Source organism: Paeniglutamicibacter antarcticus, assembly GCF_039544305.1.
Classification (GTDB): domain Bacteria; phylum Actinomycetota; class Actinomycetes; order Actinomycetales; family Micrococcaceae; genus Paeniglutamicibacter; species Paeniglutamicibacter antarcticus_C.
On the sequence record NZ_BAABLK010000023.1, the window covers coordinates 57,672 to 115,342 of the forward strand.

The 57,671-nt window shown below is 64.4% G+C and carries 47 protein-coding genes and 1 pseudogene (1 of these 48 only partly in view); 7 read left to right on the plus strand and 41 right to left on the minus strand.

The annotated features are described in order from the left end of the window. Positions 1–28: 28 nt before the first annotated feature. The 7 genes from pyrF to pyrR are packed head-to-tail and all read right to left on the minus strand — an operon-like array spanning position 29 to position 8,913. Positions 29–880: an orotidine-5'-phosphate decarboxylase gene (pyrF, locus tag ABEA12_RS06900; protein WP_210100831.1), complete on the minus strand. Its 852-nt coding sequence runs from the start codon at positions 878–880 to the stop codon at positions 29–31. Continuing rightward, a complete protein-coding gene (carB, locus tag ABEA12_RS06905; RefSeq protein ID WP_210100832.1) occupies positions 873–4,220 on the minus strand; it encodes a carbamoyl-phosphate synthase large subunit in 3,348 nt (1,115 codons plus the stop codon). The genes pyrF and carB overlap by 8 nt, the downstream gene beginning before the upstream one ends. Then, positions 4,220–5,416 carry a glutamine-hydrolyzing carbamoyl-phosphate synthase small subunit gene (gene carA / locus ABEA12_RS06910; protein ID WP_210100833.1) on the minus strand — a complete coding sequence of 399 codons (1,197 nt, stop codon included), beginning with the start codon at positions 5,414–5,416 and terminating at the stop codon, positions 4,220–4,222. Before carA ends, carB begins: the two co-directional genes overlap by 1 nt. Beyond that, positions 5,413–5,970 carry a PH-like domain-containing protein gene (locus ABEA12_RS06915; RefSeq protein WP_210100834.1) on the minus strand — a complete coding sequence of 186 codons (558 nt, stop codon included), beginning with the start codon at positions 5,968–5,970 and terminating at the stop codon, positions 5,413–5,415. The genes carA and ABEA12_RS06915 overlap by 4 nt, the downstream gene beginning before the upstream one ends. After that, on the minus strand, positions 5,971–7,302 hold the full coding sequence (locus ABEA12_RS06920) for a dihydroorotase (RefSeq protein ID WP_210100835.1): 1,332 nt from the start codon (positions 7,300–7,302) through the stop codon (positions 5,971–5,973). 19 nt (positions 7,303–7,321) lie between these two features. After that, positions 7,322–8,326, minus strand: a complete 1,005-nt coding sequence (locus ABEA12_RS06925) for an aspartate carbamoyltransferase catalytic subunit (RefSeq protein ID WP_210100836.1) — start codon at positions 8,324–8,326, stop codon at positions 7,322–7,324. Next, positions 8,323–8,913, minus strand: a complete 591-nt coding sequence (pyrR, locus tag ABEA12_RS06930) for a bifunctional pyr operon transcriptional regulator/uracil phosphoribosyltransferase PyrR (protein WP_210100837.1) — start codon at positions 8,911–8,913, stop codon at positions 8,323–8,325. Before pyrR ends, ABEA12_RS06925 begins: the two co-directional genes overlap by 4 nt. Before the next feature lie 94 nt (positions 8,914–9,007). On the opposite strand from pyrR, the gene ABEA12_RS06935 reads away from it, so the two are divergent. Beyond that, positions 9,008–10,168, plus strand: a complete 1,161-nt coding sequence (locus ABEA12_RS06935; protein ID WP_210100838.1) for a PrsW family intramembrane metalloprotease — start codon at positions 9,008–9,010, stop codon at positions 10,166–10,168. A 124-nt stretch (positions 10,169–10,292) separates the two neighbouring features. On the opposite strand, the gene ABEA12_RS06940 is transcribed toward ABEA12_RS06935, so the two are convergent. The 17 genes from ABEA12_RS06940 to ABEA12_RS07020 all read right to left on the minus strand — a co-directional run bounded on the left by ABEA12_RS06940 (position 10,293) and on the right by ABEA12_RS07020 (position 28,661). Further along, positions 10,293–10,445: an MFS transporter small subunit gene (locus tag ABEA12_RS06940; protein ID WP_210100839.1), complete on the minus strand. Its 153-nt coding sequence runs from the start codon at positions 10,443–10,445 to the stop codon at positions 10,293–10,295. Beyond that, positions 10,446–11,840 carry an OFA family MFS transporter gene (locus tag ABEA12_RS06945; RefSeq protein WP_210100840.1) on the minus strand — a complete coding sequence of 465 codons (1,395 nt, stop codon included), beginning with the start codon at positions 11,838–11,840 and terminating at the stop codon, positions 10,446–10,448. Between the two features lie 270 nt (positions 11,841–12,110). Beyond that, positions 12,111–12,521 (minus strand): transcription antitermination factor NusB, encoded by a 411-nt coding sequence (nusB, locus tag ABEA12_RS06950; protein ID WP_210100841.1) that lies wholly within the window; start codon positions 12,519–12,521, stop codon positions 12,111–12,113. Continuing rightward, a complete protein-coding gene (gene efp, locus ABEA12_RS06955) occupies positions 12,521–13,081 on the minus strand; it encodes an elongation factor P (protein WP_210100842.1) in 561 nt (186 codons plus the stop codon). The genes nusB and efp overlap by 1 nt, the downstream gene beginning before the upstream one ends. A 209-nt stretch (positions 13,082–13,290) precedes the next feature. Continuing rightward, the gene (locus ABEA12_RS06960; protein ID WP_210100843.1) at positions 13,291–13,908 is read right to left on the minus strand and encodes a hypothetical protein; all 618 of its coding nucleotides are present in this window, start codon (positions 13,906–13,908) and stop codon (positions 13,291–13,293) included. Then, positions 13,905–14,996 carry a 3-dehydroquinate synthase gene (aroB, locus tag ABEA12_RS06965; RefSeq protein WP_210100844.1) on the minus strand — a complete coding sequence of 364 codons (1,092 nt, stop codon included), beginning with the start codon at positions 14,994–14,996 and terminating at the stop codon, positions 13,905–13,907. The genes ABEA12_RS06960 and aroB overlap by 4 nt, the downstream gene beginning before the upstream one ends. A 203-nt stretch (positions 14,997–15,199) precedes the next feature. Further along, entirely contained in the window at positions 15,200–15,712 is a 513-nt protein-coding gene (locus tag ABEA12_RS06970) for a shikimate kinase (RefSeq protein ID WP_210100845.1), read from the minus strand. After that, positions 15,709–16,911 carry a chorismate synthase gene (aroC, locus tag ABEA12_RS06975; protein ID WP_210100846.1) on the minus strand — a complete coding sequence of 401 codons (1,203 nt, stop codon included), beginning with the start codon at positions 16,909–16,911 and terminating at the stop codon, positions 15,709–15,711. Before aroC ends, ABEA12_RS06970 begins: the two co-directional genes overlap by 4 nt. Positions 16,912–16,943: 32 nt before the next feature. After that, the gene (locus ABEA12_RS06980; RefSeq protein ID WP_210100847.1) at positions 16,944–17,879 is read right to left on the minus strand and encodes a shikimate dehydrogenase family protein; all 936 of its coding nucleotides are present in this window, start codon (positions 17,877–17,879) and stop codon (positions 16,944–16,946) included. Further along, positions 17,876–19,873, minus strand: coding sequence for an endolytic transglycosylase MltG (mltG, locus tag ABEA12_RS06985; protein WP_210100848.1), 1,998 nt, complete (start codon positions 19,871–19,873; stop codon positions 17,876–17,878). The genes ABEA12_RS06980 and mltG overlap by 4 nt, the downstream gene beginning before the upstream one ends. Before the next feature lie 172 nt (positions 19,874–20,045). Then, positions 20,046–20,534 (minus strand): Holliday junction resolvase RuvX, encoded by a 489-nt coding sequence (gene ruvX, locus ABEA12_RS06990; protein ID WP_345467183.1) that lies wholly within the window; start codon positions 20,532–20,534, stop codon positions 20,046–20,048. A gap of 41 nt (positions 20,535–20,575) precedes the next feature. Next, the gene (gene alaS, locus ABEA12_RS06995; protein ID WP_210100849.1) at positions 20,576–23,257 is read right to left on the minus strand and encodes an alanine--tRNA ligase; all 2,682 of its coding nucleotides are present in this window, start codon (positions 23,255–23,257) and stop codon (positions 20,576–20,578) included. A gap of 108 nt (positions 23,258–23,365) precedes the next feature. Continuing rightward, positions 23,366–23,599, minus strand: coding sequence for a hypothetical protein (locus ABEA12_RS07000; RefSeq protein WP_210100850.1), 234 nt, complete (start codon positions 23,597–23,599; stop codon positions 23,366–23,368). Between the two features lie 136 nt (positions 23,600–23,735). Continuing rightward, positions 23,736–24,107 (minus strand): DUF948 domain-containing protein, encoded by a 372-nt coding sequence (locus ABEA12_RS07005; protein WP_210102559.1) that lies wholly within the window; start codon positions 24,105–24,107, stop codon positions 23,736–23,738. 158 nt (positions 24,108–24,265) lie between these two features. Next, positions 24,266–24,892: a 30S ribosomal protein S4 gene (rpsD, locus tag ABEA12_RS07010; protein ID WP_210100851.1), complete on the minus strand. Its 627-nt coding sequence runs from the start codon at positions 24,890–24,892 to the stop codon at positions 24,266–24,268. Positions 24,893–25,133: 241 nt separating this feature from the next. After that, positions 25,134–26,702 (minus strand): replication-associated recombination protein A, encoded by a 1,569-nt coding sequence (locus tag ABEA12_RS07015; RefSeq protein WP_345467189.1) that lies wholly within the window; start codon positions 26,700–26,702, stop codon positions 25,134–25,136. A gap of 210 nt (positions 26,703–26,912) precedes the next feature. Continuing rightward, positions 26,913–28,661 (minus strand): HNH endonuclease signature motif containing protein, encoded by a 1,749-nt coding sequence (locus ABEA12_RS07020; RefSeq protein WP_210100852.1) that lies wholly within the window; start codon positions 28,659–28,661, stop codon positions 26,913–26,915. Positions 28,662–28,851: 190 nt separating this feature from the next. Here ABEA12_RS07020 and dtd point away from each other — a divergent pair, with 190 nt between their 5' ends. Further along, complete coding sequence (gene dtd / locus ABEA12_RS07025; RefSeq protein ID WP_210100853.1) at positions 28,852–29,292, plus strand: D-aminoacyl-tRNA deacylase; 441 nt, start codon at positions 28,852–28,854, stop codon at positions 29,290–29,292. A gap of 56 nt (positions 29,293–29,348) precedes the next feature. Here dtd and ABEA12_RS07030 read toward each other — a convergent pair whose 3' ends face one another. The 4 genes from ABEA12_RS07030 to hisS form a co-directional block, all read right to left on the minus strand. Continuing rightward, positions 29,349–30,467, minus strand: a complete 1,119-nt coding sequence (locus ABEA12_RS07030) for a hypothetical protein (RefSeq protein ID WP_210100854.1) — start codon at positions 30,465–30,467, stop codon at positions 29,349–29,351. A gap of 55 nt (positions 30,468–30,522) precedes the next feature. After that, the gene (locus tag ABEA12_RS07035) at positions 30,523–30,849 is read right to left on the minus strand and encodes a PadR family transcriptional regulator (protein WP_210100855.1); all 327 of its coding nucleotides are present in this window, start codon (positions 30,847–30,849) and stop codon (positions 30,523–30,525) included. A gap of 451 nt (positions 30,850–31,300) precedes the next feature. After that, the gene (gene aspS / locus ABEA12_RS07040) at positions 31,301–33,103 is read right to left on the minus strand and encodes an aspartate--tRNA ligase (protein WP_210100856.1); all 1,803 of its coding nucleotides are present in this window, start codon (positions 33,101–33,103) and stop codon (positions 31,301–31,303) included. Between the two features lie 192 nt (positions 33,104–33,295). Beyond that, positions 33,296–34,633, minus strand: a complete 1,338-nt coding sequence (gene hisS / locus ABEA12_RS07045) for a histidine--tRNA ligase (protein WP_210100857.1) — start codon at positions 34,631–34,633, stop codon at positions 33,296–33,298. Between the two features lie 271 nt (positions 34,634–34,904). Between hisS and ABEA12_RS07050 the strand changes: the two genes are divergently transcribed. Both ABEA12_RS07050 and ABEA12_RS07055 read left to right on the plus strand, forming a co-directional pair. Beyond that, positions 34,905–36,608, plus strand: coding sequence for a DUF349 domain-containing protein (locus ABEA12_RS07050; RefSeq protein WP_345467196.1), 1,704 nt, complete (start codon positions 34,905–34,907; stop codon positions 36,606–36,608). Between the two features lie 174 nt (positions 36,609–36,782). Further along, on the plus strand, positions 36,783–37,445 hold the full coding sequence (locus ABEA12_RS07055; protein ID WP_210100858.1) for a type IV toxin-antitoxin system AbiEi family antitoxin: 663 nt from the start codon (positions 36,783–36,785) through the stop codon (positions 37,443–37,445). Between the two features lie 325 nt (positions 37,446–37,770). Here ABEA12_RS07055 and ABEA12_RS07060 read toward each other — a convergent pair whose 3' ends face one another. Then, positions 37,771–39,732 carry a serine/threonine-protein kinase gene (locus ABEA12_RS07060; protein WP_210100859.1) on the minus strand — a complete coding sequence of 654 codons (1,962 nt, stop codon included), beginning with the start codon at positions 39,730–39,732 and terminating at the stop codon, positions 37,771–37,773. 608 nt (positions 39,733–40,340) lie between these two features. Continuing rightward, positions 40,341–40,967, minus strand: a pseudogene (locus ABEA12_RS07065) (HD domain-containing protein); the annotation flags it as partial. Here ABEA12_RS07065 and ABEA12_RS07070 point away from each other — a divergent pair. Continuing rightward, entirely contained in the window at positions 40,967–42,307 is a 1,341-nt protein-coding gene (locus ABEA12_RS07070; RefSeq protein WP_345467201.1) for an MFS transporter, read from the plus strand. The pseudogene ABEA12_RS07065 and the gene ABEA12_RS07070 sit on opposite strands and share 1 nt — an antisense overlap. Before the next feature lie 320 nt (positions 42,308–42,627). Here the strand turns inward: ABEA12_RS07070 and ABEA12_RS07075 are convergent, their stop codons facing one another. The 10 genes from ABEA12_RS07075 to ABEA12_RS07120 all read right to left on the minus strand — a co-directional run bounded on the left by ABEA12_RS07075 (position 42,628) and on the right by ABEA12_RS07120 (position 53,994). Next, positions 42,628–44,919: a RelA/SpoT family protein gene (locus ABEA12_RS07075; RefSeq protein WP_210100860.1), complete on the minus strand. Its 2,292-nt coding sequence runs from the start codon at positions 44,917–44,919 to the stop codon at positions 42,628–42,630. 238 nt (positions 44,920–45,157) lie between these two features. After that, a complete protein-coding gene (gene secF, locus ABEA12_RS07080) occupies positions 45,158–46,141 on the minus strand; it encodes a protein translocase subunit SecF (RefSeq protein ID WP_210100861.1) in 984 nt (327 codons plus the stop codon). After that, complete coding sequence (gene secD, locus ABEA12_RS07085; RefSeq protein ID WP_210100862.1) at positions 46,134–47,867, minus strand: protein translocase subunit SecD; 1,734 nt, start codon at positions 47,865–47,867, stop codon at positions 46,134–46,136. The genes secF and secD overlap by 8 nt, the downstream gene beginning before the upstream one ends. Positions 47,868–48,083: 216 nt before the next feature. Continuing rightward, the gene (gene yajC, locus ABEA12_RS07090) at positions 48,084–48,524 is read right to left on the minus strand and encodes a preprotein translocase subunit YajC (protein WP_345467206.1); all 441 of its coding nucleotides are present in this window, start codon (positions 48,522–48,524) and stop codon (positions 48,084–48,086) included. Positions 48,525–48,714: 190 nt separating this feature from the next. Continuing rightward, complete coding sequence (ruvB, locus tag ABEA12_RS07095; protein WP_210100863.1) at positions 48,715–49,773, minus strand: Holliday junction branch migration DNA helicase RuvB; 1,059 nt, start codon at positions 49,771–49,773, stop codon at positions 48,715–48,717. A 9-nt stretch (positions 49,774–49,782) separates the two neighbouring features. Next, positions 49,783–50,400: a Holliday junction branch migration protein RuvA gene (gene ruvA / locus ABEA12_RS07100; protein WP_210100864.1), complete on the minus strand. Its 618-nt coding sequence runs from the start codon at positions 50,398–50,400 to the stop codon at positions 49,783–49,785. A gap of 149 nt (positions 50,401–50,549) precedes the next feature. Then, positions 50,550–51,158, minus strand: a complete 609-nt coding sequence (ruvC, locus tag ABEA12_RS07105) for a crossover junction endodeoxyribonuclease RuvC (protein WP_210100865.1) — start codon at positions 51,156–51,158, stop codon at positions 50,550–50,552. Between the two features lie 9 nt (positions 51,159–51,167). Next, on the minus strand, positions 51,168–51,923 hold the full coding sequence (locus ABEA12_RS07110) for a YebC/PmpR family DNA-binding transcriptional regulator (protein ID WP_210100866.1): 756 nt from the start codon (positions 51,921–51,923) through the stop codon (positions 51,168–51,170). A 2-nt stretch (positions 51,924–51,925) separates the two neighbouring features. Next, on the minus strand, positions 51,926–52,597 hold the full coding sequence (pdxT, locus tag ABEA12_RS07115; protein ID WP_210100867.1) for a pyridoxal 5'-phosphate synthase glutaminase subunit PdxT: 672 nt from the start codon (positions 52,595–52,597) through the stop codon (positions 51,926–51,928). Between the two features lie 137 nt (positions 52,598–52,734). Beyond that, positions 52,735–53,994 carry a CapA family protein gene (locus ABEA12_RS07120; protein ID WP_345467217.1) on the minus strand — a complete coding sequence of 420 codons (1,260 nt, stop codon included), beginning with the start codon at positions 53,992–53,994 and terminating at the stop codon, positions 52,735–52,737. 79 nt (positions 53,995–54,073) lie between these two features. Here ABEA12_RS07120 and ABEA12_RS07125 point away from each other — a divergent pair, with 79 nt between their 5' ends. Beyond that, the gene (locus ABEA12_RS07125; protein ID WP_210100868.1) at positions 54,074–56,089 is read left to right on the plus strand and encodes a M3 family metallopeptidase; all 2,016 of its coding nucleotides are present in this window, start codon (positions 54,074–54,076) and stop codon (positions 56,087–56,089) included. A 2-nt stretch (positions 56,090–56,091) separates the two neighbouring features. Continuing rightward, entirely contained in the window at positions 56,092–56,847 is a 756-nt protein-coding gene (locus ABEA12_RS07130; protein WP_210100869.1) for a GNAT family N-acetyltransferase, read from the plus strand. A gap of 323 nt (positions 56,848–57,170) precedes the next feature. On the opposite strand, the gene ABEA12_RS07135 is transcribed toward ABEA12_RS07130, so the two are convergent. Further along, positions 57,171–57,671 carry the 3' portion of an NADPH-dependent F420 reductase gene (locus ABEA12_RS07135; RefSeq protein ID WP_210100870.1) on the minus strand. It continues 108 nt past the right edge of the window, so 501 of the gene's 609 nt are visible here — the last part of the coding sequence; the start codon falls outside the window, past its right edge; its stop codon occupies positions 57,171–57,173.

Genomic DNA, 57,671 nt, shown 5'->3' on the forward strand with positions numbered 1-57,671 from the left:
ACGGAATCCGGGCCCATCTGCCCCGGACCTAGAGCAGCGAGTCCCTGGTTGCCGAGGCCGCGGCTCGCAGTGCGCCCGCGTCCGGCCCGGCCTTGAGGATCTCGCGGCTGGAGGTGCCAAGGACCTGCGGCCAGAACGCTCCGAAGGATGCCTTCATGTGCGCCCCCGTCGCGCCCTGGGCGCCGAGGCCCGGTGCCAGGATGGGCGCCGCGGAGGCCACCAGGTCGATGCCCAACTCCGCCAGCGCATCGCCCACGGTCGCCCCGATGACCAGGCCGGTGGAACCGAACGGGCGTTCGTCCTGGTTTTCGTTGGCCACGGCATCGATGATGCCCTTGGCCACCGAGGTGGCGCCGCCGACATGCTGGACGGATTTGCCCTCGGGGTTGGACGTCAGCCCCAGCACGAAGACCCCGCGGCCGGTGGCCGCGGCAAGGTCCAGTGCCGGGCGCAGCGATTCGAAGCCTAGGTAGGGGCTCAGCGTCACCGCGTCGGCGGCAAGCGTACTGCCCTCCGCCAGCCAAGCATCGGCATAGGCGGCCATCGTGGAACCGATGTCCCCGCGCTTGGCGTCGGCGATGGAAAGCACGTGCCCGGCGGCGCACAGCGCCAGGGTTTCCTCAAGGACCGCCAGTCCCCGGGAGCCGTGGCGCTCATACAGGGCGACTTGCGGCTTGAGTGCCGCGACGTGCCCGGCCAGGGCCTCAACGACACCCAGGGAGAAGCGGCGCAACCCCGTGATGCTGTCCTCGAGACCCCAGGCCTGAAGCAGCCCGGGGTGCGGATCGATGCCTACGCACAGCGGACCGTGCTGCGCCATGGCCGCGGCCAGGCGCTGCCCGAAGGGTCGGCGCTTGGGGCTTGCGCCGGCGCTAGGCATTGGCTTTTCCGCTCGCGGCCTGAGCCGCACGTGCCGCGTCGGCCTCGGCGATGCCTGCTGCCTTCAAGGTCTTGGCGTGCTCCTGCAAGGAAGTGACCGACCACTCGAAGTGGCGCATCGCGTCGATTGCCTGGATGGCGGCACCGAACTCGGCGACCGTGGTGATGATCGGGGTGCCCACCGAGACCGCGGCGGCACGGATTTCGTAGCCGTCCCCGCGCGATTCGCCGCCCGAGGGGGTGTTCAGGATCAGCGAGATCTCTCCCTCGGTGATCATCTGCGCGATGTTCGGTTCCCCGTCAACCTCGCCCTCGTGGACCTTGCGGACCACGGTGGAGGGGATGCCGTTTCGGCGCAGCACCTCGGCGGTGCCGCCGGTGGAAACGATCTCGAAGCCGATGTCCGCCAGGTGCTTGACCGGGATCACGATCGAGCGCTTGTCGCGGTTGGCCACCGAGACGAAGACCTTTCCGGAAGTGGGCAGCGGGGAGTTGGCGGCGGCCTGGGACTTCGCGAAGGCGGTGTCGAAGTATTTGTCGATGCCCATCACCTCGCCGGTGGAACGCATTTCCGGGCCCAGCAGCGAGTCCACGACCTTGCCCTCCGGGGTGCGGAAGCGGGCGAAGGGAAGCACTGCCTCCTTCACCGATACCGGAGCGCCGTCGGGCAGATTCGCTCCGTCGCCGGATTCTGGCAGGATGTGGTGCACCGAGCGCAGGTGAGCGATGGAGACACCGACGCCGATCAGCGCAGCGGCCTTCGCCAGCTGCACGCCCGTGGCCTTGGAGGTGAAGGGCACGGTGCGCGAGGCACGCGGGTTCGCCTCGATCACGTAAAGCACGTCGGAGGCCAGGGCAAACTGGATGTTGATCAGTCCGCGCACCCCCACCCCTGAGGCGATGGCGCGGGTCGCTTCGACCACGCGGTCCCGCACGTCCTTGCCCAGGGTGATCGGGGGAAGCACGCAGGCCGAGTCCCCGGAGTGGATCCCGGCTTCCTCGATGTGTTCCATGATGCCGCCGACGTAGAGGTCGGTGCCGTCGAACAAGGCGTCGACGTCGATCTCGATGGCGTCCTCGAGGAACCGGTCAACCAGCACGGGGTGCTCAATGGTGATCTCGGTGGCGTTTTCGATGTAACGGGCGAGGTTCGCCTCGTCGTAGACGATCTCCATGCCGCGGCCACCCAAAACGTAGGAGGGGCGGACCAACACCGGGTAGCCAATCTCGTCGGCGATGCGCTTGGCGTCCTCGAAGGACACCGCAGTGCCGTTCTTCGGGGCGATGAGCCCGCCGGCATCCAGGACCTGCTGGAAGGCGCCGCGGTGCTCGGCCAAATCGATGGCTTCCGGGGAGGTGCCCAGGATCGGGACCCCGGCATCGGCAAGTTCCTGCGCGAGCTTCAGCGGGGTCTGCCCGCCGAGCTGGACGAACACGCCCAGCACGCCCCCGGTGACTTCCTCGGCGTGGATGACCTCCAGCACGTCCTCGAGCGTGAGCGGCTCGAAGTACAGGCGTGTGGAAACGTCGTAGTCGGTGGAGACGGTCTCCGGGTTGCAGTTCACCATCACCGTCTCGTAGCCGGCGGCCCGCAGCGCCATGGTGGCGTGCACGCAGGAGTAGTCGAATTCGATGCCCTGGCCGATGCGGTTGGGGCCCGAGCCCAAGATGATCACGCTCGGCTTTTCATGCAGCGCGACCTCCGTCTCCTGGTCGTAGGTCGAGTAGTGGTACGGGGTGAAGGCCTCGAACTCGGCGGCGCAGGTGTCAACGGTCTTGAACACCGGGCGGATGCCCAGTGCGTGGCGGATCCCGCGGACCACGGCCTCGGACTTGTGGGTCAGCTTGGCGATCTGCCCGTCGGAGAAGCCGTGGCGCTTGGCCTCCCTGAGCACCTCTTCGTTCAAATCCGGGTTGGCGCGGATCATCGCAGCGGTCTCGTTGATCAGGCAGAGCTGGTCAAGGTACCAGGGGTCGATCGCGGTCTTTTCGAAGACCCGCTCGATGGTTGCTCCGCCCAGCAAGGCGCGCTGGACGTTGGAGAGCCTAGCAGTGGAACCCTTGACCGAGGCCTCGAGCAGCTCTTCGACCTCGAAGTCCATCGGTGCGTTGAATTCGAGCTCGGAACCCTTTTGCTCCAGGGAGCGCAGGGCCTTTTGCAGCGCCTCGGTGAAGTTGCGCCCGATGCTCATGGCCTCGCCGACCGACTTCATGGTGGTGGTCAGCGTGGCGTCGGCGGCCGGGAACTTCTCGAAGGCGAAACGAGGGACCTTCACCACGACGTAGTCTAGGGCCGGCTCGAAAGCCGCGGGGGTCTTCAGGGTGATGTCGTTGGGGATCTCATCCAGGGTGTAGCCCAGCGAGAGCTTGGTGGCGATCTTGGCGATGGCGAAGCCGGTCGCCTTGGAGGCCAGCGCACTGGAACGCGAGACGCGCGGGTTCATCTCTATGACCACTACGCGCCCGGTGCCCGGCTCGATGGCGAATTGGATGTTGCAGCCCCCGGTCTCCACCCCGACCTCGCGGATCACGGCGATGGAGATGTCGCGCAGCTTCTGGTACTCGCGATCCGTCAGGGTCATGGCCGGGGCCACGGTGATCGAGTCCCCGGTGTGCACCCCTACCGGGTCGAAGTTCTCGATGGAGCAAATGACCACGACGTTGTCGTTCTTGTCGCGCATCATTTCCAGCTCGTATTCCTTCCAGCCAAGGATCGACTCCTCCAGGAGCACCTCGGTGGTCGGGGAGTACTGCAGGCCGGCCCCGGCGATGCGGCGCAGGTCGGTGGCGTCGTACGCCATGCCCGAGCCCAGTCCGCCCATGGTGAAGGAGGGGCGGACCACCACGGGATAGTTCAGGATCTCCACGGCGGCGAAGGCTTGCTCCATGGTGTGCACGATAACCGAGTTGGCGGATTCGGCGCCGCAGCGCTCCACCACGCCCTTGAACTTCTCGCGGTCCTCGCCGAGTTCGATGGCCGCGATGTTCGCACCGATCAGCTCGACGTTGTACTTTTCAAGCACCCCGGCCTTGTCCAGGGCGATCGCGGTGTTCAGTGCCGTCTGCCCACCCAGGGTCGGCAGGATCGCATCGGGGCGTTCCTTGGCGATGATCTTTTCCACGACCTCCGGGGTGATCGGCTCGACGTAGGTCGCGTCGGCGAACTCCGGGTCGGTCATGATGGTGGCGGGGTTGGAGTTGACAAGGATGACCCGCAGGCCCTCCTCGCGCAGCACGCGCAACGCCTGCGTGCCGGAGTAGTCGAACTCCGCTGCCTGGCCGATGACGATCGGGCCGGAGCCGATGACCAGGACCGACTTGAGGTCTTCGCGCTTAGGCATTACTTCTCTCCCTGGGTGGAATCTTCGGTGGCGGGCGTGTTCTTGGCCGCGCGCATGTTGGTGATGAACCTGTCGAACAGGTGCGAGGCGTCGTGCGGTCCGGAGGCCGCCTCCGGGTGGTACTGCACGGAGAACGCCGGAATGTCCAGGCAGTGCAAGCCCTCGACGACGTCGTCATTGAGCGAGATGTGCGAGACCTCGACGCGTCCGTAGCGCTCCAGCGGCGCGTTTGCCGCGCCGGCCCGGGGTGCGTCGACGGCGAACCCGTGGTTCTGGCTGGTGATTTCCACCTTGCCCGTTGCCTTCTCCAGCACGGGCTGGTTGATCCCGCGGTGCCCGAAGCGCAACTTGTAGGTGCCGTATCCCAGTGCACGGCCCAGGATCTGGTTGCCGAAGCAGATGCCGAAGTACGGGATGCGCGCATCGAGCACCGCGCGGACCAACTCCACCTGCACGTTGGCGGTTGCTGGGTCCCCGGGGCCGTTGGAGAAGAAGACGCCGGCGGCGCCGGTTGCCACAACGTCCTTGAAGGTCGCGTTGTGTGGCAGCACGTGCACGCGCACCCCGCGCTCGGCGAAGCGGTGAGGGGTCATCGACTTCATGCCCAGGTCGATCGCCGCGACGCTGAGCTCGACCTCACCGGTGAAGCCATGGTCGGCGGGCTCCACGACGTAGGCCTCTGCCACGGAGACCAGCTCGGAGAGGTTTGCGCCTTCCATCGAGGGCTGTGCGTTCACGGTCTTGATCAGTGTCTCGAGGCTTGCTGTGGCGGCCACCCCGGAGAAGATCCCGGATTTCATCGCCCCGCGTTCGCGCAGGTGACGGGTCAGTGCACGGGTGTCAACCTGGCAGATCCCCACGATGTCCCCGTTGATGAGTTCCTCGTCCAAGGTGCGCGTCGCGCGCCAGTTCGAGGGGATGCGTGCGGCTTCGCGGACCACGTAGCCGGCTGCCCAGATGCGGTTTGACTCGGCATCCTCGTCGTTGACCCCGGTGTTGCCGATGTGCGGGAAGGTCTGCACGATGATCTGGCCGGCATAGGAAGGGTCGGTGAGGGTCTCCTGGTAGCCGGACATGCCGGTGGAGAAGACCGCTTCACCCAATGCGGTGCCGATGGCCCCGTAGCTGCGGCCGCGGAAAACCCGTCCGTCTTCGAGCACCAAGAGGGCTTGCTCGGTTCCCTGTACTGCTGTCACTGGTTTTCCTTCTTTTCGGCGGGTGGATCGTTTTCGTTTGTTCCGGGGACCAGCAGCGCGTTGATGGCCGTGATGATCTCCGGGAGTTCTTGGTGGTAGCGCGGGCGGAACCCGGTGTCCACGGCCATGGTTCCCAGCATCCAGGAAATGACCAGCAGGCCGTCCTTCTCAACGAACTTCCCGGCCATGCCGCTGGTTCGAGAAACGGAAACCAGGTCGGCGGCGGGGATGAACAGATCCGGTGCGCCGTGGCGCCCGAACAGCACACCGGCGCCGTGGACCTCAAGCTCGGCGTTGGTGCGGATGCCCAGGCGGTGGGCGGCGATGCGGTCCAGCCAGTCCCCCGCGGTGGTGGTGCACACGTACACGCCCTCGGAAGGCACCCCGATGGGCGCGCCCAGGACCGGCTGGCCATGTTCGTCGGCCGGGACCGGCACCGGGGCGGGCACCTCGGATTGGCGGCGAAGCCGGTTGCGCCAGCCCAGCAGGATCAGAGCGATCACTGCCGCGATGACGGCAAGGGTAATCAGTACGGCGCCGGTGTATTCGCCCATCTAGAGCGCCCCGGTGATCCGCGGGGTGTTCAGTGCTCCATCGAGCACCGTGGGGTGCCCGTGGAAGAACACGGTGGTGACCGCCCCGGGCAGTTCCAATCCCTTGAAGGGAGAGTTCCGGCCCTTGGTGGCCATCGCGTACGGGTCCACCACCCAGCGGGCGGCGGCATCCACCAGGGTGATGTTTGCCGGTTCTCCCACAGCCAGCGGGCGGCCCTGGTCGGTGACCCGGCCGATCTGCGCCGGGGTGGTGGACAGGACACGGGCGACATCGGCCCAGGAGATCATCCCGGTGGCGATCATGGTGTGCTGGATCACCGAGAGCGCTGTTTCCAGCCCGGTCATGCCCATGGCGGCAGCCGCCCACTCGCATTCCTTGTCCTCGGAGGGGTGCGGGGCGTGGTCGGTGCCCACGATGTCGATGGTGCCATCGGCCAATCCAGCGCGCAAAGCCATCACGTCGGCCTGCCGGCGCAGCGGCGGGTTGACCTTGAAGACCGGGTCGTAGCTGGAGACCAGGTCCTCGGTGAGCAGCAGGTGGTGCGGGGTTGCCTCGGCGGTGACGTTGACCCCGCGGGATTTGGCCCAGCGGATGATTTCCACGGATCCCGCGGTGGAGACGTGGCAGACGTGTAGGCGGGAGCCGACGTGCTCTGCCAGCAGTACGTCGCGGGCGATGATCGATTCCTCTGCCACGGCCGGCCAGCCGGCCAGGCCGAGCACCGCGGAGACCTCGCCCTCGTTCATCTGGGCGCCCTCGGTGAGGCGCGGTTCCTGGGCATGCTGGGCGATGACGCCGTCGAATGCCTTCACGTATTCCAGTGCACGGCGCATGATCAGCGGGTCAAAGACGCAGATGCCGTCATCGGAAAAGACGCGGACCTCGGCACGCGAATCGGCCATTGCCCCGATCTCGGCCAGCTGCGTCCCGGCGAGGGAGACGGTGACGGCCCCGACGGGGCGCACATCGACCCAGCCGGAGCGCTTGCCCAGTGACCAGACCTGCTCGACGACCCCGGCGGTGTCCGCCACGGGGTTGGAGTTGGCCATCGCGTGGACACAAGTGAAGCCGCCAAGGGCCGCGGCCCGGGTGCCGGTTTCCACGGTCTCGGCGTCCTCGCGACCCGGTTCGCGCAGGTGGGTGTGCAAGTCGACCAGCCCGGGAAGGGCGATCTGGCCGTCGGCCTCGATGATGGTGGCGTTCGCGGCCGACTCGTGGCTGGTTGCCTCTGCGCCCAGGGCCAGGATGGTGCCATCGGCAATGAGGATGTCGGTTGCCGTTTCGCCCAGCGGCTTGGCGCCGCGGATCAGGTAGGTGGTGTTGGTGCTCATGGAATTGACTCCCGTTTCTTTACAGGCCGGCCCGGCGCGAGGCATCCGGTGTTTGGGGACGCTGTTGGTTCCCCGACAGCAAGAGATAGAGCACGGCCATGCGCACCGCCACGCCGTTGGCCACCTGGGCCAGCACGGTGGAGCGGGGCGAGTCGGCGGCCGCGGAGGAAATTTCCAGGCCCCGGTTCATCGGGCCCGGGTGCATGATGATGGTTTCGCCCGAGTCACGGGCATCGAGTGCCGCAAGCCGTGCGTCATCGAATCCCCAGAGCCGGGAGTACTCCCGGGTGTTGGGGAAGAAGGACTCGTGCATCCGCTCGCCCTGGACGCGCAGCATCATCACCGCGTCGAGACCGGTGGCCAAGGTGGCGTCCAGGTCGTAGCTGATAGTGGCAGGCCATGAGGCCGCGCCGTGGGGCAGCAGCGTGGGCGGGGCCACCATCGTGACCTTGGCGCCCAGGGTGCGCAGCAACCAGAGGTTGGATCGGGCGACCCTCGAGTGCAGGATGTCCCCCACGATGGCCACTTTCATGCCCGCCAAATCAGAACCCAGGGAGGTGTGCCCGTGCAGCTTGGACCAGTGCGCGCGCAGCGTAAACGCATCGAGCAGCGCCTGGGTGGGGTGCTCGTGGGTGCCGTCCCCGGCGTTGATGACCGGGGCGTCGATCCAGTCAGTGGCTGCAAGTCGTGCCGGGGCACCGGAGGCACCGTGCCTGATGACCACCGCGTCGGCCCCGATGGCCTGCAGGGTCTGGGCGGTGTCCTTGAGCGATTCGCCCTTGGAGACCGAGGATCCTTTGGCGGAGAAGTTGATCACGTCCGCGCTCAGGCGCTTGGCTGCGGCCTCGAAAGAGATCCGGGTGCGGGTGGAGTCCTCGAAGAAGAGGTTAACCACGGTGCGACCGCGCAGAGCAGGGAGCTTCTTGACCTCGCGGGTGCCCACGGCGGCCATTTCCTCGGCGATGTCCAGGATCCGGATCGCGTCGGCGCGAGAGAGATCGAGGGTGGAGAGCAGGTGTTTCATGCGCGGGCCTCGATGAGAACTTCATTCTCGTTTGCCCCGTCGACCTCGGCCAGGTGCACGCGCACCTTTTCAGTCGTGGCGGTGGGCAGGTTCTTGCCGACGTGGTCGGCGCGGATGGGTAGTTCGCGGTGGCCACGGTCAACCAGCACCGCCAGGCGAACGATGCGCGGGCGGCCAAAGTCGGCCAGGGCGTCCAGGGCGGCTCGGATGGTGCGCCCCGAGTAGAGCACGTCATCGACAAGCACCACTACCTTGTCGTCGATGCCGCCGGCGGGCAACAGGGTGGGTACCGGGGTGCGTGTGGTGGAGCGGCGCAGGTCATCGCGATACATGGTGATATCGAGCTGGCCGGTGATCGATGCCGGGTCAAGCCCCGGCTCGGTGGCTGCGATGCGTCGGGCCAGGCGCTGGGCCAAGGGGAAGCCGCGTGAGGGGATACCCAGCAGGACCAGGTCCTTGGTTCCCTTGTTCGCTTCGATGATTTCGTGGGCAATGCGGGTGAGCGCCCTATCGATGTCATCGCTGGAGAGGACTGTTCGGGCACTGACGGGCGCGGTGGCACGGGCTTGGTTGGGCTCGTTGCTCATGTGCGGCCTCCTTCCCCGCCTCACTGGACGGAATTTAAAGGTTGCTTGCTTCATCAAAATTAGCACAGCGCCGACCCCACGTAGGATTTGAGACATGCGCGTTACCTCACATGCCCCGCAACCTTCCCCGCACACGGCATTGGCCGACCCGTGGGCCGGCCCCGCTGCACCCGCCGGCACCGGCGGCGCCCTGTCATGGTCCCTTGTCGCCGCCACCGCGGTGTTGCTCGGTGTCGCCTGGTTCCTTTCCTCGGTCTTTGGCACCGGCACAGTCCTGTGGCTTGGTGCCCTGGCCATGGTCCCCTTGGGCTTGTGCCTGCTGGGGTTGCGCTGGGTGGATAGGTGGGACCCGGAACCGCGCGCCGTGTTGATGCTGGGACTGCTGTGGGGCGCCGGCGCCTCGGTTGCCGCGACACTGCTCTTCGGGGATGCGTTCACCGAGCTGTTCTTCGACCCCGCCGGGGCCGTGGACATGGACATGTTCGGGGCGGTGGTGCAGGCCCCGGTCCTCGAGGAGCTGGCCAAGGGAGCCGGTGTGCTGCTGATCTTCTGGATCAACAGGGCCCATTTCGACGGTCCGCTGGACGGGATCGTCTATGGCGGCATCGTCGGTGCCGGGTTCGCGTTCACCGAGAACATCCTGTACTTCGGGGCCAGCCAGATGGATCCGGCAGGTCCGGGCGAGCTGGCCTTCGTGTTCGTGCTGCGCGGCCTCTTCTCCCCTTTCGCTCACGTGCTGTTCACCGCCTGGACCGGCTATGCGCTGGGGCTTTGCGCCGCGCGCGGGCGGCGGGGCCGATGGCCCTTGTATCTGGGGCTCGGGCTGATGCCGGCGATGGCCGGGCACTTTTTGTGGAACGGCGGGGTGGGGATCTTCTTCGATGATTACCTGGTTTTCTACTTCGTGCTGCAGGTCCCGCTGTTCATCGCCTCCGTCATTGTAGTGGTGATGCTCCAGCGCGCCGAGCAGCGGCTCACCGCGCAGCGCCTTGACGAGTACCGGGCAAGCGGCTGGTTCACGGCGGCCGAGGTGGCCATGCTGGCCACCGGCGCCGGCCGGCGCAAGGCCAAGGCCTGGGCGGCCGCCAACGGCCGCAGCCGGCAGATGAAGCAGTTCACGGTAACCGCAATGCGCCTGGCCGCGGTGCGCCAGCGGATCGCCACGGGCCATCCAACCGGTGCCGACTACGCTCGGGAGCTTGCACTGCTGCACCACGGGCACCACCAGCGGGCGCAAATGCTTGCCGGCACGTGATCCCCGCCCCTAGGAATCCGGAAGCCTGCCTGACACGCGAAAAAGGGGGAGATCCCTGCCGCACGCGCCTTGCGCAGCAGCGTAAAAGGACCTCCCCCGTTCGTGGCGGTGGCGTTGTTGGCTCCTAGTTGAAGAGCTGGCCGACGCGCGAGAGCGTGGTGATGACCCCGTAGATCAGGGGCAACCCGACAAGCAGCCACCCGAAAACAAGGCGGCCTATGGCCGGATTCACTTCGACATCAAGGTCACTGTCGGCAAACTGCTGGTCCTGGTTCATTTAGGATCCTTTCGTCGCGGAAGCAAGTTCTTCCTCCGGCTCGTGGTATTTCGCGTCCACGGGCTTGATCAACGTGCTGGCGATGAAGCCGATGACCAGCAGCACCACCATGGTCAGCAGCACCGGCAGGTAGTTGTGCGCGTTCATCGTCCCGGGCTTGCCCTGCATGTCAAGGAGTCCGTTGACGATCAGCGGGCCGGCAATGCCGGCCGCCGACCACGCGGTGAGCAGGCGTCCGTGGATCGCCCCGACCTGGAAAGTCCCGAAGAGGTCCTTCAGGTAGGCAGGCGCGGTGGCGAAGGCTCCGCCGTAGAAGCTGATGATCACCACGGCCATGGCCACGAACAACAGCATCGAGCTGCCACCGAAGAAGGCAAGCACCGCGTAGAACACCGCGCCGATACCCAGGTACATCATGTAGATTCCCTTGCGCCCGATTACATCCGAGGTGCTTGACCAGATGAAGCGCCCCGCCATGTTACCAATGGAAAGCATGCCCACGAAGCCTGCTGCGACCGCCGCATTGACCGCGGAGTTCCCGTCTGCTCCGCGGAAGAAGTCCTGGATCATCGGGGAGGCTTGCTCGAGGATGCCGATTCCGGCGGTGACGTTCAGGAAGAGCACGATCCACACAAGCCAGAAGCTCTTGGTCTTGATGGCGTTTGCCGCCGAGACGTTCGCCGTGGTGACCATCGCGGAGGTCCTGGTCTTGGCCGGATCGAAGCCGCGTGGCTTCCATCCCGGTGCCGGAACGCGGATGTTGGCCACCCCGTACATCATCACCGCGAAGTAGAGCAGGCCCAGTGTCAAGAACAGTTTGCCGACCGAGGAACCCGAAGCGATCCAGTCCGCCCCGTCGATGGCCGGGTTGAACCCGTCGAAGAACTTCAGCAGTGCGGTGGACATCGGCGAGGCAACCAGTGCCCCACCGCCAAAGCCCATGATCGCCAGGCCTGTGGCCATGCCGGGGCGGTCAGGGAACCACTTCATCAGCGTGGATACCGGTGAGATGTAGCCGATACCCAGCCCGATACCGCCGATGAACCCGTAGCCCAGGTAGACCAGCCACAGCTGGCCGGTGAAGATGCCGGCGGCGCCGACCAGGAAGCCGACGCCCCAGAAGGACGCGGCAACAAACATGGACTTCCGCGGCCCGCTGCGCTCCACCCAGGTGCCCATGAAGGCCGCGGAAAGTCCGAGCATCACGATCGCGATGGAGAAGATCACCCCGATGGCCGTCTGGGTGACCTCGAAGTGCCCGATGAGGGCGGATTTGTACACGCTGGTCGCGTATGCCTGGCCGATGCACAGGTGCACTGCCAGTGCCGCCGGGGGAATGAGCCAGCGATTGAAGCCCGGAGGGGCCAGGGAGCGGGAGCGGTCGAGCCAATTCAATGGTTTCTCCTTGGGATGAAGGTGCACAGGGATGGTTCCTGGGGACCGGTCACCGCAGTTGCCATGCACCAAACCCCTAGCCCACAGTGTGGCATGTTTCACAGGCTTCGGCTCTTCACCGCGCCGGTGGTCTTCAGGCAGTGCCCAGCGATGAGAAGCGGGCGTCGACCCGCGCATCCATCCGGCACAGGACCCGAACCCCGTTAACGCAGCGCGGCCGCCGGCAAGGGGGGCCCGGCGGCCGGCGGAAAGAAGGTGCGAGGTACTCGGCTAGGCCAGCAGCGTCGGCTTCATCTGTTGGATGCGTCCGAGCAGCCCGTTGACGAATTCCGGGGACTCGTCGGTGGAGAGCTCGCGGACCAGCAGCACGGCCTCGGAGACGGCAACGCCGTCGGGGACATCATCGTTGAAGAGCAGCTCCCAGGTGCCGATGCGCAGCGCGGTGCGATCCACCGTGGGCATGCGCTCCAGCGTCCAGCCCTTGGAGTAGGAGGAGAGGATCTCATCGATCCGGTCCAGTTCATCCATGACGCCTTCGATGATGGTCACGGTGTACTCGTTGATGGTGATGTCCGTCGCCTCGCGGCGCAAACGCATGGCTGCCAGGGGCGAGACATCGCGTTGTTCGGCTTCAAAAAGGATGTCCAGTGCCCGGCGACGGGCCTTGGCGCGTGCGCTCACTAGGAGACACGCCCCAGGTAATCGCCGGTGCGGGTGTCGACCTTGACCTTGGTGTTCTGCTCAACGAACAGCGGCACCTGGATTTCCTTGCCGGTTTCCAGGGTGGCTGGCTTGGTGCCGGCGGAGGAGCGGTCGCCTTGCAGGCCCGGTTCGGTGTAGGTGATTTCAAGGGTCACTGACGGGGGCAGCTCGACGTACAGCGGGGAACCCTCGTGCATGGCGATGGTGACGTTCTGGTTTTCGAGCATGAAACCGGCGGTGTCCCCCACCACGGTGCCTGCGACGGTGAGCTGGTCGTAGTCCGAGAGGTCCATGAACACGAAGTCTTCGCCGTCCTGGTAGAGGTACTGGTAGTCGCGGCGGTCAACGGTTGCTGTCTCGATCTTTGCCCCGGCGTTGTAGGTCCTTTCCAGCACGCGGCCGGTCAGGACGTTGCGCATCTTGGTGCGCACGAATGCGCCGCCCTTGCCCGGCTTGACGTGCTGGAAATCGATGATGCTCCAGAGCTGGCCCTCGATCTTGAGGACTTGTCCGTTCTTGATGTCGGTGGTTGATGCCACGATCTACTCTTCTTCCGTATGCGCCGGGGGCTCGCCGGGCGCAAATGCCGATGGCGGGCGGGGCTCGCCATACTGGCGGACTCCCTCAGGCGTGTTGTCAAAAATCCAAGATTAAGTTTAGCGCACCTTGGCCCGGCCCGCGGGGTTACCCGTTGGTGATCTGCCGGACCTCGGTGCCCGGGGCCCGGTCGGAGCCGGTGCCCAAGGCGCTATCGTGCCGCATCGGCCCCGGGGATCTGCCCGGCGTGTTCCCCGGTGTGCTGGGCGGGGATCCGCGCGGTGACCGCTTCAAGGCAGGCACGCGAGGACTCTATCAGGTGCGTGTCCGCCCCTTCGGCGGTGCGCAGGTCAAGGGCCTTGCCGAAGCGGTTGGCCCCGGCGAGCAGGTCTCCGCTTTCCACGTAGGCGAACCCCAGGTGCTGCTGCAGGATCGATTCGTGTTCGGTGCCCTTGAACTCGGTCAACAAGGCCCGCAGGCGCTTGGTGGCCCGCGCGAAGTCGCCGCCGGCGCGTGTCAGCGAGGTGTCAAGCACGCGCATCACGAAGTTCTGCGGGTCGTTGAGCCGGGTTTCTGCCACCAGTTCGCTGGCGGCACGCAGGTCACCCTTGGCCAGCAACACGATGACCTGGGAGCTGGCGGAACCGGATTGCAGCGTTTTTTCCGCAAGGGCCGCATCGGAAACCTCGTGGCGCATCGTCATCAGGTTCAGCAGGATCCCCGGCACGCCCGACTCGATGTTCTGCCGCGGGGAACTGTCCAGGCCCGCTGCCGGTACCTGCAGCAATTCTTGGGTGTGGGTCTTCGCGCTATCCGGAACGGCGATCATGCTGAAATCTCCTGGTAGGCGGCGAACAAGAGCGAAGTGTCGGGGACATCGAGCATGCGTGGTCGGCCAACGTCCTCGAGCACCACGAATCGAAGCAGGTCCCCGCGGGCCTTCTTGTCCCGGCGCATCCCGTCGAGCAGTGCCTGCCAGCGGTCCCCGCGGTAGGTGGTGGGCAGTCCCAGGGACCCGAGGATCGCCAGGTGGCGATCGGCTACGGCGTCGGAGGTGCGCCCGACGCTGCGGCCCAGTTCCGCGGCAAATGCCATCCCGATGGAGACCGCGGCGCCGTGGCGCATCGAGTAGCGTTCGGCCAGCTCGATGGAGTGGGCCAGGGTGTGCCCGTAGTTCAGGAACTCGCGGTCCCCTGCTTCACGCAGGTCAGCCGAGACGATCTTTGCCTTCACCGCGATGGCTCGTTCCACGAGCTCGCGCAGTCGGGCCGAGGACGCGTCGGTGGCATCGGCGGGGTCCTCCTCGATGAGTTCCAGGATCCGCTCGTCGGCGATGAAACCGCATTTAACGACCTCGGCCATACCGGTGACCAGCTCGTTCTTTGGCAGCGTCGCCAGGGTGTCAAGGTCAACGAGCACGCCCGCCGGAGGGTGGAAGGCACCGACGAGGTTCTTGCCCTCGGCGGTATTGATTCCCGTCTTGCCGCCAACTGCGGCATCGACCATGCCCAGCAGTGAGGTCGGCAGGTGCACGATCTTGGTCCCGCGCAACCAGGTGGCAGCGACGAATCCGGCAAGGTCGGTCACAGCTCCGCCCCCGACCGCGACGATGGCGTCCGAGCGGGTGAAGTCGTTCTTGCCCAGCACCTGCCAGCAGAAGGAAGCGACCTCGATGTGCTTGCCCTCCTCGGCGTCGGGGATCTCGGCGCTCAGTGCCGAGTACCCGGCGGCTTCGAGGTCTTCCTTGACGATGTCACCGGTGGTGCGCAGGGCCCGCGGATGGACCACGAGGACTTTTTTCACGCGCTCGCCCAGCAGTGCCGGAAGTCGACCCAACAGGCCGTTGCCGACGACCACCTCGTAGTTATCGGCCGGGGCCGCTCCGGTGACGTGGATCGTCGTGGGTTCGGGGTTCATCGTTGGATCCTCCAAAAGTGCTGCCTGTCGCGACGAACGGGTTCAGGCCTCGTGGGCGGTGCGCGCGGGAGCTAAGGTGTTTGTGCGTCGTCCGATTTTGCTTGGTTGGCCTGTGGCCGTTCCCAAGGAACATGGTTCTCGGTGCGCTTGGATGCGAGGGTGATTGGGTTAAGCCTACGTGTTTAGTCCACCAAGAGGGGGCTTCAGTGTCCGGCATCACGGTAGGCGGTGAGGATCAAGCAGGCGACCTGGCCCACGCCAAGCCCCCGGGTGTCGATGGTCAGGTGCGCGCTGCCCTCGTAAAGCTCCTTGCGCCTGTCGAATATCCGGCTCCAGGATTGAAGCGGGTCAGCCCCCAGCAGCGGCCGGTTCCTGTCGGCGCCGATGCGCGGGGCGACCGTGCGGGCGTCGGTGAGCAGGTACACGCAAAAGCCATCGGCCAGCAGTTCCCTGTTTCCCGGCGCGAGCACCGCTCCTCCCCCTGTGGACACCACCGTCTGGGCGCTGCGGTCCATGGCCAGCGCCAGCGCCTCGGACTCGAAGCGGCGGAAGCCCTCTTCCCCGTGAACGGCGAAAATCGAGGCGATCGGGCCGTGGGCGGCCACGACCAGGGCGTCGGTGTCGATGAGTTCGGCGTCCAGCATCGGGGCCAGCAGCGCGCCGACGGCGGATTTGCCGCTGGCCATCGGACCGATCAGGACGATCGGGGTGCTCATGGGTGGCGGACGGAACCGAGGTTCGAGGGGATCGCGTCGAGGTAGCCGGACAGGTTGCGCTTGACCTCGGTGAGCGAGTCGCCGCCGAACTTTTCCAGCATCGCCTGGGCCAGCACGAGGGCGACCATGGCCTCGGCGACGACGCCGGCTGCAGGAACGGCGCAGACATCGGAGCGCTGGTGGTGAGCGGTGGTCTCTTCTCCGGTGGCGGTGTCGATGGTCTTCAGCGCGCGTGGCACCGTGGCAATCGGTTTCATTGCCGCACGCACGCGCAACACGTCCCCGATGGACATACCGCCCTCGATGCCGCCGGCCTTGTTCCCGGAGCGCTCGATGGTTCCGTCCTCGCCGCGCAGGATCTCGTCGTGGGCCGCGGAGCCGCGCCGGGTCGCGGTGAGGAAGCCGTCGCCGACCTCCACGCCCTTGATGGCCTGGATACCCATCAGCGCACCGGCAAGGCGCGCATCAAGGCGCCGGTCCCAGTGCACGTAGGAGCCAAGCCCGGGGGGAAGGTTGTAGGCAAGGACCTCGACGACGCCGCCGAGGGTTTCGCCCTCCTTGTGGGCTGCGTCGACCTCGGAGACCATGGCCGCGGAGGTGTCGGCGTCGAAGCAACGCAACGGATCGGCGTCAAGTGCGATCACATCGCTGGCCCGTGGCAGTGCGGCATCCTCCGGGGAGGAGACGGTGCCCACGGCAACGGTGTGGGAGACCAGCTCGATCCCCAGCTGGGCCAGGAAGTTCGAGGCAACGGAGCCCAGGGCGACGCGGGCCGCGGTTTCGCGGGCCGAGGCGCGCTCAAGCACCGGACGGGCATCGTCGAAACCGTATTTCTGCATTCCGGTGAAATCGGCATGGCCGGGACGCGGACGGGTCAGCGGCGCATTACGGGCCATCGAGGCAAGTTCCTCGGGGTCGATGGCGTCGGGGTTCATGACCTTTTCCCACTTGGGCCATTCGGTGTTGCCGACCTCGATGGCCACCGGCCCGCCCTGGGTCACCCCGTGGCGGACTCCGCCGGAGAAGGACACCGCATCCTGCTCGAACTTCATCCGCGCACCCCGGCCATAGCCCAGGCGGCGACGCGCCAGGGCATCACGCACATCCTGTGAAGAGATGGCAATGCCCGCGGGCATTCCCTCGATAATTCCAACCAATGCGGGGCCGTGTGATTCGCCCGCCGTCAACCAACGCAACATGTTCTCCATCCTGCCATGTAGTTGTCCTGTGATCAGGGCCGAGGCAGCCCTACTGCGTCGCACATCACATTTGTGACGTGGCCCCAGTCCGCATCTTGGACTCCGCTGAACAACTTGACCTGCTCAACGCCCTGGTGGACAAGCATCGCCAACCCGGAGACCACGACGCCGCCGGCGAGTTCCCAGGCCGTCGCGAGGGCCGATGGCCATGGGTCGTAAGCGACATCCAGCAGCACCGCTCCCGGGGCCAAGACCGCCGATGCCGTGCGGGCATCGGGAGCCAGGCCGAGAGAGGCAAGCAAGCCATCGGCGGCGTGTGCCGGAAGCGTTGATATGACTAACTCATAGCCGGGCAGGTGCTCCCGGGCACCGGCGGTCTCCACGATCCGGCACTCCAGCCCGAGAGTTTGTGCCAGGGCCAGGGCGGCGCCGGCACGTTGCGGGTTGCGCACGAGTAGGTCCACGTGGGTGAACCCCAGCATCTTGCAGGCTTCGAGCGCGGCAAGGGCGGTGTTTCCCGAGCCCAGGATCCCGGCTCGGTGCACGCGGCCCGCGGCCCGTGCGCCCGGGGGCGCAGCGGGATCATTCCGTGCTGGCAAAAGAGCGCCAACGGCACGCACGATCCCCTCGACGTCGGTGTTGTGCCCCAGAAGGCGCACGGCCCCCTCGAGGTGCTCGACCACCACGGTGTTCAGCGCGCCCAGGCGCAGTACGCGCCCGGAAAGCTCATCGAGGTGCCCAATCAGCGCGGCCTTCAGCGGCATCGTGACCGAGACCCCCACCCAACCGGGCTCGGTGCGCAAACGGGCCGCGAAGGACGCCGCTGCTTCGGGCAGCATGTCGATGGCCGTGTACTCGATGTCCACGCCCAACGCACGGTAGGCGGTGGAATGCAGCAGCGGGGACCGCGAATGGGCGATCGGGTGGCCCAGCACCGCAGCGCGGAGCCGGGCCCCAGGGGTACTCACTTGCACACATCCGTGTTCGCGGCGCACCAGCTGCGGAATTCGTCCTGGTACACGCGGTGCTCTGAGTAGGACTTGGCGAACTTGGTTTCACCGGTGTTGGTGTTCACCGTGACCCAGTAGTAGTAATCGTTCGGGGTCGGGTTGGCCGCCGCCTTGATCGCCGAGTTTCCCGGGGAACCGATCGGGGTCGGTGGCAGGCCTTTGCGCACGTAGGTGTTGTACTTGTTCCCGGGATCCTTCTTTTCGGCGGCGCTGAACTGCAGCGAGTAGCGGTCAAGTCCGTAGATCACCGCGGAGTCGACCTGCAGCAGCCCGCTGGTTTCCTTGTTGTCAGGGTGCAGCCGGTTTTCCAGTGCCCCTGCCACAGTGCCGTAGTCATCCTTGCGGGCCTCGGCCTGCAGGATCGAAGCGACCTTCAGCACGTGGTATTGCTTGACCGGGTCAATGATTCCGGCGTCATTCAGCGTCTTGGTCGTCGCATCGACCATGGTGCGCAACACCGTCTCGGCATCGGCGTCCAGCGGGAAGCGGTACTCCCCCGGATGCAGGTAGCCTTCCAGGTTCGGGGCCTTGGAAGTGACGCCCAGTGCGGCAGGATCATCTGCCAGGGCAGCAATTTCTTTCATGGGCAGGCCCGTGGATTCGGAGATCTGCTCAAGCACCTTGGACATGCGGGTGTTTTCCTTGATGGCAACATAGGAAACCTTCGCTGCTTCCTCGCCGATCAGGATTGATGCCGCATCCAAGGCAGGCATCTCCATGCGCAGGTCGTAGGTCCCGGGGTGGATTACGCGGTTCTCGGTTTCCACCAGCTGGACGGCCTCGAGGAAGAGCTTGTCGCTGGCGACGATGTCGCGGTTCACCAATTCGCGCCCGATTTGCTTCGGGCCCCAACCGGATTCGACCTCGAAGGAGACGGTTTCCCCGCCGGGTGCCGGGAAGTCCTGGGGACTGAGGCGGTCAAGAAGTCCCTGCAGGAAGAGCACAACACCGAAGATCACGGCGCTGAAGCCCAGCAGGACAACCAGCAGCACCCAGTTCCTCCTTCGGCGCCGGGCCTTGCGTTTTTCGGGGTCTATCGTCGGCGTGGCCAGGAAAAGGTTTTCACGTTCCGCTTGTTCGGCGTAGGCATCGGGTTCAACGCCGTCGCGGTCGTAGCCGTGGGGGTCCTGGTATCCGTCTTCGGGGACTCCCCCGCCGTGCGCGACAGCTTCGTCAGTGCCCGGCGCACTGGCGTGGTTCGTGTATTCGTGGCCGTCGAACCATTCATCGGGCCCCGTCTGTCCGGGTGCGGGGCCCGATTGCGGGGAACTGGAACCGGGATCCATGGGCTGGCTTCCGGAACCCGGGAGCAGCGAGGCAGCGACGATGGGCATCGCGTCGGTGGCGGCATCGGCGGGAGAGGATGCCGGTGGGTTGCCGCTGGCCTCGGGCTGCGCGTGATCGCCTGACGCGGGACGCTGCATGGAGGAAGGCGTTGCCGTTGGATTCCCTTGATGCGCGGCAATCGGTGCGTTCGCGGGTTCGGCGCTGGTTTCCTTGATCACGTCCTCGGGCCGTTCCTCCACGAGGGTCGATGAGTTCACGGCGGAATTGGCTACCTCCGGGGAACTGGAACGACGCGTTGCGGAGTTGGCACGCAGTGTCTGCCTGATGCGTTCGGAGGCGGTCCGCTGGGCCTCGATGGCTTCGGTCCGTGCCCGGAGTGCGCCTTGTGTGCGTGCCTGGTGTGCGGCGCGAAGGGCCTCGGAGCGTTCCCCGGCTGGTTTGCCTGCCTTTTCCGCCTTGGGCTCCTGAACAGGATCGCCATGGTTCCCGGTTTCCGACGAGTGGCTTGTACCAGGGTCTACCTGGTTTGGGGTCGGCTCCGGGGTTGCTGCCGTCTGCTGCGCGAGCTGTTGAAGTTCAGCTTGCTCACGGGCGGCACGAGCGGCGCGCCGCGGCGAAAGCGCGGGTTCGCCATGCCTGGAATCGTTGGACGATTCATTTGTCATGCGGTTCTCTCCCTTGCCCGCAGGCAGCATAATTGCCGGGGGACGACGCAGGCCAGCCCCTTCGACCGAATGAGATGTGATGCGATCGTAGCCTAAAGAGGGGTCGGCGGGCAGCCCCTCGGGCTCGGATCCGCCTGCCGGCTCGTTGTCACCGCAGGGCGGACGCGACGGATCAGCTGCCATCGCCGGGCCCAAGATATTCCCGCGCTGCCGGCTCTCCGGGCTCGTGTTGTCCGTTCCTGCGCATTTCAAGCACCTGCTGGAGGATCGCGACGGCAGCCGCCTGGTCGACGACCGCGCGATGCTTGCGCCCATCGAGTCCGGCCTCGTGCAGCGAGCGGTGCGCGCTGACGGTTGTCAATCGCTCATCGACAAGCCTGACCTCGGCCACCACGCAGGCACGCTCCAGAGCATGGAGCAGCTCCCGTGCATAGTCTCGGGCCATGGTGGTGGACGCGGTTTCACCGCCGGACATCGCGCGCGGCAGTCCCACGTAGATCTCCCGGGCCTCACGTTCGGCAGCCAGCTTGACCAGCACGGCAATGTCGCTGGATTTCTTGGCATCGCGCTTGAGGGTCTTGACCGGTGTGGCCAACAACCCCTCGCGGTCGCTAGCCGCGACGCCGACGCGGGCCATGCCCACGTCGACACCGAGCAGCACCCCGTGGGGCGGGGCCGCAGCTCCGGCTTCGGGCGCCGGTGCTATGACAGTTCCTGGATCGAGCGGACCATGGCGTCCAGGGCCTCGGCTATCTTGCTGGCGTCCTGGCCTCCGCCCTGTGCGACGTCGTCCTTGCCGCCGCCGCCGCCGCCAAGGATCTTTGCCGCGGTGCGAACCAGCGCACCGGCCTTGGCTCCCTTGGAACGGGCTTCCTCATTGGTGGCGACCAGTACCAGCGGGCGGTCGTTGGCCACACCGGCCAGTGCAACGGTCGAAGCCCCTGAGCCCAAACGGTCCCGCAGGTCCAGTGCCAGGGTGCGCAGCGCGTCGGCCGATGGGACCGCCCCGACATCATGGGCCAGGACCTTGATCCCGTTGACCTCCACGGCCTTGGACACCAGGGAACCGGCCCGGGAGGCCAGCTGTGCTGCACGCAGCTTATCGATTTCGCGTTCGGCGTGGCGCAGCTTCGCAACGGTGTCGCTGATGCGTTCGTTCAACTGGGCCGCGGGGACCTTGAACATTGACGAGAGCTCGGAGACCAGCGCTCGCTCGGCGGCACCGTGGCGGAAGGCTTCCATGCCCACCAGCGCCTCGACGCGGCGGTTACCCGAGCCCACGGATGCTTCGCCCAGCAAGGTCAGCGTTCCGATCTGTGCGGTGGCTCCCACGTGGGTGCCGCCGCAGAGCTCGCGGCTCCAGGCATCGTTGATTTCCACCATGCGCACCGTGTTGCCGTACTTCTCACCGAACAGGCTCATGGCGCCCATGGCGCGGGCCTCGGCCAGGGGCATCACGTTGGTGCGGACCTGGTGGTCGTTGCGGATCGCCAGGTTCACGACCTCTTCAACCTCGTTGCGGGCCGCGGCGGAGAGCGCTTCGGACCAGGAGAAGTCAAAGCGCAGGTACCCGGCCTTGTTGAAGGAACCGGACTGCAAGGCATCCGGGCCCAGGATCTCGTGCAAGGCCGCGTGGACCAGGTGGGTCGCGGAGTGCGCCTGCTCACCGGAGTGCCGGCGGTTGCGGTCGACCTCGGTCTGCACGGTCGCACCTGCCGGGAGCTCACCCTCGCGAACGATGACCTGGTGTACATTCAAACCGCGGATCGGGGCCTGGACGTCGAGAACCTCGAGGACGAAGCCGTCGCCGGTGATCAGCCCTACGTCGCCTGCCTGGCCCCCCGCTTCGGCGTAGAACGGGGTCTCGTTGAGCACCAACTCGATCTGCTGACCTTGCTCCGCGACGTCCACCAACGCTCCGTCGCGTACGATGCCGCGAACCGTGGATTCCCCGGATAGTTCCTCGTAGCCGGTGAAGACCACGTCGCCGGCGTCGTGGAGCTGCATGAAGGTGCTCAGGTCCGCGTGGCCGGCCTTCTTGGCCTTGGCGTCCTTTTGCGCACGGGTGCGCTGCTCGTTCATCAACTCGCGGAATTTGGGCTCGTCGACGGCAAGGCCTGCCTCGGCGGCGATTTCCAGGGTGAGGTCGATCGGGAAGCCGTAGGTGTCGTGCAATGCGAACGCGTCTTCGCCCGAGAGCGAGCCGCCCTTGGACTTGGAAACCTCAAGCGCTTCTTCCAGGCGCGTGGTGCCCGAGGCGATGGTGCGCAGGAAGGCGCGTTCCTCGGCGTAGGCGATGCGTCCAATGCGCTCGAAATCCGTTTCGACGATCGGGTAGACGCCCTTCATGGCGTCGCGGGAGACTGGAAGCAGCTCCGGAAGCACGGCGGTTTCAACGCCCATCAGGCGCATGGCGCGCACTGCACGGCGAATCAGGCGTCGTAGCACGTACCCGCGGCCTTCGTTGCCCGGTGAGACTCCGTCGGAAATCAGCATCAGCGAGGAGCGGATGTGGTCGGCGACCATGCGCATGCGTACGTCGTCCGCGTGGTTCGGGTCCGACGGATCCTCGGTGGAGGAGTATGGGCGTCCGGCCAGTTCCGCTGCCTTGTCGAGCACCGGACGGACCTGGTCGGTCTCATACATGTTCTCGACGCCCTGCAGGATCATTGCCAGCCGTTCAAGGCCCAGGCCGGTGTCGATGTTTTTCTTGGGCAGTTCGCCCAGGATCTCGAAGCTGCCCTTGTCGCTGCCCTCGCCGCGCTGGTACTGCATGAACACGAGGTTCCAGATTTCGATGTAGCGGGTTTCGTCGGCCTCCGGGCCGCCCTCGATGCCGTATTCCGGGCCGCGGTCGTAGAAGATTTCCGAGCAGGGGCCGGCTGGGCCGGGCTGGCCGGTGGACCAGTAATTGTCCTCCATGCCCATTTTCTGTATGCGCTCGGAGGGGATCCCGATCTTGTCCCGCCAGATTTCCAGCGCTTCGGTGTCTTCGTGGAAGACGGTGATCCACAGCTTCTTGGGGGCCAGCCCGTAGCCGCCGGCATCAAGGGGACTGGTCAAAAGTTCCCAGGCGTAGGCGATGGCTTCTTCCTTGAAGTAGTCGCCGAAGGAGAAGTTTCCGCACATCTGGAAGAACGTGCCGTGGCGGACGGTCTTGCCGACTTCCTCGATGTCTCCGGTGCGGATGCACTTCTGAACGGAGGTTGCCCGTTTGTATGGCGGATCTTCGCGCGCCGTCAGGTACGGGATGAAAGGGACCATGCCGGCGACGGTGAACAGCAGCGAGGGGTCGGAGGAGACCAGCGAGGCACTGGGGACCGCGGTGTGGCCCTTCGACTCAAAGTAGTCGACCCACCGGCGTGCAATTTCCTGCGATTTCATCGTTCCTCTTCGGTCCCTCCGTGCCTATGGGCACTGTGCTTGGGTGTGGTTCTGCGTGCCGCCGGTCCACTGATGGTGGTCCCGAGCCGGCAGGCCAAGAATGAAAGTCTAGTTGTGGTCCGGTCCGGGAGTCTCGTCCAAGCCGAGGGCCAGGCGCAATTCCGTTTCGCGTTCGTTCATGCCTGAGCGGAAGGCCTCGGCGACTTCGTGGAGCGAATCGCTGAAGCGACCGATCGTGCGGTTTAGTCCTTCGGCGCTGGCTAGGTCCCTGGCTTCGTTGAGCTTGCGGGCGACCAACACGCCGACGCCGATACCGATGCCGACCCAGAATAGCTTCTTCATCTGAAGTTTCCTCGTTTCATGGATGGTGGAGCGTGCGCTGCAAGGCAGTCGCTCTTGGCGCGCTTGCTTGCCCGGGCCTGCTGGCTCCAGCCAAGTTGGCTGCCAGGCGCCCACTTGGTGGAGGCCTGGGCATCGATCAGCGCGAGCGTCGGCCCTTGCCCGAGGGCCTGGTGCCAAGGGCGGAGCGAACTCCGGCCGAGAAAGCGGCAACCTTGATCAGCGGTTTGCCGATGGTAGCGGCGGTCAAGGAGGACAGCGCACTGATGTTCGCCGATGCGTCCGAGACGTGCGACGTGATGCCGTCGACCTTGCGGATCTGGTCGTTGGTGGTTGCCACGGTGCTGGTGACCTCGGTCAGCAGCGGGGTGGTGCCATCGGAAACGTCCTTCACTGCGGAGCGCAACTCGTCAAATACCTTGCCGAGCTTCCAGATGGGGATGGCGAGCAATGCCACCAGTATCGCAAAGACGCCTGCCGCAATGAGCCCGGCGATGTCCGACCCTGTCATGTGCTTTTCCTCTACCGTTGGTGACATGTGATTTTCCACCTTACCGAATGGTTGGCGGTAGCACGGAACCGAAACGTCTTGGATAACACGAAGCCCGCGGCGCAAGGCCACGGGCTTCGTGTTGCAAACTGCATCCGTTGGGTGTGAACCCAGCGAATTTAGCGTGCGTAGTACTCGACGACGAGGTTCTCTTCGCAGGTTACTGGAACCTCGGAGCGCTTCGGCTTGCGGACGAGCTTGGCCTGGAGGGCTTCAAGCTTGACGTCCAGGTAGGCCGGAACGGCGGGGAGAACATCGCGGTGGGCGCCTGCAGCAGCGATCTGGAACGGGCCCATCTTTTCGCTACGCTCGTGAACGTGGATCAGCTGACCCTCGGACACTCGGTACGAGGGACGGTCCACGCGGGCGCCGTTGACCATGATGTGGCGGTGCACGACAAGTTGGCGGGCCTGGGCGATGGTGCGGGCGAAGCCTGCACGCAGAACCAAGGCATCCAGACGCATTTCGAGCAGGGCAACCAGGTTTTCACCGGTCTGGCCTGCAGTGCGCTTGGCTTCTTCGAAGGCACGGGTCATCTGTGCTTCGCGGATGCCGTACTGGGCGCGCAAACGCTGCTTTTCGCGAAGACGCACTGCGTAGTCGCTGTCCTGCTTCTTGCGGGCACGGCCGTGCTGGCCGGGACCGTAGGGACGACGCTCCATGTACTTTTCAGCTTTAGGAGTCAGAGCAAGGCCGAGGGCTCGCGAGAGGCGAACCTTGCGGCGGGCACGAGTGTTGTTAGCCACGAGTGTCCTTATCTGTTGTAAGCGACTGTTATTGGATCTGGCCTCCATGATGGAGAGTTGTGGGAAGCCGCATCCCTTGTCACTGCAACTGCCGCGTTGTTCACCCTCCGGGACCGAGGTTCCGGGTGGTTTGCAGTTGGGCAGCTTGCCAGCCAAGGAACAATCCTACCACCGTGAGCAAACCCAAAGTACACATCTGGTGCCTGTTGGAGGTGTGAGATACGCCAAGAACTTCGGGTGGTTACGTGCCTCGGCGGTCCTTGGCCCTGATGATGCCGCGGATGCGTTCGACACGTTCCCCGATGCCGCGTTCGGCCCCGTTGGTGGTGGGCGTGTAGTAGTCCTTGCCCACCAGGTCATCGGGCGCGTATTGCTGGCTGGCCACCGAGTGCGGTGCGTCGTGGGAATAGATGTAGCCCTTGCCGTGGCCCAGCTGTTGGGCACCGGGGTAGTGCGAGTCACGCAGGTGCGTGGGAACCCCTCTGCCGCGGCCTGCACGCACATCGGCAACTGCGGCATTGATGGCGTTGTATGCGGCATTGGATTTCGGTGCGGTGGCCAAGTGGACCACTGCGTGGCCCAGGATGAGCCGGGCCTCCGGCATGCCGATCAGCGCCACGGCCTGGGCTGCGGCGACGGCTGTTTGCAGGGCCGTGGGATCTGCCATGCCGATGTCTTCAGAGGCACTGATCATGATGCGGCGGGCGATGAAGCGTGGATCTTCACCGGCCTCGAGCATCTTGGCCAGGTAGTGCAGCGCTGCATCCACATCCGAGCCCCGGACAGACTTGATGAAAGCACTGATGATGTCGTAATGCTGGTCGCCTGCCTTGTCGTAGCGCTGGACCGCGGCGTCCATTGCCCGTTCGGTGTGTTCGATGGTGATGACAATCTGGCCCGTGGGAGACAAACCGCCGATTTGTTCCTCGTCGACGGCTTGGACTGCGCCGGCTTCCGGATCCATGGCGGCGGGATCAGCGGAGGGAGCCGTATTGGCATCTTCCGTCGCATCCACTGGCAGCCCTCTAGCGGTTTCGGCTGTTCCTTCTATATGTTCCGGCTCGGTTCCCTTGGCCAGCAGCCCGTGCGATTCGGCAGCGCTCCAGGCAACGCCGGCAGCGGCTTCGAGGGCGGTCAGCGCTCGGCGGGCATCTCCCCCGGCCATGCGGACCAAGTGGTCCAGCGCGGGCGGATCCAGCACCAGATCGCCGTTGAATCCCCGTTCGTCGGCCAAGGCTCGGGTGATCAGGGCGGCGATGTCTTCCTCTTCCAGCGGACGCAACGTGAGCAGCAGCGAGCGCGAAAGCAAAGGGGACACCACCGAGAATGAGGGATTCTCTGTGGTGGCAGCGACCAACACAACCCAGCGGTTCTCGACCCCGGGCAGCAGCGCATCCTGCTGGGCCTTGTTGAAGCGGTGGATCTCGTCGAGGAAAAGCACCGTGGTGGCCCCGCGCAGGTCGCGGTCCTCGAGCGCTTGATCCATGACCCGTCGGACGTCCTTGACCCCGGCTGTGATGGCGCTGAGTTCAACGAAGCGGCGTCCCGGGGCCCGTGCAATGACGTGCGCGATGGTGGTCTTACCAGTGCCGGGAGGCCCCCAGAGGATGATGCTGGAGGGACCCGAAGGGCCAGGGCCGTCGATGCCTGCCAATTGGCGCAACGGTGAACCTGCCTTGAGGAGGTGTTGCTGGCCTACGAGTTCCTCAACTGAGCGCGGGCGCATGCGCACGGCCAATGGTGCGCGCGGCCGCACATGTTCTTCGTTGTTGTCCTCGTCGTCACCCAAGGCGCTGAGCAGATCGTTCACTCCACCAGCCTAGTAGAGTGACCGGTCGGTTGCTTCCACCATGTGGCACCCTTGCTGATTGCCCGATGGCGGAAGGCCCGGATGCTGCTTGGGAAGGCCCATCACGTGATGTGGGGGAACATCATCGTGTGCGCGGTTCAGCAGCACCCGGGTGTTCAAGGTGTCCGCAAGGCCGGGTTTCCCCCGTCGGAGATGGCCCGTCGTGCGGTTTCAGCCAAACAACGACGCCTGATAGCCGGCAGTGCGTAGGCGTGGATGCCAGTAAAGGTTTCGTTGCGGGGCGCCGCGCGGTTGTCCCTCGATTTCAACGACGTGCGGAACGCCGTCTATTGACTTGAGCTTGATCAGACCGGCATGGACCTGCAAATGGTGGAATTCACACACCAGTGCGGCATTCGAAACGTTTGTCGGACCACCCTCGCTCCAGGGGATCACATGGTGGCACTCAGACATCGATGCCGGCCGCATACAGCCCGGGATGACGCAGCCACGGTCACGGATGGCGATGGCCCTGCGTTGGGCGTTGGTAAACCCGCGGATTTCACGGCCGAGTTCCAGGACCGCACCGTTCTCACCCATCACCGCTGGCAGGATGTCACCGTCGCAGGCCAAGCGTCTGATGTTGGCTGCGGAGATGGGGCGGTTGTGGGCGGTGAGCCCTGCATCCTCGCATTGGCCCAGCAGGCTGCGGTAGTCAATCAGCACACCGACCCTGACCCTCATGCCACCTGATTCGGCGATACCGGCCCCGTTTATCGCGCCCGTGCACGCGGCGATGAGCGCGTCCAAAAGTAATTGCGGATTGGTTCGGACATCGAAGCCGGTCATGGGATCAGAACCCGATCCTTCGGGAGGAAGCCCGCACTCCAGCTCGCTTAACGGGATATCCGCCTCGTCGGTGCCAGCGGCCCTCGCCCATTCCGGCGCGGGTGTTCCCGACGGGGAAAACGTCGGAGTGCCGGAGGCAGATGATTCGAGGGGATCTGGCCGCGCGCTTCTGCCACCGGCACGTGTGGGGCCATCCACTGGCACACTCATTTCTTCGTCAGCTGTGGTCCCAGATGTCGTCGAGGTGGAAAACGGCGGCGATTTCAACGACCGGGGATTTGTCCACGCCTCGCTGAATGAGAGAAGGACTTCGGAGTCGGTGGGGGCGCATCGGAGCAGGAACTCGTCGCTGCCATCTCGGTAGCCTCTGTAGAACATGCCCCGCTTGGCCCGTATTTCCTCGTCGCTGATGGGGGTGCCGTTTTCCGAAAGGAAGTTGTCCCAGTCGCGCAGGGCTTGTCCACAGATCTTTGGGTCGCTGGTGCGTGCTTCCCGGGCCAGGGACTCCTCGATGGCTGCGTTCATGTTTTCGGCGTCTGAGCGTGTCCTTATCCGTGGTTGCATGGATTCGAGCCGGCCTGCCATGGTGGTGAGGTTGGAGACGTCCGCGCTGGCATCGGATGCGGCCCGGGCCAGGATCGGGTAGCTCGGTTCCGCCGGTGCGGCCTTGTGGCTGGATCCAGGTGATGGCGGGGCAACAAGGAGCCTGCCGCCGGTGACTCGACGCCGTGCCTCAGAGGTGGATATATGCAGGTGCGCCTGCATGAATGCCTGAGTGTTGCGGTACGGGGCCATCCCTTGGCGCAATACCTCGGGAGGCATGGTTGAGGTTCCGTCGGCCAGCGGCCATAGCGTTGCGACAAGTTCATCGATTTGTTGTGCGGTGGAGGGGTCCAGTTGATGGATCCCGGCCGTCTCGGCGCGCTGGGTAACGACCAGCTGGGCATAGCAGGCGATTCGGTAGATCCGCTCGATCAGTCCCATCATCACCGCGGTGGAGGCAGCATCCAGAGGTACGCTTCCGAGTTCTGCTGTTGCTGTGGACAGGGCAAGTGCCGCGGTGGCCAGTTGCTGGCCAAATTCCGCGGTGCTCGTGGGCCCCGTCAGGGGCGTAAAAAGTGTGGTGCCCATGCCTCAAAGCATGCGCCGTTTCAGGCAGATACGCATCGGGAAACAGCCTGATGTGCGGGGAACTGAGGGAGGGCACAGGACCGGCGGTCATGAATGGATGGACCGCGGCTGTCGGTAGTATCGTACGGTCCGGCATCGGCACGGCGGTGAAAAATGCTGCGGCCGCGGACAATGATCTGAAGGTGGATGGATGAAGGCAGTGGTGCAGGTTGTTTCCCGGGCGTCGGTGGAAGTGGAAGGCCGACTTGTCGGTGAGATCAAGGGACCGGGTCTGGTGGTGTTGCTGGGGGTGACCCATGGAGATACCCCTGCGCTCGCGGCGAAGCTGGCGGCCAAGATATGGCGTTTGCGGATGCTCCGGGATGAGAAATCCTGTGAGGACGTGGGCGCACCGCTGCTGGTGATCAGCCAGTTTACTTTGTACGGGGATGTGCGCAAGGGGCGCCGTCCGGGCTGGACGAATGCAGCTCCCGGGGCCGTGAGCGAACCGTTGTACGAGGAGTTCTTGGCCAATTTGCGCGCCCTGGGCGCGCACGTCGAAGCTGGTGTGTTTGGTGCCATGATGGAGGTTTCGCTGGTGAATTCCGGTCCATACACCCTCATAGTCGATACCGACGAGCTGCCGGGTTAGCTGCCACGGCACTTGTGCCTGCTTCCAGCTTCTACCCCGGAAAGGCGTCTCCGTCCCTAGTTCTTATCGTCCGCGCCCAGCGTGGCGGCCATCTGGTCGCGTTCTCGTTTCAGGCGCCGTGTTTGAGTCTCCATCGGGGCTTGCCGCCATGCCTTGATGGCGCCGGCAAGAAACAAGATCCACGCAATCACGCCAAATGCGGTCAGCACGGTTATCCCGTCCTCGAGCAACATGGGCAAAAGGATGACAGCGCCCCAGATAAGCAGTGCGGACACGGACGCAACGCGCCGGATCAACACTCCTCGCTTGATCGCAGGAGGATTCGAGGCTGCAAGCTGCGCGGCGAACACCTCTACGTTGCCGAACTCGGCAGCCAACGATTCAGCGTCCCCGGCGCGCAGCCGGTGGTCCTTGGATTCACGCAACGATTCGACAGCCTGCGCACGGGAGAAGTGGTAGCGCCCACGCAGCAGGTTTTCCGCTCGGGCAAACCATCGCGCATCGGCCCAGTGTGTGTCATCAACCAGCGCCCGCTCCCTTGCTTGGGGAAATTTGAAGGCCACGACACACAGACCGGCCCCAGCCACCGGCATGATCCAATTCGGCGGGCCCGGCAGCGCGAAATCGTCCAGGTAGGCCACCAAGGAGATCACTGCGGCGCAGGCTGCCAATGCGACGAACCAGAGTGCACGTGCAGACCCGATCCGACCCCGGGTATGCACCACCCAGCCCCAAAACCCCAGCCCCACGAGTCCTGTTACCAACAAGAAGAGCAACAAGACCGGGCCGCTGAAGCTAGGTTCCCGCCAGCCGTCGGAAAAACCGAGCCAGATCCCCAGAAAGAAGAGCAGCATGCCCAAGGAAATCAAGAGAACTTGCGACGCTCCGGCCATCGTGGAGAACGGCAGCGACCCTTCCAGCAAGGACACCGGTGTGCGCAATCCCCGGCCCTTGCTGCGGCCGTAGGATTCGGGCTTGCCGAAGAGGTCGGTGGGAGTTTGGTCGCTGGACTCGACGCATTGCCGTGCTTCGGCCAGCAGGGAATCAACCGCTGATTCGTTGGCACCAAAGAGAAACATGGTTCCCCGGGCGGTCCTTGCCCATTCTCGATGTTCTTCGGGCCAGGCCAGCAGCTCGGCGTCGTAAGGTGAAGTGCTTCGGTCGCGGTGGATCATTTTAGCGCTCCAAGCTCGTGGCTTTTCGATATGTGGACGGTTCGGCTCCGGTGGATCACTCGCGCAGCACGGCTTCTTGGAAGAACGCCCAGAGCTCGCGTTGGGAAGCCAGGTGGCCCCGGCCGGTACCGGTAAGCGTGTAGACCTTGCGCCCGGGGGCCCCTTCGCCATCCACCCAGGTACTCTCCATGAAACCGGCGGATTCGAGCTTGACCAGTGCGGGATACAGCGTCGCACCCTTGATGGGTGGGAACCCACGGGTCTCGAGCATCTGGCCCAGGGCATATCCGTGGTTGGGTCCGCCTTCCAGGGCATCGAGCAGGCTCAAGGGAAGAAACGCGCGCTGCCAGGTACCGGGGAACTCCTTGCCCACCGCTAGCACGGCCGCTCCCCCGCCCAACGGCTGGATTTCGTGCCAGGAGCGGGAAGCCCGGTATCGGGGAATCGCGCTGCCGAGAGGGTCAAGTCGTGGCCTTTTGTTGAAGGGCGGGTACCGTGGCTAACGCACCCTTGAAGAATACGAGCTAAGTCAGGAATTTACCTAGGTTTAAAACCATAACAAGGTTTTCCACATTTCGCGATACCTGTCCTCCAAGCGGTTCCCCCGGTTGTGACCATCTGGCTCCAACCGTAAAAAACGGTTGCTGCCGGACGTCCGGGCAGAGCAATAATCCTGCCGAAAACCCGCCCTGTGTGCGGCCACCCCCTCCCGTGGGCCTAAGCGGGAACAGCGCGCAATCGCCTCCACAAGCCCATGCCCGTCCACGCACATGGAGGTGCCCACCGCGATTGGTGGACACCCCCATGAAACCGCTTCGGAAGGCGATGCGGAACTACTTGGCCGCGGCCTCTGCGGGCTCGTTGTTCTCTGCCTTCTTGGGCTCCGGCTTCGAGTCGACGCCGGCTTCCTTGCGCTGCTGGATGGTGATCGGCGCCGGTGCCGAAGTCAGTGGGTCGAAACCGCCGCCGGTCTTGGGGAAAGCGATGACGTCGCGGATCGAGTCCGAGCCGGTGAGCAGCTGCAGCACGCGGTCCCAGCCCAATGCGATGCCGCCATGCGGCGGGGCTCCGTACTTGAATCCTTCGAGAAGGAAGCCGAACTTCTCCTGCGCATCCTCCTCATCGATACCCATCATCTTGAACACGCGTTGCTGCAGCGCGGCCTGGTGGATACGGATCGAACCGCCACCGATCTCGTTGCCGTTGCACACGATGTCGTAGGCGTAGGCCAGGGCGTTCTCCGGGTCGGTGTCGAAGGTGTCCATGAACTCGGGCTTGGGCGAGGTGAACGCGTGATGCACAGCGGTCCAGGCTCCGGTCCCCACGGCAACGTCACCGGATGCGACCGCGGCCGCGGCAGGTTCGAACATCGGGGCGTCGACGACCCAGACGAAGGCCCAGTCGCCTTCCTTGATCAAGCCGGTGCGGTGGCCGATTTCCACGCGAGCGGCGCCAAGCAGGGCACGGGCCTCGTTTTTGGTGCCGGCGGCGAAGAAGATGCAGTCCCCCGGGTTGGCCCCGGTCGCCTCGGCCAGGCCTGCACGCTCGACATCGTTGAGGTTCTTGGCAACCGGGCCGGTGAGCTCCCCGTCCTCCTTGTAGAGCACGTAGGCGAGGCCCTTGGCCCCGCGCTGCTTGGCGAATTCCTGCCAGCCATCAAGGGTGCGCCGGGGCTGTGAGGCCCCGCCGGGCATAACAACGGCACCGACGTGCGGGGCCTTGAAGACACCGAAGCCGGTGTCCTTGAAGAATTCGGTCAGGTCACGCAGCTCGAGGCCGAAGCGCAGGTCCGGTTTGTCCGAACCGTACTTGGCCATCGCCTCGTGGTAGGTGATGCGGGCGATCGGCGTCGGGATCTCGACGTCGATCAGCTTCCACAGTTCCTTCACCAGGGACTCGCCCAACGCGATGATGTCATCCTGCTCGACGAACGAGGCCTCGATGTCCAGCTGCGTGAACTCGGGCTGGCGATCGGCGCGGAAGTCCTCGTCGCGGTAGCAGCGGGCGATCTGGTAGTACTTCTCAAAGCCGCCGACCTGCAGCAGCTGCTTGAACAGCTGCGGGGACTGCGGCAGTGCGTACCAGGATCCCGGTGCCAGGCGTGCCGGGACCAGGAAGTCGCGGGCGCCCTCGGGAGTCGAACGGGTCAGCGTCGGGGTTTCGATTTCCACGTAGCCGTCGTCATGCAAGAGGTTGCGTGCGATGCGGTTGGCCTCGGAGCGCAGGCGGATGTTGCGGTTCGGGGTCGGGCGGCGCAGATCGAGGTAGCGGTGGCGCAGGCGCGCTTCCTCTCCGACCTGGACGTGCTCATCGATCTGGAAGGGCAACGGCGCGGCGGTGTTCAGCACCACGACGGTCTCGGCCATGACCTCGATCTGCCCGGTGGGCAGCGCGGGGTTCTCGTTGCCCTCTGGGCGGCGCTCGACCTTGCCGGTGATCTGCAGGACGTATTCGTTGCGCAGCGGGTGGAAGACTTCCTCTTCGCGCACCACGACCTGGGCGAAGCCCGAGGCGTCGCGCAGATCCAGGAAGGCGACCCCGCCGTGGTCGCGGCGGCGTGCCACCCAACCGGTGAGGGTGACGGTTTCTCCGATGTTCTCGGCGTTCAAGGTGCCGAGCTGATGAGTGCGTAGCACTGCATTCCTTTCTACAAAGGTGCGAATTTCCGCATGTTGTCCGGCCGGCGTCCCAGCGCCGATGGCGCGTGGGACAAGCTGGTTCGGTGCGGTCGGGAAGAATCTATGTGCGAGTTTACCGCCAAGCGACGCAGCGGCGGCACCGCTTGGCGGACCGTTGTGTGCTGACTCACGCCAAGTGCCCTCGGCGGTCTACTTCACGGTGGCTGTGACCTGGTTTGCCAGGTCGGCCGCGGCCGGCATCCAGGTTGCCGGGTCCGCAGCGGCCTGTTCGCCGCTGCGGATGTCCTTGACCTCATGCTCGCCCTCCTGCGTGGTGAACCAGACGAAGGGGATCCCGCGCTTGTCCGCGTACTTGATCTGCTTGCCGAACTTCTCTGCCTTCGCCGCGACCTCGCAGGCGATTCCGCGGGAGCGCAGGGCACCTGCGACATCCTGGGCCTCGTTCCAGGAGCCGTCGTCGGCCAGGGTGACAAGCACCGCGGAGGGAACGGTGCGCGCGGCGGTGGCCGTTTCCTCGGCGAGCATGCGCGAGACCAGGCGGGTGACCCCGATGGACAGGCCCACTCCTGGGTAGTTCTTCTTGCTGGTGGAGGCCAGAGACTCGTAGCGACCGCCCGAGCAGATCGAGCCCAGGGACTCGTGGCCCACCAGGACGGTCTCGTAGACGGTACCGGTGTAGTAGTCCAGTCCGCGGGCAATGGACATGTCGGCCACCACCTTGCCCGGGGCTCGGCGCACGGCGGCCTCGATGACCTGGGAGAGCTCGTCCAGCCCTTCTTCCAGCAGCGGGTGGGTGATGCCCAAGGCGCGGACCTGCTCAACGAAGGAGGTGTCCGCGGTGCAGATCCGGGCCAGCGCCAGGGCAGCGGCGGCCTGTTCCTCGGTGGCGCCGAGTTCGTTCTTGAGCGCTTCGGCGACCTTCGCATCGCCGATCTTTTCCAGCTTGTCGATCGAGCGCAGCACCCCGGCGGTGTCTTCAAGGCCAAGGCCAAGGTAGAAGCCCTCGGCGAGCTTGCGGTTATTCACGCGCAGCCGGAAGTCCCCGATAGGAAGGGCTGAAAGGGCTTCGGCGATGACCAGTGCCAGTTCGACGTCGTAGCGGAAGGGCAGGTTCCCGTCACCGACCACATCGATGTCGGCCTGAGTGAACTCGCGGAAGCGACCGTCCTGCGGGCGTTCACCGCGCCAAACCTTCTGCATCTGGTAGCGGCGGAACGGGAAGTCCAGGTGCCCAGCGTTTTCCACCACGTAGCGGGCGAAGGGAACGGTGAGATCGAAGTGCAAGGCAAGCGCGTTGGGGTCGTTCTTGGCGGTTTCCTCTGCGGCCAGGCGGGAGAGTCCATAGACCTCCTTATCGATCTCGCCCTTGCGCAGCAACTGTCCGACTGTTTCCACGGCCCGGGTCTCGATGTTGGCGAACCCATGCAACTCGAAGATCCGGCGCAGCGTATCAAGGACGTGCTGTTCCACAGCTCGCTCCTGTGGGAGCCATTCGGGGAAGCCGGATATTGAGGCCTTGCGTGCCATGAAGTCTGTACTCCTAAGGAAGAGGGAAAGCTGGGTTTGTCGGTGTGCCGGCCGTGGGAGGGACCCGTTGGAGGGACCGCTCCGGCTTGTGCGGACACGCAGGTTACCAAGTCTACTGTCGCGCCGGTGCGCCGAGGGCGAAACGACGTGAATGCGTCATCGAATCGGGGCTGCAAAGTACCAACGGAAGACCTATGGCAGGTAAAGTGGCGGAGACACTTGTGTTCCGGGGCATAATCCGGGGCCGATCCTTAGCGAAAGAGTTTCAGCGGTGACCACCAGTCAGCAATCCGACGACAATCTCCAGCCAGCAGCAGCGGCCGAGGAGCAGCAACCCGAAAGCACCGGCACCACGGGCCAGGCATCCGCCCAGCCTGCGGCCGAGGATGCACCCGTAACGGAGGCGAACGAAGCCACCGAGCAGGGAATCGAAGCGCAAGCCGCTCCGGTGGAAGCAGAACAGCCTGGCGCCGAAACCGCCGCTCCGACCGAAACTGCCTCCGTCGAAGACGCGCCAGCGCAGCAGGGCACAGAAGCGCCTGCGGAAACCACCCCGGTCGATGCCGAAGCCGAAAAGGCCAAGCCCGTCCCGGCAGCACCGACCACTAGGGCCATCCCGACTCCGGCAGCCGTAGCGCCGACACCGGGAGCACCGCGCCGGGCAGGAAAGCCGGCGTCCAAGGCACCGGCTCCCGTTGCCGCACCCCCGACCTTCACCACCCCGCTGGAGGAAGCCGCGAAGGTCAGCCGCGTTTCCGAGGACGGTCACGTCTTTGTGATCATTGACGGGACCGAACACCCGGTGGGCCAGTACCCCGACGCCACCGCCGAGGAAGCCCTCGCCTACTTCGTGCGCAAGCATGATGAGGTTGTTTCCTCCCTGATGCTCCTTGAACAGCGCGTCGTGGCCAAGGCCCCGAGCTCGGACATGAACAAGACCATTGACCACTTGGCCGCCACCGTGGCCGAGCGTGCCATGGTCGGAGACATCCCTGCACTCGAGGCCCGCATCGAGAACGCCCGCACCGCCGTGGCGGAACTGGTCGCCCTTGAGCGCAAGGCCAATGAGGAACTGCGTGCAACCGAGCTTGCCGCTCGCGAGGCCATTGTCGCCGAGGCAGAGACCATGGCCGCACTTGATCCTTCCACCGTTCAGTGGAAGCAGGGCTCAAACCGGATGAACGACCTCTTTGACGCTTGGAAGAGCGCGCAGAAGTCCGGCGTCCGCCTGGGCAGGTCCACCGAAGACAACCTGTGGAAGCGTTTCCGCGGGGCACGAACCACCTTCGATCGCCACCGCCGCGCGTACTTCTCCCAACTCGACTCCAGCAACGCCGAGGCCAAAGGCACCAAGGAATCGCTGATCGCTCGCGCAGAGGAGCTCTCGCACTCCAGCGATTGGGGAGCAACGGCCGGTGAGTACCGCCGCCTGATGGACGAGTGGAAGGTCTCCAAGCGCGCATCGCGCAAGGACGACGACGCCCTGTGGGCACGCTTCCGCGCAGCCCAGGACGTGTTCTTTGAGGCTCGTGCGGTAGCCAACGCTGCCATCGACGAGGAGTTCGGCGCGAACCTCGTGGTCAAGGACGCACTGCTGGTCGAGGCCAAGGCATTGCTGCCGATCAAGGACCTGGTCTCGGTCAAAAAGTCGTTGGACTCGATCCGCGAACGCTGGGAGGCCGCGGGCAAGGTTCCGCGCGCCGACATGCAGCGCGTGGAATCCTCGCTGCGCCAGGTTGAAGAGGCTGTGCGTTCGGCGGAGGACGAGCAGTGGCGCCGATCCAACCCGGAAACCAAGGCACGCTCGAATTCGATGCTCACCCAGCTCGAGGATGCGATCACCGGGCTTGAAGAGGACCTTGCCAAGGCAAAGACCAAGGGCGTGGAGTCCAAGATCAAGTCCGCCCAGGAAGCCCTGGACGCACGTCGTCTATGGCTCGAAACCCTGCAGAAGTCGGCAGCCGACTTCCAGTAGCGAAAACACGCAACATGGGCGCCCGGTGTGTCGTCGTTCCACGGCACGGGGACACACCGGGCGTTTTCTTCGTCCTGATACCGTCACATGGTGCAGCACCGCGCCTTATCCACTTATCCACAATTTGCGCCGCCACCCTGCCGCCAAGGCACTCGTGGCTGTGAGAGTGGTTCCATGGAAACCACAGATATCGCTCGCGGCAACGGCCGGGATCTCCATCAGGTCACAGCACCCTCGTCCGCTCGCGCCCTGACGCAGCCTGTCCCCCGGGTGGTTCTTGTCGATTCGCCATTTTCACGCAACGAGCTGCAAGCCTTGCGCCTGCGTGGATCATTGCGTGAAGTCTTGCCCGGAGCGTACGTCTCGGCCGAGCACCCGCATTCTCCAGCCACCCGGGCCCGGGTCGCCGCCGCAGTGGCGGGCGAACAATTCATTCCGGGTCGCGCCCTATGCAAATGCACCGCGGCATGGGTCTACGGATGCGCGCCGATGCCCAACGAACTCGATATCCTGGTGCCGCGCTACCATCGCCCCTGCGCACCGAACTCGGGCATGGTACTGCGTCTAAGTGAGGGCATCATGGATGAGGATCAGATCTGCACCATCGGCGGTATCTCTGTCACTTCACCCTTACGCACGGCGATGGACATTTCCTTCAACTCGGACCTCATTGATTCGATGCCGGTGCTCGCTGCCATCAACGCCGCGCCACGGCTTCGCTGCAACTACCGGCAGATGCTGGAGTCAATCGAAACCCAAGTGCGCAGGCCCGGACGAAGGCGGGCGCTGTTGGCGATGACCAGGCTCATGGACAGGCATATCTCCGCCGTTCCATGATACTCGCACGGCCTGGCATTGGGGAAAACCAGACACCGGTCGGCACCTCCCTATCGGCCGCGGGCGGCAAGAATCAAATATGGCAGGAGTGTGGTTAACGCTCCGAGGCGGCGCCCAAAGTCGAACCCGTCCAAACCAAGGATCTGGAATCTGCACCGGTCCCGCCCGGAAAAGGTTCAGCAAACCGACTTGGAGCACAGCGCAGTTTCGGTGCGCCAAGGAAGGCGGGTCAGCCGATACGGCTCCGGGTATCAGTCCGATGCATGAACGGAGCACTGGTCTGCCGGAGGACCTCGAGATCGACGCGGGCGCAGTCATGCCACATCTAGCGCGAGCTGAAAACTGGGCTGCCTAGCCAGAGCATCTCAGAGGCGGATCCGCAATTGTCACTGTCCCAATTGAATTCCAACGTCGAGGCCCCTGCCAAGTCGATATCCCACTCCCGGAATGAGTCCTTGGAGATGGTGGCCGAGTCATAGACGACTCCGTCAATGATGGCCTCGATCTGCGCAGTCGTGCCGTGGGCCTCGGCGGCTTCGCTGAGGCCCACGGTGGTCGTGAAGCTTTCAAATTTACCGGCAAGGTCGTAAACAACTTTTCCGCTCTCAGGCCCAGCGGCACCACAGATTCGCGCTCCAAGTGCGTGGTCGTGGACAGCACCGCGCAATTTGGCCCCGCCCATGTCCGTCCAAGACCCTTGAGACGGAACGGGCGTGGACTCTGCTCCTTGGAAGCCCGACTCCGGGTCTGCCGTCGGGGACGTCGGCGTTTCGGGGGTTTCGGTGGCTTCGGGGGCAGAACTTTCCTCGGCATACACGATTCCAACAGTCAGCGTGTCGCCTCGTTTTTCGCCTACGGCCGGGTCCTGCACACTGATCTGCCCAAGAGGGACGTCCGCTTCCGGTGCCCTGGTCACTACAAGTTTAACGTTCGTCGGCAGGGCAGCACGGGCCTCGGTCATGGTCATACCCCGCAGATCCGGTGCCGTGCCCTTGGCTTGTTGGATAGGCCCGGAGCTCGGTGCAGTGGTTTCGGCTTGTGGATTTGGCCCGGTCGGATTGTCCTTGGTCCCATTGAAGTAGAAGAACACCGCGGCACCAGCAAGCGCCAGTGCTAGCACGACGCCAACGACCACGAACAGGACGCCCCGTGATCCGCGGCTCCTCCCCGCAGGGGCATCCCCCTGAGGCGAAGAGGGCCCGCCCCCCAGGTAGCCCGAAGCGGCATCGGGGACATCGGATGGTACAGATGGCTGATTGCCCGGGCGCTCGGCAACGGTGTTTGGCAGATCGGCCACACCCTGCCCCGCCATCCATGGCAACTTCTTGGGGTGCCCTGCGTCCGCGGGCATGACTTCAGTGGCAGGGAGGGCGGTGGCCGGTGCCTCGACCTCTGCGGGCAGCGTCACCAGTGTCGTCGCATCGGAGAGAGGCAGGGGTTCGGGTGGGGCGTCCAGCCACGCCGCTGGTGGGAAGGCTGCTAGGAGAGCCACGAGCCTGTCAAGTGACGTGGCGACTTCGGCTGCATCAGCGGGTCGCTGGGCCGGGCTTTTCGCCAGCAGTACGCTGATCATGTTCCACAGCTCGTCGGGAATGCCCTCAGGTCGGGCCGCTTCCGTGGTGCTGTGGCGTTGCAATACGGCCAACACCGATCCACCGGCAAACGGAGTGACCCCCACCGCCATTTCGTAGAGCACAATGCCGAGCGAATATAGATCCGAGGCCGGAAGTCCGGGGTGGCCTGCGGCTATCTCCGGGGCAATGTACTGCGGGGTTCCCACCACAGTGGTTCGGTGAAAATGGTCGACGTCGATGAGCGAAGAGATTCCGAAGTCGGTCAGTTTGGGGACCGGGGTCTCGGCGGGTTCGGCGAGCAAGATGTTGGCAGGTTTGATGTCGCGATGGATGATCCCCGCGGCGTGGACCACCGAGAGCCCGCGTGCAATCCCGGCGCCGATCCGGCAGACCTCCGACGGAGCGAACGGTCCGTGGTTGATGATGGCTGTGCGCAGGTCACCGCCGCTGATAAGGTCCATGACGATGGCCAAGGTCTCCCCCTCCATGACCAGGTCATGGACCTCCACGAGATTTTCACCGTTCAAAGCCACAAGGATTGAGCGCTCAAGCACAAAGCGTTGAACGACTTCGGTGTCATCCGCCATTTCGGCATGCAGGAGCTTGAAAGCCAATACGTTGCCTTGGTGATCGGTTCCCCGGAACGCCTCACCCATCGCTCCCTTACCGATGCTTTCCCCCAATACGTATTTGCTGCCCAGCGCACGCGACATGGAAACCTTTCACAAAAACTTGGGGTGCAGCGAACACGGTAAGGCCATGGAACTGCTTGTTTGCACTCAGTCTAATTTCATCCCGTGCGTTGGTACAAACCAATACCTAACCAAAATTCGTATCTCTGCTTTCGCCGTCCTGGCTCAACACAGGTGGGAGTGCGGTTTCGGCACGGCCGCAGCTTCTTGGTCAGGCACCGTCGAAGGCCCATGGAGACCGGGACCGTTCTCCATGGGCCAAAGAGTGCGGCGGAACCCATGAATGGCGGTTGCCCCCAGAGATGCGGTATACCTCCTACACACCGCCGATCCGGGGGAACGGAGGTGCAGCAGCGGGCCAGCTTGGCCAGCACTTCTCCGCCACCCGGGACAATGACCCCGGCATCGGCGTTCGAGGCCCGCACCGGAGTGTCGAAGATCGGGGTTTCCTCCAGCACCTCCGCGACGGTACCGTCCTTTCCGCCCACCATAGCGGAAAGGTGCTCAATGACGTTCTGCGCGGAGGTGTGCCCGTCACCGACAGCCGCGTAGAGGGCGGAAATGTCCTGATGGCGCAGCTCCTGGGCAACAGCGGAGAGCACATCGTGGGTCATGAGCTTTTGCAGCGGCAGGTTGTTCTTGCGCAGCGCGCGGGCCAGCGGGGCAAAGATCTCCAGGGTTTCGCGAGCCTTCTTGGCACTGGATTCCGGGGAGACGTAGCGCCAGGTGCGTGCGTTATGCAGGCGATCAGCAAGCTTGATCAGCAGCACCCGGATGTCCTTTGACATCGCGATAACCATCTTGCGCACGGTCTCGGCCTGCGCGGCCTCGCCGAACTGGACCTTGTCGAGCTTGGTGACCCCGTCGACGAGCTTGGCGATCTCCTCGCCGAATTCCTTGGTGAGCTGCTCCAATGAGTACTCGGTGTCCTCGACGGTGTCATGCAACAGTGCGGCGGCCAGGATGGCACCGGTCATGCCCATCTCGGCAAGGATGGTGGCCACCGCCACCGGGTGGGTGATGTAGGGATCCCCGCTCTTGCGCTTCTGGCCCTCGTGGCAGCGTTCGGCCACGGCATAGGCCCGGGCCAGCAGATCGATATCGGCCTTGGGGTTCTGCGCACGCACCGTGCGCAGCAATGGCTCGAGGGTCGGTGGCTGTGCCGTGCTGCCGCGCCCCGCCAGACGAACCAGCCTCGAAATCGTACCGAGCTTGGCTGCGGGATTCGGGGCCCCTGGCACCATGGCTTTGAACATTGCTCGAAACGGCCGTTGCCAATGCCGCATTCGTCTTTCTGGCACTGCTTCCGGCGCATCAACGGGATCAGGGCCCGGGCTTGCTAGGGTTGGGCTTCGTGAACAACCCCGATCCATCAACCCAGAATTCCGTGTGGCGTGTCCCCGGAATGCCGGCGCTGCTATCCCTGACTGCGGCCGGTTTCGCCGGTTTCGCCGCCCTTCTGCCCATGGCCCCGCTGTGGGCGGTCCGCGGAGGCGCGGACGAGGCCGGATCCGGTCTCGTCAACGGGGCCTTGCTTCTGGCCACGGTACTCACCCAGGGGTTCGTCCCCCGTTTGCTCAGGCGACTGGGCACAGGCCGGGTGCTCGCCGCCGGTCTCCTTCTGCTGGGCGCACCTTCCCTGCTCATGCTCCTTTCCGACCAACTCGGCTGGGTCCTCACCCTGTCACTCATTCGCGGAGTTGGCTTCGGGATCCTGACCGTGACCGGATCCGCAGCGGTGGCCCACCTCGTCGCGCCAGCCAGGCACGGTGCGGCCATCGGCGCTTACGGGGCCGCGATCGCGGTGCCCCAGCTATTGTTGTTGCCCGCAGGCCCGTGGCTGGCCGAAACCCTTGGATTCTGGATGGTATTCGCGCTCGGTACGCTTCCGTTGCTCGGCATCGTGGCAGCACCGCGGCTGGCCCTGTCCCTGCGGGAGCGCGAAGCACAGCAGGCCAGACACCGTGCCATCCCCGCCATCGATGACCTGGAACATCCCACGACTTCCACTGCGCAGCGTCGATGGATCCCAGGGCTGCCCGACGGCCTGTTGCGGCCGATGACCCTGCTCTTGGCGGTCACACTCGCCGGTGGCGCCCTGATCACGTTCGCTCCGCAGATGAGCTCGTCGCCGGCCGGGACGACCGGCGGCCTGGCCCTCTTGACCGCCACCGCCGCCGTGAGCCGTTCGGGTGTCGGCGCTTTGGCCGACCGTCACGGGACAAAATCGTTCCTCTGGCCACTGGTCCTGCTCACCGTCGTTGGGCTGGTTTTGGCGGCCAGCGCCGTGAAGGATCCCGACGCGACCCAAGTACCCGTGTTTCTGCTATCCATGGCACTTATCGGCATCGCCTACGGCGGACTGCAAAACCTCACACTGCTTCTCTCCCTCTCCGTCGTTCGGCCTGCACAGTATGGAACGGCAAGCGCCGTATGGAACATGGGTTTCGATGCGGGAACCGGTGTGGGCTCTGTCCTCGTCGGAGCGTTGGCAGCAGGCTTCTCATTCCCTACGGCATTGCTGGTCACTGCGGGGATCTCGCTGGCAACCTTGCCGTTGGCACTCGCGCGCGGGCCCAAGTCCCCCTTGACATGATCGAGGTGGCAACACAGAGCACCGACAAGCCCGCGGCATTCAACGACCACTGCATTGCCAGAGAGAACGGGTGTAACCTACCCGGTGCCGGATTGCCTTCTTCCGTCCATGGGCGGTGGCTGTTGTTCACCTCACCCAGCCTGGTGCGCTGTGCGACACAACTCGGCGTACACGTGGCACCACTACGGACCAAGCTACATGCCCCATGTACCGCTAGGGCCTTCCCCCCGATCGGATCCCCCCTGGCTCATTACCCTGCCCGCGCATGCAACGACTTCGAAAGCCCCACGCACGAATTCCAAATACCCCGATGTCCGGCACTAGGAGCGGCGGTTGCCCCCGGAGGTGCGGTACACGTCATACACCCCATCGATCCGTCGCACGGCGTTCAACACGTGGCTGAGGTACTTCGGATCACCCATCTCGAAGGCGAACTTGGAGAAGGCCACCCGGTCGCGGGAGATGGTGACGCTGGCCGCCAGGATGTTCACGTGGTTCTCAGAAAGCACCCGGGTCACATCCGAGAGCAGCGACTTGCGATCCAGTGCCTCCACAAGGATCTCGACGAGGAAAACGCTTGACTTCGTCGGGGCCCATTGGACCTCGACCAACCGGTCGGGCTGGTTTTCGAGTTCCTTGAAGTTGACGCAGTCGGTGCGGTGCACCGAGACCCCGGAGCCCCGTGTGACGAACCCGCGAATCGGATCCGGGGGAACCGGGGTGCAGCAGCGGGCCAGCTTGGCCAGCACTTCTCCGGCACCCGGGACAATGACCCCGGCATCGGCGTTCGAGGCCCGCACCGGAGCGTCGAAGATCGGGGTTTCCTCCAGCACCTCCGCGACGGTACCGTTTTTTCCGCCCACCATGGCGGAGAGGTGCTCAATGACGTTCTGCGCGGAGGTGTGCCCGTCACCGACAGCCGCGTAGAGGGCGGAAATGTCCTGATGGCGCAGCTCCTGGGCAACAGCGGAGAGCACATCGTGGGTCATGAGCTTTTGCAGCGGCAGGTTGTTCTTGCGCAGCGCGCGGGTCAGCTGCTCCTTGCCCTTTTCAATGGCTTCCTCGCGCCGTTCCTTGGTAAACCACTGGCGGATCTTGTTCCGCGCCCGGGCGGACTTGACGAAGCCTTGCCAATCCTGGCTGGGACCGGCGCCTTCGGCCTTGGAAGTGAAGACCTCTACCATGTCCCCGTGGTCCAATTCGCTGTTCAGCGGCACCAGCTTGCCGTTGACCCGTGCACCGATGGTGCGATGCCCTACATCGGTGTGCACCGCATAGGCGAAGTCAACGGGTGTTGATCCGGCCGGAAGAGACATGATCTGTCCCTTGGGCGTGAAAACGAAGACCTCGGCGGTGTTGATCTCGTAGCGCAGTGAGTCCAGGAACTCGTTGGAGTCCGAGGTCTCCTTCTGCCAGTCCATGAGGCTGCGCAGCCAGTCCATGTCCTGCTGCTCCACGGAGCCGGCATCCTGCCCGGCACCATGCTTGTACTTGAAGTGCGCCGCAACACCGTACTCGGCACGCTGGTGCATGTCGATGGTGCGGATCTGGATTTCCACCGGTTTGCCGCCGGGGCCAATCACCGTGGTGTGCAGGGACTGGTACAAGTTGAACTTGGGCAGGGCGATGTAGTCCTTGAAACGCCCAGGCAGCGGGGTCCACCGCGCATGCATGAGGCCAAGCACCGCATAGCAGTCCTTGACGGTGTCCACCAGCACGCGAACACCCATCAAGTCATGGATGTCATCGAAATCCTTGCCGCGCACGATCATCTTTTGGTAGATCGAGTAGTAGTGCTTGGGCCGGCCGCTGACAGTGGCCTTGAGCCGCGCGGCGGCAATGTCCTCGGAGATGGCGCCGCGCACCGTGGAGAGATACTTCTCGCGCTCGGGGGTCCGCTCCCCCACCATGCGCACGATTTCCTCATACACCTTGGGGTGCAGAGCGGCAAAGGACAGGTCCTCCAGCTCCCACTTCACGGTGTTCATGCCCAAGCGGTGGGCCAGCGGGGCAAAGATCTCCAGGGTTTCGCGAGCCTTCTTGGCACTGGATTCCGGGGAGACGTAGCGCCAGGTGCGTGCGTTATGCAGGCGATCAGCAAGCTTGATCAGCAGCACCCGGATGTCCTTTGACATTGCGATAACCATCTTGCGCACGGTCTCGGCCTGCGCGGCCTCGCCGAACTGGACCTTGTCGAGCTTGGTGACCCCGTCGACGAGCTTGGCGATCTCGTCGCCGAATTCCTTGGTGAGCTGCTCCAATGAGTACTCGGTGTCCTCGACGGTGTCATGCAACAGTGCGGCGGCCAGGATGGCACCGGTCATGCCCATCTCGGCAAGGATGGTGGCCACCGCCACCGGGTGGGTGATGTAGGGATCCCCGCTCTTGCGCTTCTGGCCCTCGTGGCAGCGTTCGGCCACGGCATAGGCCCGGGCCAGCAGATCGATATCGGCCTTGGGGTTCTGCGCACGCACCGTGCGCAGCAATGGCTCGAGGGTCGGTGGCTGTGCCGTGCTGCCGCGCCCCGCCAGACGAACCAGCCTCGAAATCGTACCGAGCTTGGCTGCGGGATTCGGAGCCCCTGGCACCATGGCACCGTTGTTCTCCGCCATCAGATGCCTCCTCTCAATCGGGCTCCGTTGTGGTGGCGATTGCCGTACCCGCTTAAGGGGTTTGCTGCATCCGCCCCGGGCGCAAACCCCGGGCGTGCCTCTGGCAACGAATTAACGTCCTGTGTCCTCTTGCTAGGTTATAGCACTGCGGGAGCGACGAACGACGGCGGGGTACCGGAGTCAACCTCCGGTACCCCGCCGTCGTTGTGCCGATCCACGGACCGCCAGCAGTGCGGGTCTAGGCGTTGGCCAATCGGCCCTGCTCGATCTTCTTGTTGTGGGCCAGGACATCGGCGTCGTTGTGGCGCAGCCACGAGTACAGCGGTGCCTGGGTGAAGATCGTTGCCAGGGTGCCGACGATGATGCCGATGAACAATGCCAGCGACAGGTCCTTCAACGTGCCGGCACCCAGCAGGTAGGAGCCAATGAACAGGATCGAGGCCACCGGAAGCACGGCAACCACCGAGGTGTTGATCGAGCGCACCAAGGTCTGGTTGATGCCCAGATTCACCAGTTCCTCGAAGGTGCGCTTGTGTTGCTCGGTGAAACCGGCCGTGTTTTCACGGATCTTGTCAAAGACAACCACCGTGTCATAAAGCGAGTAGCTCAGGATCGTCAGGAAGCCGATAATCGCGGACGGCGTGACCTCGAAACCCGAGAGCGCATAGACGCCCGCGGTGATGACCACCACAGAAAGCAGCCCGATGATCGCGGCAAGGGACATCTTCCACGTCCGGAAGTAGATGGCCATCAGCAGCGCGACGAGCACCACGAACACCACAAGCCCGATCAGCGCCTGCTTGGAAACGTCCGCGCCCCAGGTCGGGCCCACGAACGTCGAGGTGACTTCGGCCTTGGTGACACCGTAGGCAGATGCCAGGGCCTCCGCGGCGGACAGCGTCTGGTCATCGCTGAGCTTGTCCGTCTGCACGCGCATGGTGTTCGGGGCAATGTTGGTCACGCGTGGGTGGTGGTCTGGCGCGATATCAACCACGGCTTGTTCCCCGACGGCGATATCGACGTGGTCGACCTTGGAAATGGTGAACTCGGATCCGCCGCGGAACTCAATGCCGAGGTTGAACCCGCCCTTGACCACGGGAACCAGGATGGAAAGAAGGACAAGGACCGCCGCAACGACGAACCAGGTTTTGCGCTTTCCGGTAAACGGGTAGGACCGCTTTCCGGTGTAGAGCTCATTGCCCCACGTTGCGAGACTAGCCATTTGAAGAATCCTTATCCGCACGTTCGTCTTGCTTTCTCGGCGCCGCGGTACCTACCGCGGCCTTGCGTCGCTCGGCAATGGTCTGCCGGCGTTCGGCCTCGCTTGCTGCCTTTGCGTTCTTCTTCCCGCGTGCTGCCTCGGCCTCCGTGCTGAAGCTGCGGACCTTGCCGGCGCCCTGGTATAGCGGGACGACACCGAGCAACGACGGGTCAAGACCGGAAAAGCGGTGGCCTTCACCGAAGAACTTGGTCTTGGAGATGATCTGCAGGATCGGGTGGGTGAGCAGGTAGACGACAATGATATCGACAACGGCCGTCAACCCGAGGGTGAAGGCGAAGCCACGAACGTTGCCCACGGCAACGATGTACAGCACGATCGCAGCGAGGATGTTAACGGCCTTGGCCGCAAGGATGGTGCGTTTGGCGCGCTTCCAACCGATCTCAACAGCGGAGGGCAACGGGCGACCGTCACGAAGCTCGTCACGGATGCGTTCGAAGTAGACGATGAACGAGTCGGCGATCAGCCCGATGGACACGATCAAACCGGCAACACCGGCCAGCGAGAGCCGGTAGTTCATCGACCACCCCAGCAACACCAGTGCAAGGTAGGTCAGCACACCCGAGACCAGCAGCGAGACGATGGTGACCAGTCCCAGCAGGCGGTATTGGAAGATCGAGTAGACGGCGACCAGGAACAGGCCGATCACGCCTGCGATCAGGCCGCTGCGCAACTGGTCGGAACCCAGGGTCGCGGAAATCTGCTGCTCGGACTGGATTTCGAAGCTGATCGGCAGTGCGCCGAACTTCAGCTGGTCGGCCAGTGCCTTTGCGCTCTGCTCGGTGAAGTTACCGGTGATTTCGGCTCGCCCGTCCGGGATCACCGAGTTGGTGGTAGGAGCGGAGATCACGGTGCCGTCAAGCACGATCGCGAACTGGTTCTGGCTGCCCTGAAGAGTAACCAGGCGCTGGGTGACCTCCGCGAAGGAAGCCTTGCCGGCGGAGTTGAACTCGATGTTCACGCCCCACTGCCCGGTCACTGCGCCCTGTTGGCCGCGGGACATCCCGAATGACGCATCGGAGATGTCGGCTCCGGGGACCTCGACGGGGCCCAGGATGTACTTCGCCCCGACATCGGGGTCGCAGGAGATCATCGGCTTGGCCGAGTCATGGGTTTCCTCGGCGCCCTGGCCGAGTTCGGAGGGGCAGTCATAGCTCTCGAACTGCTTGTAGAGCTTTGCGTCGATCCAGTTCGTGTCCGAGGCGTTCTCCGGCTCACCGGTCGGCTTTGGCAGATCCGCCTTGGGAAGGCGCTCCCCCTCGGGAACCGCGGTGAACGGCCCTGACAGGATCACCGGGCGGAACTCCATGTTGGCCGAGGCCTGGATCAGTTCACGGGTGCGGGCATCGGGGACACCTGGCATCGAAACAACGACGTTGCGCCCCGACTGTGTGGTGATCTCCGCTTCGGAGACACCTGTTCCGTCCACGCGCTGGCGGATGATCTCCACGGCCTGGTCCAGTTGCTCCTGCGTCGCAGCGGCACCGCCCTGCACCCGTGGTGCCAGGATCATTTGCGTACCGCCCTCAAGGTCGAGAGCCAGCTTGGGCGAGAACGCCGCCTTCCCGCTCAGCACTCCGGTAATCAGGATCACGGCGGAAATAAGGAAGATAACGCCGAGCCACAGCAGGGATTTTCGTGCCTGCTTGATCGGACCAGTAGATGACATCGTGGGGCTTTCTGGTTGTTCCGTCTCCCATGAAGGGGACGAAGATTCCGCGGAAAACCCGGAGCACGTCCCACCCAACGCGCAATGGGCGTGGTACGGTGCGCTCCGGGCCGCTTGATGAAGGTCAATGGCCAACCGGTCATGCGTCCGCAAGCAGGGGCATGCAATAATCCGGCTGGTGCTCACTGCCCGTTGCCGGGCGTGAAAGAGCCGTGTCTAGGCCTTGGGGCCGTTTTCCTCGTTTTTGAGGCGGCGCAGTGTCTCTTCGGGGGTTTCACCCTCGTTGCCCTGCACTTCTTCAGCGCTCTCAACCGATGCGGAGGTCAACGACGAAGCATCGTCGGGGATCTCCATGGAGGGGGTCTCGGGGGCAACGACCTTGGCAACAACCTGGGAGTGCACGGTGACGAAGCTGCCCGGGGAGACTTCCAGGACAATCTTGTTCTCGTCGGTGTCGATGCTGGCAATGGTGCCGAAAAGACCGAACTGGGTCATCACCTCGGCGCCGACGGCCAGATTGGATCGGACCTGTTCCTGGGCCTTGGCTGCCTTCTTGCGGCCGCGCATCATCATGAAGATCAGCAAGCCGAAAGCGGCAAGCATGAGCAGGATGGTCGGGTCAAAACCACCACCTCCGCCGGTAGCGGGTTGGGCCAATAGATTTTCCGTCACTTGTAAATACCTGTTTCTCAGTCAATGTCAACGGCGCGCGGCATCGTTATAGCGCAGCCGGTGGGCTCATCCATCCTATAGGCAGTTGCCCGGCAAACCCTGCCCATCGGCGGGATTTAGCCTGCCAATCTGCCTTGAATCCCCGGCGGTGACACCCTGAGGCGTTCGCTCAGGGCTAATCCTCGTCCTCGTCGTCGAGCTCAAAGCCGGCACCGCCGGCAAAAACGGCATCCGCCGGCATGCGAAGGCCCAGGTGCTTCCATGCTGCAGCCGTAGCGATACGACCGCGGGGGGTCCGCCCCAACAACCCTTCCCGGACAAGGAAAGGCTCGGCGACGGTTTCCACGGTCTCCGTCTCCTCCCCGACAGCGATGGCCAGGGTCGAAAGACCAACCGGCCCCCCGCCGAACTTCGTGCACAACGCATGCAATACACCACGGTCGAGCCTATCCAAACCGCGGGCGTCGACCTCATACATCTCCAGGGCCGCGGACGCGGCGCGCGCGTCGATGCTCTCGAGCCGGTTCACCAGTGCCCAGTCGCGCACCCGGCGCAAGAGCCGGTTGGCGATGCGGGGGGTGCCACGCGAGCGGGAGGCGATCTCGAAAAAGGCGGCGGAGTTGACCTTCAGGGAGAGCATCATCGCCGAGCGGCGCAAGACCAGCTCGAGTTCCTCCACGCTGTAGAACTCCAGGTGTCCGGTGAAACCGAACCTGTCACGCAGCGGGCCCGGGAGCAGACCGGCACGCGTGGTGGCACCAACAAGGGTGAAGGGCGGGATCTCCAAGGGGATGGCGGTGGCACCGGCCCCCTTGCCCACGATGATGTCAACGCGGAAATCCTCCATGGCCATGTAGAGCATTTCCTCTGCCGGACGGCTCATCCTGTGAATCTCGTCCAGGAAGAGCACCTCGCCTTCGGTGAGCGAGGAGAGGATCGCTGCCAAGTCCCCTGCATGTTGGATGGCCGGACCGGAGCTGATGCGCAAGGGCGCGTTCATTTCCGCGGCAATGATCATCGACAGGGTGGTCTTTCCCAAGCCCGGGGGGCCCGAGAGCAGCACATGGTCCGCGGTGCGTTCGCGGATCTTCGAGGCTTCAAGGACCAGCGAAAGCTGCTGGCGAACCCGCCCTTGGCCCACGAAGTCATCGAGGTTCTTCGGGCGCAGGGTTGCCTCGAGTACCCGCTCCTCGGGCTCGGAGCCGGCATTCGTCAACGCACCGGTATCTGTCATGTCCTACTCCTAGTTTCCGGGCCGGTTCCCGCGTCCCAACGAACGCAGCACCGCCCGAAGGATTTCCGGCACGCTGCCGGTGGCGACCAACTGCGGTTCGTTCTTAGCCAGGGCTTCAAGGGCCTTGAGTGCGTCTTTTTCTGTCCAGCCCAATCCGGTGAGCGCCTCGATGACCTGAGGCTCCCATGAGGAAGCGGCCGTGCTTCCTGCCGGGACGGGGGCGCCGGTGGGGGTAAGCTTTCCGGAAAGTTCCAGCACGATACGCTGGGCTCCCTTGGGTCCGATGCCCGAGACCTTGGTGAAGGCCTTGGTGTCCTTGGTGCTGGCGGCGATGCGCACCTCCTCTGGGCTGTGGACCGAAAGAATCGCCAGGCCGGTGCGCGGGCCGATGCCCGAAACCCCGGTGAGCACCTCGAAGACTTCGCGTTCATCGGCGCTGGCGAAACCGAAAAGCGTCATGGAATCCTCGCGGACCACCATGGAAGTGTGGATCAAAGCCTCGCGGTCCACCTGCAGGTCGGCCAGCGTCGCAGGGCTCGCCTGGATCAACATGCCGAAGCCTCCGACCTCGATGACCGCACTGTTCAGGTTGACTTGTTGCGGCGTGCCTCGCAGCGTACTGATCATCTGGGATGTCCTCCGTGGTGCCGGGCTGGGCGTGCGAGGCTCATCGAGCACGCAAGCCATGCGAATATATCTACGAACAGCTTACAGCTTCTGCGGGCAGGTTTGCGGACGCGCCGCCACCGGATCCCGGGGCACCGCGAGCCGGCGGGCTAACGCACCTTCGCCGAACGCGCCTTGGCCTCGGCAGCGATCCATGCGCGCTGGGCCGGTGTCAATCCAGAGGATCCTCCGGCGGGCCGGGGTGCGGAGGCGGAAGCGGCTGCCCCTGCAGCGCCGAACGCCGCTCCGCGCCAGCCATGGGTGATGGCCAGGGCTGCCGCGTCGGCGGCATCGGCCGGGGACGGCGGCTCATCCAGGCGCAGGATCTTGGCAACCATCTTGCCCACGGCGTTCTTGTTCGCCGAGCCCGATCCAGTCACCGCAGCCTTGACCTCAGTGGGCGTATGCAATGCCACCGGGATGTTTCTGCGTGCCGCGGAAACGATCACCACGCCCGAGGCCTGGGCGGTGCCCATCACCGTGCTGACGTTCAGCTGGCTGAAGACCCGCTCCAGGGCAACGACGTCGGGCTTGTGCTCATCGAGCCACGCGTCGATGCCATCGGCGATGGCCAACAACCGTTGGTCAAGCGGGGTTCCGGGATCGGTTCCCACCACCGTGACATCGACGAGCGTGGCCCGGCGGTTGGGTTCGACGTCGACCACGGCCAGCCCGCAACGGGTCAGTCCGGGGTCGACACCCACCACTCTCAATGCCATGGAAGTGGACTAGTCCTCTTCGAGTTCTGCCATGACCTCGGCACTGATGTCGGCGTTGGAGTAGACGTTCTGCACGTCGTCGAGCTCTTCCAATGCATCGGCAAGCTTAAGGAACTTGCGGGCCGAGGCGGCATCGAGCTGTACGTGCAGCGAGGGAACGAATTCGATTTCATCGGTCTCGTATTCGATCCCGGCTTCCTCGAGTGCACTGACGACGGCGCGCAGGTCGGTCGGTTCGCTGTGGATCTCGAAGTTCTCCCCGGCCTCCTTTATTTCGTCGGCCCCAGCATCGAGCACCGCCATGAGCACGTCATCCTCGGTGAGGTCCTTCTTCGGCAGCCCGACAACTCCCTGGCGGGCAAACATGTACGCCACAGAGCCGGGGTCCGCAACCGTGCCGCCGTTGCGGTTGATCGCCAGGCGCACCTCTGAAGCAGCGCGGTTCTTGTTGTCCGTCAGGCATTCCACGAGAAGCGCCGAGCCCTGCGGTCCGCGGGCCTCGTAGATGATCTCGGTGTAGTCGATGACTTCGCCGGTCAGACCGGCGCCGCGCTTAACGGCGCGGTCGATGTTGTCGGCGGGTACCGAGGTCTTCTTGGCCTTGGAGACCGCGACCTCAAGGCCCGGGTTCCCGGCCATGTCGGCGCCGCCGGCGCGGGCCGCGACCTCGATGTTCTTGATCAGCTTGGCGAACGATTTGGCGCGCCTGCTGTCCAGGATGGCCTTCTTGTGTTTTGTGGTTGCCCATTTGGAGTGGCCCGACATGCTTACGCGTCTCCTCTGATCATCTGAATGAAAAGTTCGTGGATACGGCGTTCCCCGCCCACCTCTGGATGGAAGGAGGTCGCCAGCAATTTCCCCGAACGTACTGCGACAATTCTAGCCAACCGAACCCCATCACCGCCCAAGGGCGTGTTTCCGGCGGGGATCGTGGCCAATACCTCTACTCTTTCTCCCACGCTGCTCACCCAGGGTGCCCGGATGAAAGCGGCGCGAACCGGTTTGGCCGCCTGGTCTGGATCCTGGCTGGGAAGGACGTCAAGTCCCTTGAAATCCAGGTCCACTTCGAACGAATCGATTTGTCTGCCGAAGGCGTTGCGCTTGACCACCATATCGATTCCCCCGAAACTTTGCTGGGGGTCGCCCTTGAGATTGGTGGCAGGATCGGCAATGGTGTCGGCCAGCATGATCATTCCGGCGCATGAACCATAGACCGGGAACCCCTGGGCGATCTTGGCCCTAATGACCCCGTCGAGCCCGGAGAACCGGGCCAGCTTGTCAATCACCGTTGATTCACCTCCCGGGATAACCAGCCCGTCGAGTCCTGCCAGCTCATCGGCCACCTTCACCGGCTGGGCAACTGCACCTAGTGATTCAAGGGCCCGGCGATGTTCGTTGACATCCCCCTGCAGGGCAAGAACCCCAATTTGTAGTACCACGGTGGATCACTTCCTGCTCAGGTGATAAAGGATCGAGTGTCCCTGGCTAACTGAGATGGAGCACGCGGACAGCCTAGAATAAACCCTGCGTGAGCGGCACTGATATTTTTATGACGGTTAGCCCGCGCAATGCCGGGTCACTGCCCGGGAAGTGTCCACATCTTCGCGCCGTTTTCCTTGGCGTTCATGGAGTTCACGGTCTCGGTGGTGCGTTGCAGCGAGGCTGCGTCCTTGGATCCGGTGGTGCACGGCTGGTTCGATGCCGAAGGCAAGGCACACCAACGCAGCGGGGCCGCTTTGATGGTGTGGGCAGCCCACACCAGGTTCCCGGGCTCCCAGGTCTCCCCGGTACGAACAAATTGCATTTTCACCGTCAGCCCCTCGGTGTTCAGCACCGTCTTGGTCGCGTGCTTCGCCACCGAGTTTCCCAAACCGTAGACGATCCAGGTGCCTTCGTGTTTTTCAACCGGCAGCACCGAGTGCGTGTGGTGCGAATAGATGAAGTCGAATTCCCCGCTCTCCGCCAACGCCCGGTACAACTTGAGCTGGGCGGCCGTGGGGCTGCTGGTGTACTCGGCTCCGTCATGGATCGCTGCCATCACGATGTCCGCGCCGGCGGCTCGTGCGGCCTTGGCCCGCGCCAGCAACGAGGACTTCTCGAGGTCATCGACGCGCCACGGAGCGTCTTCCTTCATGCCGTTCAGCGAGTACGTGCCGGCAATGATGGCTATCTTCGCACTTCCCACCGGTGCGAGCAATGGCTTTTCGGCTTCGACTGCGCTGCGGTAGGAACCGGTGTGGAACATACCTGCCCCATCCAGCGCGTCCAGTGTGCGTTTGACCCCGGGGACTCCCCCGTCCATCGAGTGGTTGCTCGCCGTGGTGCAGCCGTCGTAGCCTGCCTTCTCCAGTGCCTCAATGATTTGCGGCGGGACGTTGAACATCGGGTATCCGGCGTATGGCCCGCCCTTGGGCGCCACCGGGGTTTCAAGGTTGCACAGGGCAAGGTCGCTTTGGTCCAGGTAGGGAGCGATGCCAGCCAGCAGCGGGTCAAAGTCCAGGCTTCCCGCCCCGTCTGCCTCGGCCTGGTCCCACAATGCAGGATGCAGCAGGATGTCCCCTGCCACGGCGACCTCGATGCATTCATCCCCGGGGCACTGTGCGTCCTTGGGCCCAGCGGAGGCTTTGCTGGCGCTCTCGGTCGGTTCGCTCGGGGTCCTCGATGAGTCCTGGCTCGGGGCGGCCGAAGCCGCGGAGCTGCCCACAGCACCGGAGCTTGCCGATGGCGGAGGACCGTCCACCGGCGCGCAGGCAGCAAGCAAGGTGCTAAGAAGCAGTGCTGCGGCGAAGGCAATACCCCTGGCAGCAAAAAATCCTTGCGCAATTCGTTCAGTCATGGTTATGAGCCTAACCTCGCTGCCGGGAATACGGCGCGGGAAACGGACAGCACTGCGGGCTTGTGACAGGGTTAAGGACATGCCTAATCCGTTGCTTGAGCCAAGCACCTTGCCGTTTGAATTCCCAGATTATTCAGCCCTGGAGGCAGCCCACTACCTGGATGCCATCGGGCAGGGGGTGGATCAGCACCTCGAGGAGCTTGGTGCGATCGCGCAAAACACCGATGCCCCGACATTCGAGAACACGTTTGTAGCCGTGGAACGGTGCGGCCAGCTGCTGCGCCGCACCGTGATGGCCTACTGGACGGTGTTCTCCGCCCACGCCACTGATGAGCTGCGCGAGATCGACCCGGAAATCCAGTCGCTGGTTTCCGGCCACCAGGATGCCATCCACCTGGATGAGGCACTTTTCGCGCGCCTGTCCGCCCTGGATGCCCGAGCGCTCACCGGCGAAGACGCACGACTGGTGTCCGAGACGCTGCGTACCTTCCGTGCAGCAGGTGCCGAACTCGACGAAAAGCGCAAGCAGGAACTGCGTGCGCTGAACTCACAGATCACGGATCTGTCCAGTGAATACTCGCGCAAGCTCTTGGGCACCATGAACGATGCGGCGGTCCACTATTCCGATGCCGCCGAACTGGATGGACTCAGCGACGGGCAGTTGGCCTCGGCCTCCGACGCAGCGCGTGCCGCCGGACACACCCAGGGCTACCTGCTCTCATTGGTGCTGCCTACCGGCCAACCGATGCTTGAGTGCCTGGAACTGTCCGAGTCGCGCCGCAGGCTCTTCGAGGCCTCGGTGAACCGCGGCCAGGAAGGCGCGAACCGGACCCTTGACCTGGGTGCGCAAATGGCGTCGCTGCGCTCCAAGCGCGCTGCCCTGCTCGGTTTCGACACGCACGCCGACGTGGTGCTGCAGGATGCAACCGCGCCGGGCCTTGAGGCGGTCAAGGCCCGCCTCGCCGGGCTCGTCCCTGCGGCCGTTGCCAATGCACGGGCCGAGGCTGCCGAGCTGGAGAAGATCTCCGGCGCCCCCATCCAGCCCTGGGATTGGACCTACTACTCCGCCGCCGTGGCCAGGGAACGCTACACGCTGGACCGCGCTGCGCTGCGCGAATACTTCGAACTCGATGCAGTGCTTGTACGTGGCGTCTTTTCTGCCGCCAGCCGGCTCTACGGACTGGGTTTCACCGAACGGTTCGACTTCCCGCTCTACCACCCCGACGTCCGCACGTGGGAAGTCTTCAACGAGGACGGCTCGAGCCTTGGCCTGTTTGTGGGAGATTTCTTTGCCCGGCCCACCAAGGCCGGCGGCGCCTGGATGAATTCCATCCGCGAGTCCGCATCGTTGCTTGAAGAGCGCCCGGTGGTCACCAACACCTTGAACATCCCCAAGCCCGCCCAGGGCGAACCCGCGCTTGTTTCCCTGGACGAGGTCAACACGCTGTTCCACGAGTTTGGACACGCGTTGCATGGATTGTTCTCAGCCGCCATCTACCCGTCGTTGTCCGGCACCGCGGTGCCCCGCGACTTCGTCGAGTACCCTTCCCAGGTCAACGAGATGTGGGCACTGCACCCCGAGGTGCTGCCCGGATACGCAGCCCACACCGTCACCGGAGAGCCGCTGCCGGCCGGCACCGTTGATACCCTCGATGCCGCGGCCCTGTGGGGTGAGGGATTCGCCACGACTGAATACCTCACCGCCGCTGTCCTGGACCTGTCCTGGCACTCGCTCGTTGACGGGGAGATGGTTTCCGACCCGCTGGCCTTCGAGCAGCGCGTGCTCACCGATGCCGGACTGATCCCTGACCTGGTACCCTCGCGCTACCGAACCGGCTACTTTAAGCATATTTTTGACGGCGGATACTCCGCTGGGTACTACTCATACATCTGGTCCGAGGTGCTGGACGCCGACACCGTTCAATGGTTCACCGAAAACGGCGGGCTGAAACGGGAAAACGGTGAAAGGTTCCGCGACGAGCTGCTTTCGCGCGGCAACACCCGTGACCCGCTGGAATCCTATGAGATCTTCCGAGGACGGCCCGCACGGATCGAACCGTTGCTGGCGCGCCGCGGCCTGGCAAAGGGCAAGTAAACGTGACAACCATCGGATTTGCGCAGGATGCGCTCTCGCACTGGCACCAAGCCATGGCGACTGCCACCGGCGGCAAGATCTTCACCACCCACGGTTGCTCATGGGCTTGGCAGCCCGCACGCGCCCGGCTGGTGCTGCTCTTCCCAGCCCATGCACAGGAAGCCGGGCTGCGCCCTGGCTTGGCCGAGGGAACGCGCCTGGGTGCGCGCCGGGTGGAGGCCTGGGTCAATTCCGGCGCGCCATCCACTGCGCTGGAGGCAGCCGGATTCTCCGATGCGGCACAGATTTCGTGGCATGCCGGGGAATTGGTGGGACCGCGGGAACCGTGGGACGGCCGTGTGCGCCTGGGAACCGAGATCCCCGAGGCCAAGGGCGCCGACGCCAAGGAGTTGCAGGTGGCAAACCTGTGGCGCGATCCGGCGGCGGCCGGGTTGAGCGCCGGACACCCCGCGCTGCGCCGCATCGAACAAGCCACCGCCCGCACCCTTGAAGGGGAACTGGTGGGCCGCGCCTTTGCCCAGCAGGCATTGGGTGGCCAGTTGGCCATCCACGGTTTGGCAGTCGCTCCTTCACATCGACGGGCCGGCATTGGCTCGTCCCTGCTCAACGGCTTGGCCCGGGGCATGGCCAATCCGTTGGGACTCGATGACCAGTCGCGCATCGAGCTCATCGCCGCGGCATCACCGAGTTCCGCACAGTTCTTCGAGGCCAACGGGATGCGTTTGCTTGGTCGTGGCCGCCACTTGGTGCTGCGCTAGCCTTTGGCTGCTGCATTCCAAGGACCGGTTGGCGTCCGGGGTGCGTGCCCATGAGTGCTGAGAACACCGGAGGCGGGCATCGCTTGCCGGCGCCATGGCCCATGAGGGTATCCGCTCCATTGGGTGCCGCATGAGAGATGGCGGGCCTCAACCCATCGGCGCTCCAAGCCGGAAGTGGTGGAAACAGGTGCTGCCGCGGACCACGGCGCAACAAGATTCGGTTTCACGCGCTTTCTTGTCGCTATTGGATGCTGGCGTGCTGCCGTCGCTCATTTATCGGATCCCCGGAATAAACGGCGGGTGTAGAGCGGATCACTTCTTGCTCAGCGGACCACACGCACGTTCAGGGCCGTGGTGCCCATCGCCTTGGTGAGGCATGCCCACATGACGAAGTAGTGTTCGGGCCCCTTCGCGGTGGAGATCCCTCCAAGGTCGATGATGGAGTCCTCGGGCCAGCCGAGGTCTTTCAGGAGGGTTGTCGCCTGGTTTTTGGCCGAAGCGTCGTTGCCCGAGACAAAGATGCTGGTTGGCTCCAGGGAAGACGGGTTGATGAAGATCTTGCCGGCGCAGGTGTTCATCGTTTTCACGACGTTCGCCTCCGGAAGCATCTCCTGCAACTTTTCGCCCAAGCTGGAGCCGGGATAGATCAGCTCGTAAGAGGACGTAGCGGCGTTGGCCACGTCAATCAGGAGTTTTCCGCTAAACACCGCCGCATCGATCTGGTCCAGGAGTTCCTTCGAGGAGGCGCCCGGAGTCGCATTCACGATCACCTCGGCGTTTCGCGCGGTTTCCTCAAGGCCCGAGACGGGGTACACAAGATCGGT

What these genes read in the sequence shown, in the direction of transcription:
- pyrF (WP_210100831.1), bottom strand. Translation starts at nt 880, where the DNA reads ATGCCTAGCGCCGGCGCAAGCCCCAAGCGCCGACCCTTCGGGCAGCGC.
- carB (WP_210100832.1), bottom strand. Translation starts at nt 4,220, where the DNA reads ATGCCTAAGCGCGAAGACCTCAAGTCGGTCCTGGTCATCGGCTCCGGC.
- ABEA12_RS06915 (WP_210100834.1), bottom strand. Translation starts at nt 5,970, where the DNA reads ATGGGCGAATACACCGGCGCCGTACTGATTACCCTTGCCGTCATCGCG.
- ABEA12_RS06920 (WP_210100835.1), bottom strand. Translation starts at nt 7,302, where the DNA reads ATGAGCACCAACACCACCTACCTGATCCGCGGCGCCAAGCCGCTGGGC.
- ABEA12_RS06925 (WP_210100836.1), bottom strand. Translation starts at nt 8,326, where the DNA reads ATGAAACACCTGCTCTCCACCCTCGATCTCTCTCGCGCCGACGCGATC.
- pyrR (WP_210100837.1), bottom strand. Translation starts at nt 8,913, where the DNA reads ATGAGCAACGAGCCCAACCAAGCCCGTGCCACCGCGCCCGTCAGTGCC.
- ABEA12_RS06935 (WP_210100838.1), top strand. Translation starts at nt 9,008, where the DNA reads ATGCGCGTTACCTCACATGCCCCGCAACCTTCCCCGCACACGGCATTG.
- ABEA12_RS06940 (WP_210100839.1), bottom strand. Translation starts at nt 10,445, where the DNA reads ATGAACCAGGACCAGCAGTTTGCCGACAGTGACCTTGATGTCGAAGTG.
- ABEA12_RS06960 (WP_210100843.1), bottom strand. Translation starts at nt 13,908, where the DNA reads ATGATCGCCGTTCCGGATAGCGCGAAGACCCACACCCAAGAATTGCTG.
- aroB (WP_210100844.1), bottom strand. Translation starts at nt 14,996, where the DNA reads ATGAACCCCGAACCCACGACGATCCACGTCACCGGAGCGGCCCCGGCC.
- ABEA12_RS06970 (WP_210100845.1), bottom strand. Translation starts at nt 15,712, where the DNA reads ATGAGCACCCCGATCGTCCTGATCGGTCCGATGGCCAGCGGCAAATCC.
- aroC (WP_210100846.1), bottom strand. Translation starts at nt 16,911, where the DNA reads ATGTTGCGTTGGTTGACGGCGGGCGAATCACACGGCCCCGCATTGGTT.
- mltG (WP_210100848.1), bottom strand. Translation starts at nt 19,873, where the DNA reads ATGACAAATGAATCGTCCAACGATTCCAGGCATGGCGAACCCGCGCTT.
- alaS (WP_210100849.1), bottom strand. Translation starts at nt 23,257, where the DNA reads ATGAAATCGCAGGAAATTGCACGCCGGTGGGTCGACTACTTTGAGTCG.
- ABEA12_RS07000 (WP_210100850.1), bottom strand. Translation starts at nt 23,599, where the DNA reads ATGAAGAAGCTATTCTGGGTCGGCATCGGTATCGGCGTCGGCGTGTTG.
- ABEA12_RS07005 (WP_210102559.1), bottom strand. Translation starts at nt 24,107, where the DNA reads ATGACAGGGTCGGACATCGCCGGGCTCATTGCGGCAGGCGTCTTTGCG.
- ABEA12_RS07020 (WP_210100852.1), bottom strand. Translation starts at nt 28,661, where the DNA reads ATGGGCACCACACTTTTTACGCCCCTGACGGGGCCCACGAGCACCGCG.
- dtd (WP_210100853.1), top strand. Translation starts at nt 28,852, where the DNA reads ATGAAGGCAGTGGTGCAGGTTGTTTCCCGGGCGTCGGTGGAAGTGGAA.
- ABEA12_RS07030 (WP_210100854.1), bottom strand. Translation starts at nt 30,467, where the DNA reads ATGATCCACCGCGACCGAAGCACTTCACCTTACGACGCCGAGCTGCTG.
- hisS (WP_210100857.1), bottom strand. Translation starts at nt 34,633, where the DNA reads ATGGCACGCAAGGCCTCAATATCCGGCTTCCCCGAATGGCTCCCACAG.
- ABEA12_RS07055 (WP_210100858.1), top strand. Translation starts at nt 36,783, where the DNA reads ATGGAAACCACAGATATCGCTCGCGGCAACGGCCGGGATCTCCATCAG.
- ABEA12_RS07060 (WP_210100859.1), bottom strand. Translation starts at nt 39,732, where the DNA reads ATGTCGCGTGCGCTGGGCAGCAAATACGTATTGGGGGAAAGCATCGGT.
- ABEA12_RS07075 (WP_210100860.1), bottom strand. Translation starts at nt 44,919, where the DNA reads ATGGCGGAGAACAACGGTGCCATGGTGCCAGGGGCTCCGAATCCCGCA.
- secF (WP_210100861.1), bottom strand. Translation starts at nt 46,141, where the DNA reads ATGGCTAGTCTCGCAACGTGGGGCAATGAGCTCTACACCGGAAAGCGG.
- secD (WP_210100862.1), bottom strand. Translation starts at nt 47,867, where the DNA reads ATGTCATCTACTGGTCCGATCAAGCAGGCACGAAAATCCCTGCTGTGG.
- ruvB (WP_210100863.1), bottom strand. Translation starts at nt 49,773, where the DNA reads ATGACAGATACCGGTGCGTTGACGAATGCCGGCTCCGAGCCCGAGGAG.
- ruvA (WP_210100864.1), bottom strand. Translation starts at nt 50,400, where the DNA reads ATGATCAGTACGCTGCGAGGCACGCCGCAACAAGTCAACCTGAACAGT.
- ruvC (WP_210100865.1), bottom strand. Translation starts at nt 51,158, where the DNA reads ATGGCATTGAGAGTGGTGGGTGTCGACCCCGGACTGACCCGTTGCGGG.
- ABEA12_RS07110 (WP_210100866.1), bottom strand. Translation starts at nt 51,923, where the DNA reads ATGTCGGGCCACTCCAAATGGGCAACCACAAAACACAAGAAGGCCATC.
- ABEA12_RS07120 (WP_345467217.1), bottom strand. Translation starts at nt 53,994, where the DNA reads ATGACTGAACGAATTGCGCAAGGATTTTTTGCTGCCAGGGGTATTGCC.
- ABEA12_RS07125 (WP_210100868.1), top strand. Translation starts at nt 54,074, where the DNA reads ATGCCTAATCCGTTGCTTGAGCCAAGCACCTTGCCGTTTGAATTCCCA.